Raw genomic sequence first — 56,132 nt, 5'->3', positions numbered from 1 at the left:
ACTTGTCGATGTGGTTCACGTAGTCGGCCGGGGTCAGGACCTCGGACTCGTCGATGTAGTCCACGCCGAGGGACTGCAGGACCTGGGCTTCGACGAAGTGGCCGATGCGGGCCTTGGCCATGACCGGGATGGACACGGCGGCGATGATCTGATCGATCATGTCCGGATCTGACATGCGGGACACGCCACCCTGGGCGCGGATATCGGCGGGTACGCGCTCAAGCGCCATGACGGCGACGGCACCGGCGTCCTCGGCGATGCGGGCCTGCTCGACGTTAACGACGTCCATGATGACGCCGCCCTTGAGCATCTCCGCCATGCCCCGCTTAACGCGGCTGCTGCCCGTGACGCTGTTCGCGGACGAACCGGCTTCGTTGCTTACATCTGGTGTAGACACAAAAACCCCTATGGGTAGATAAACGACCTTTTCGCCGGTGGCTCGCGCAGCCACACGACCGCAGTCAGCGCACACCGGGTTTTCAGGTCAAGGTGACCAAGTACTAGTAATACTAGTCGCACGTTGCCCGGTGGCTGTACATTCATTACCGCATTCGGGGGCCAAGAAGAGGGCGACTATAGGACACCTGCACAACTGCCGCTGCTAGGCTCTGGTCACATGCCAGTTTCCTAGGCTTCGGCCATCGCTTGCTTGCGGACAGTCGCCATTCTTTGCACGATAGTGACCACACTGGCGAGGGCGAGAAGGATCAGGGTGGCGAAGAGCACCACTGCTGGAAGTCCCAGCCCTGTGAGCCCGGTGATGAGAAGCACCGAAGCTAAACGCTCTGCACGCTCGGCAATGCCAACGCTGGCTTGATAGCCCAGTGACTCGGCCTTTGCCCGCGCATAGGAAACCACCATGCCCAGTACCAGGCAAACGACGGCGGCAGTACCGATCGCAGGATCCTCACCCTTGGTGAAGAACCAGATGGTCAACCCTGCAAAGATGGCGCCGTCGGCCAACCTGTCCAAGGTGGAATCGAGGAAGTTTCCCCAGCCGCCGCTTCGGCCTTGCAAACGGGCCATAATGCCATCCACGACGTCCGAGAACGCGAAGAACGCGACCACCACTGAACCCCACCACAGATATCCCAGCGGGTATAGAACCAGTCCGCCGAGAATGACTCCTGCTGTACCAGCCACGGTCACTGCGTCTGGAGATACGCCAATCTTGAGGAGCCAACGTGCCAAGGGTGTGAAAAGGGAAGTAAAGAAACCACGCGCATGCCTATTGAGCATTCGACTCCCCCGGCCAGGCTTCGGCCACCAGTTTGCGGACCTCGTCGAGTGTCTGCGTAATGGCCTTCGTCTGGGCGATGATCGGGAAGAAGTTTCCGTCCCCACCCCAGCGGGGTACAACGTGCTGGTGCAGGTGCGCGGCGATCCCTGCTCCACCGGTGACACCCTGGTTCATGCCCAGGTTGAAGCCGCTGGGGTTGGAGACCTTCCTCAGCACTCGCATGGCTGTCTGCGTGAGTTCGGAGAATTCCGCCGTCTCTTCCACCGTGATGTCCGTGTAGTCCGGAACATGGCGGTAGGGGCAGATCAGCAAGTGGCCTGGGTTGTAAGGGAAAAGGTTGAGCACCACATAGCAGGTCCTGCCACGGTAGACGATGAGTGATTCCTCATCGCTACGCGTGGGCCCAACACAGAACGGGCAGTCGTCCTTGTTCTTGAACTGATCCTGTCCGCCCTTGATGTAGGCCATGCGGTGGGGAGTCCACAGGCGCTGAAAAGCGTCCGGAACACCTGCCAAGCCGAAGTCATCGGTTACTTCGGCGTCGCCCGGAAGGTCAGCTGCCGCGCCTGTGTTCTCCTGCACCGTCTATTGTCCGTTCCGTCAGCTTTCGCGGTTCTTGACAGCGTCCACGATTCTGCGGACCGCCTCTGCCACGGGCACGCCGTTATCCTGGCTGCCATCACGGAAGCGGAACGAGACAGCACCTGCCTCGGCGTCCTCACCGCCCGCGATCAGGACGAATGGGACCTTGTCCTTGCTGGCCGTGCGGATCTTCTTCGGGAAACGGTCTGAAGAAATGTCCACCTCTGCGCGGATTCCCGCGGCTTTCAGCTGGCCGACGACGTCGAACATGTAGTCATTGAATGCCTCGGCCACAGGGATGCCCACTACTTGGACGGGAGATAGCCATGCGGGGAAGGCACCGGCGTAGTGCTCGGTGAGAACGCCCATGAACCGCTCCACCGAGCCGAAGAGGGCGCGGTGAATCATGACGGGACGCTGGCGCGTTCCATCCGCTGCCTGGTACTCCAGCTCGAAGCGTTCAGGCAGGTTGAAGTCCAACTGAATCGTGGACATCTGCCAGGTCCTGCCGAGGGCGTCCTTTGCCTGGACGGAGATCTTCGGCCCATAGAATGCTGCTCCACCCGGGTCCGGTACCAGATCCAGCCCGGAGGCCTCCGCAACCTCGGCGAGTGTGCGGGTGGCTTCCTCCCAGGCGGCGTCGTCACCTACGAACTTTTCCTCGTTCTTCGTGGAGAGCTCGAGGTAGAAATCATCCAGGCCGTAATCCTTGAGGAGGCCAAGGACGAAGTTCAGTGTTGTGGTGAGTTCGTCCTTCATCTGCTCGCGGGTGCAGTAGATGTGGGCGTCGTCCTGTGTCATGCCACGGACACGGGTCAGTCCGTGCACAACACCGGATTTCTCGTACCGGTACACCGAGCCGAATTCGAACAGGCGCAACGGCAGTTCGCGGTACGACCGGCCGCGTGAGCGGAAGATCAGGTTGTGCATGGGGCAGTTCATCGGCTTCAGGTAATAGTCCTGCGCAGGCTTTCGCACCGTGCCGTCTTCATTGAGCTCGGCATCCACCTGCATCGGCGGGAACATGCCGTCCTTGTACCAGTCAAGGTGGCCGGAGACCTCGTAAAGGTGTCCCTTGGTGATGTGCGGGGTGTAAACAAACTCATAGCCGGCGTCCACGTGGCGCTGACGGGAGTAGTCCTCCATGGCCTTGCGGATGATGCCGCCCTTGGGGTGGAACACAGGAAGGCCCGATCCAAGTTCGTCCGGGAACGAGAACAGATCCAGCTCCACACCCAGCTTCCGGTGGTCGCGGCGTTCTGCCTCAGCGATGCGTTCCTGGTAAGCCTTGAGGGCTTCCTTTGTGGGCCATGCGGTGCCGTAGATTCGCTGAAGCTGCTGGTTGTTCTGGTTGCCCAGCCAGTATGCGGAGGATGAGCGCGTCAGCGCGAACGCGTTGGAGATGATCTTGGTGTTGGGCAGGTGCGGTCCCCGGCAGAGGTCGCACCAGACGCTTTCGCCGCTCTTGCGGTCCACATTGTCGTAAATAGTGATGTCGCCGGCACCGACTTCAACGTTCACGCCTTCTCCGGCGTCGGCGGCGTCGTTCTTCTTGCCCAGCAACTCAAGCTTGTAGGGTTCGCCGGCCATGGCTTCGCGGGCTTCTTCTTCGGTGACCACGCGGCGAACGAACTTCTGGTTCTGGTTGATGATCTTCTGCATCATCTTTTCCAGCTGGCGCAGGTCTTCCGGGGTGAACGGCTCAGCGACGTCGAAGTCGAAGTAGAAGCCGTCAGTAATGTAAGGGCCGATGCCAAGCTTGGCATCAGGCCGCAGCTGCTGCACGGCCTGGGCCATCACGTGCGCGGTGGAGTGACGGAGAACGTTGAGTCCGTCAGGAGACTCGATGGTGACACCTTCGACGTCGGCCCCCTCGGTGAGGACCTGGTCAAGGTCCTTCAGCACACCATTGACACGGGCAACAACGACGTCGCGGCGCTCGAAAAAGAGTTCCGCGCCGGTAGTCCCTTCCGTCACCTTGGTCTCTTCGCCATCGACGATGAGGGTGATCTGTTGGGCATCTGACACGGGTGTCTCCTATTCATAGTGAAGGCTTCATAGCTTGTGGCGTACGGGGACCACAGCCAGCCACCGTCAATCGTATCTGTTTCGACGAAGGCGGCCAAAGCAGCGCGCCGACGCCTTATTTACCTGCCTGTTCAGCTCCCCAACCCGGTAATGGCCAGGTTCCTGGAGATACCCTCAAGGGGTCCTGAATGAGTGAATTCAGGCGGAAGCCCGACGCCGGGTGGCAGGACTTCGGCAAACGGCAAAGTTTCGGGGCGGCTAAGGTCCCAGGCTTTGCTGGCACTGAGGCTGATTCCCTTGGGACCTGTTCTTCGCGTAGTTCCACGGATCAGCAGAAGCCGGGTACCGAACAGGAGCGGACCCGATTCTTCCTGCGCTTCGTGGAAGAAGACGGTGTCCACGCAGCCTGTACCGTCGTCGATGCTGATGAACACCACGCGGCGTCCACCACGCATGGGAGGTGTCTGCGTTGCGATCCGGACACCGGCAACCAGTACCTCGGTACCGTTCCGAAGCCCCAGAAGCTTATCCGCCGTGGTGACGCCAAGCTTGTCCAGCAATGGCCTATGGCTTTGCATAAGATGCTCACTCACATCCACTGCCATGAGATCAAGCTCGGCCCTGACATTGTCCACCATGGAAGGCTCGGGAAGTTCAGGAGCCAGGTTCCTCAGCTCAATATCACCCAGGGCAAATGACAGTTGACCCTCAATGACATCCGCAGCTTTCTTCGAGGGACTGCCCTGGAGGGCCTGCAAGTGCTGCACCAGATCGGCACGGTTTGCAGTTCCGCCGGCATCCCGGTGCAGGGCATCGAAGGCTCCAAGTTGGGCGAGCCTCTTGATGTTCGGTTTGCTCACCCTGGCCCTTGCCCGGAGGTCCGCGAGGGAATCATAGGGTTGACCAGCTACTATCCGCTTCAGCTCCGCTCCCGAAAGTCCATATATTCCGTTCAGGCTCAAGCGAATGCCGAGCTTGCCGAAATCCTTGCCTTCCTGGATTCTTTCCACTCTGTATTCAGCCTGGCTGCGATTAATATCCAAGGGCAGGATGGGAATACCCAAGCGGCGGGCCTCAGCAACCAGCAGTCGTTTGGGGTACATCCCTGGATCGTGTTCCCACAGCCCTGCAAGGAACGCTTCAGGGTGGTGTGCCTTCAGCCACGCCGATTGATAGGTGGGCACAGCAAAGGCAGCTCCATGGGCTTTGCAGAAACCAAAGCTGCCGAAGGCTTTGAGGGTTCCCCATACTTTGTCCACGACGTCCGGGGAGTATCTCTTGATCGCTTCCCGACGGAAATACTTCTCTACTTCAGGTTCGTGGAGCTCATCACCCAAGGCCCTTCGAAACTCGTCCGCCCGGTCCAAACCACACCCCGTCATGACATGGAAGGTCTTCAGGATCTGCTCATGGAAAACCGTGACGCCATGAGTTTCCTGCAAAACGGGTTTCAGGTCTGGGTGAGGGTAGACCTCGGGTGCGAAACCATGCCGGTGTTCAAGGAAGGGGCGGACCATGTCCGACTTCATGGGTCCAGGCCGGAACAAGGAAATATCGATAATGAGGTCATTGAATTCGCGCGGCGCCATCTTCCCAATAAGCTCACGCTGGCCAGGGGATTCAATCTGGAAGCAGCCCAAGGTGTGGGTACTGCGGATCAACTCATAGGTGGGCTCGTCGTCGAAAGGCACCGCATTGAGATCAATCCTGCCGTCCTGGGCAATGTAGTCCGGGCCAGCGCCTCCCACCTCCACCGGGTGGTGGCCAGCAGCAACTACCTCAGCTTTGGACGGGTGCAGGCGGATGACCTCCCGCACCGCAAACGCCATGGCACTTTGCATCCGCACACCCAGGACATCCAGTTTGAGCATGCCCATGGGATCCATGTCGTGTTTATCGAACTGGCTCATCGGCAGCCCCAAACCGCTGGGCTGTACCGGGGTTCTGTCCAGGAGCGTGGCATCGCCCAGGATCACACCGCACGGGTGCATGGAAATGTGCCGGGGAAGGCGGTCCAACCTTTCAGTGAGATCCACCAGCAGGTCCAACTGCTGGTTTTCCTCCATGCCCCCAGGCCCTTCACGGCCAGCCTCCACCCTTCCGGCAAATTCTCGGAGTTCAGGCTTTTCAACCAATGCCTCCCTGAATTTACGCGCAGAAAATCGCCATAACTGCTTGGCAATTTCACCGATTTCACCATCGTCCATGCCAAGGGCCATGCCGGCATCGCGGACAGCACCACGGGCCCGGTACCCGTTCTGCATGCTCATCAGGGTCACCCGTTCGGCTCCGAAGCGCTCGAAGATCTTCCGGTAGACGTTATGCCGTTCGGCGCTTTCGACGTCGATGTCAATATCGGGAAGGGTGGATCGGCGACCCGAGAGGAACCGTTCAAAAATGAGGTCATGCCGGATGGGATCCACTTGGCTGATATCGATCAGATAGTTGACCAAGCTGGAGGCGCCGGAACCTCTGGCAGCTACCCGGACGCCCATCTCGATGATCATTCTGGATACTTCCGCAACAGTGAGGAAGTAGGAGGCAAAGCCGAGTTTGTCGATGATCCCCAACTCATGCTGCAACCGCGAGCGCATCTGTATTTCCGCATCGCCGTTGATGCCGGGGAAGCGGCGGGTGATTCCTGCCTCGCATCGTTGGGTGAGTTCCACCATGGGGTCACGGTCGATGCCGATGATGGAAGCTTCGGGAACAACGGGCTTTTTCCATCCCATGTCCAGGACGGGATCGATGCGGCATTTGTCGGCGAGCGCTTCTGTGTTGGAGAGCAGCTTGTTCAGCCCTGCCGCTCCTTGCCCTGCGGCGCCCATGATTTCCTTGCCGAGTTGGTGCATTTGTTGGGCGTTTTTCAACCAGCCTTGCCCTGTTGGTTGCAGCTGTCCGGTTGGTTGGAGTAGCCCGGTTGGTTGCAGCAGTGGTGCTGATGAGAGTTCGGGGAGGGATTTTAGTGTGCGTGCTGAGTCCAGGACGTCTGCGGTGGGGGCGCCGTCCTGGGCGCAGTAGCGGACGGCGTTGCTGAGGATGGCGGGGATGTTGTATTCGAGGGCGAGTTTGAGCATGCGTACTGCGTGGGATGTGCTGAGGGGTTCTCCTGGGGCGCTGAGGTGGGATACGGTTTCGGCGACGATTGTTCCGGGCGGCATGGCGTCGATCCATTGTTTGAAAAGTGTGCGGGGGCGAAGATATTTCCGCCCTCCCATGGCGCGGCCCACATCGGAGTCCGGTCCTATGAGGACGGTTAGCACGGGCTTGAGGGTTTTGGGGTCCAGTGTGCGTGATGCGAGTTCTGCCCGTGTTACGGCGACGGGCACTACTCCCCCGGCCTTCCCGGAGGTGCGGGCGTGGGCGTCTGAGACGAGTCGGCAGAGGGCGCGGTAGCCGGCGCCGTTGTTGTTGCCGTGGGCGAGTACGACGACGCGGCCCGCTACTTGGGTGCGGTGGTCGCCGTCGTCGTCGAAGATGGCGAGGTCCACGCCGATGATGGGGTCGATACCGGCGTCCATGCATGCTTTGAGGTGTTTGATGGTGCCGTACAGGCCGTCCCGGTCAGTACAGGCGAGCGCTGTTGCGCCGTCTGCTGCGGCTGACTGGGCAAGTTCGTCTGGCCAGGAGACGCCGTAGTGGGCGCTGAAGGCTGTGGAGACGTGCAGGTGTGTGAAGCTCAAGGTTCAGGCGGCTTCGTCTGGTTCGACTGCTTGGGCCGGTGCGGCGTCGTGGATGCGTAGAAGCCGCCAGCGGCCGCTGGCGAGGTGGCGGACGAGGTCAAGGGTGATGGTTTTGCCGGTTTGCCCTTCGTCCTGCGGGCGCTGGAGTTGGACCCGCCAGATCTCGTGATCCACCAAGCCTGCGCCGCTTCCCAGTGGGGCACGGCTTTCTTCTACCCACCATTGGCGTCGTTCGTACCATCTGAGGGGTTCGTTGGTGACGAGGTACTGGGTTCCTTTCCACTGGATTTCCTGCGGTTGGCCTGTATCCGTGCAGATGACGTCCACGGACTCGCTGAAAAGCCCCATATCCACACTCCTTGCCTGGTGAACTTCGTTCGAATGTATGTTCGAATATCTCCAGTTTACGTCGCCCCTCCGGCAAAACCTACTGGGAAGTTTTGCTCCTTCCGGGCGCTTTGGACTTTCGCTTGGCAGCAAGGTCCAGCAGCTTGTCGCGGAGGGGTTGCGCACCTTCTGCGAGCGCCACACGCATCATCAGGGATGAGCCGATGCGGTATTGCTGGGTCCTCAGAACGCGTTGACGGTTGTACGCCTTGAGGGCTTGGTCCAGGGGCAGGGTGTTGACCAGCTTGCCCAAGGTGACGGCGTCTATCAGCGACTCGCAAGCGCCTCGTCCGAGGTTGGGTGCCATGGCGTGGGCCGCGTCGCCGATGAGGACCACATTGCCCCGGGAATAACGCCATAGTGGCGGGGTGGTCCAAATGCGTTGCGCCAATGATGTTTCGGGCGTCGCTGCTTGCAGGACATGCTGGATGCCGTGGGAGTGCCCGGCGTAGCGGCGGCGCGCAACTGCCAAGGCTTCGCCGACGTCAATTTCCTCGGGCCCCATCCGGGAGCGGAAGGACGCATACCAGTTGGTTCCGCCGCTTGAAGGGCCTATGCCAAAGAGGTCCCCGCGCCCCCAGTACTCACCTATGGTTTCGCTGCCCGGCTCTTGGGCAATGACGCCTCGAACGGCGAGGTAGCGTGTCAGCTTGGCCGAACGTGCTTGGCCCCACACGGAGCGCCTCACCATGCTGTGCACCCCATCTGCCGCCACTGTCAGGTGGGCGTCGCTTGGAACCGCATCCAGCTTTTCGATGCGTCGTTGGACTGTTGAGGGTACGGCTGAGTCCAGGAGTCGCAGGAGCGTGTGGCGGGCGACGCCCACAAGGTTCTGCCCTTCCACGCTCAGCCACGGCACCCCTGTGGCACTCCGGAGCGCGCCGCCCCTGATGATGGGGCTGCTTTCGCGGACGGCCCCAAGTATCCCCAATGACGCCAGGGCCTCCTGGGCTTCGGGCCACATGGCCAGGGTTGTTCCTACTGCCGGGAGGCCGGCCCGCTGTTCGTACACGGTGACGTGGAACTGGCTGGGATCAAGAGTTCCTGCCAGGGCGAGGCCTGCTATGCCACCACCGACGATATCCACTTTTTTCATGCTGCCAATGTACTACTACATTTGTAGTACTTACGAGGTTAAAGACTAGACTTTCTCCATGCCGGACAGACGAACCGATCTTGCCGACGCCGCCCTCGCCGTGGTCGCCGCCAAAGGTCTCAAGGGACTGACCCATCGGGCCGTTGACGCCGAAGCTGGCGTGGCCGTCGGAACGACCTCCAATTACTTCCGCAACCGAGCCGCTTTGGTAGCTGCCGCCGTCGACCGCGTTGAAGAACGGGATTCGCTCCTGCTGCAGCAGCAGGGTGGGTCCGAATTCCCGACGTCGGTAGCCGCCTTGGCGGAACAACTCGCGGGAGCGCTGCTCGGCCTGGCAAGAGACCATGCCGCACTGACGCGGGCACGGTTCGCCTTTGCCCTTGACCAACCCGAGGTGGTGGCCGCCGGGCACCAGAGGATGCTTTCAGCTCTTGAAGAGATGCTCGATTCACTGGGAATTCCTGACCCAAGGGCCCGCGCAGAAGCCGTATCGGACTACGGCGACGGGTTGGCCATGCACCTCCTGACGGCACGCAGCGGCGAGGCGACGGACCAAGCCACAGTCGCAGCCAACGTCCGGCGACTCTTGGAGGGATGAAGCAAAGGGGTGGACGCGGGCGGGTCCACAGAGCAGGATTGTGGCATGAGTACCAATGACGCACTCCTGAAGCAGGTCAGTATCTCCGCCGCCGATGACAACCTCGTTGCGAGATTCGAAATCGAAGGCAACATACCGGGCTCCGGCGCTTATGTCGTGGGCCTTGTTGCTGCCAGCGAGGACTATTCCTCCCAACGCAGGCTGGGCATTGAGTTCATGAATGGAGAAGCGATCTCGTTTTACTCCTTCAACCACTCGCTCAGTGCAGAGGAAAACTATGACATCAAGGGCGTGGAACACTCCGGCAACGTGATCACCGGAAACTTTCCGATGTCCGCCATCCATGGACTCAGTAAGGGCCACGTCATGACGGCCTTCAGCGAGGCGGACGGCCGCGATTTCCAGGCCGGTGTACCGGTCACGGAAGCGCTCTAGCTAGAAAAGGCCTTCCACCGGTTCAATGAGTTCCGGTGAGTTGTTGCGGACATTTCCGACCGCTTGCCCCACGGCATCGAGCGTCCAGTCAGCAGCGGCATCGTGCGCCCTTGAGCGGACCATGTCCACCAAACCGGCCGCATCGTCCTGGCGTGGATCCAGCCAGGCCTCCATCGTTTCCCTGCTCATGGGCAAAGGGACCCTGTCATGCAGAACAGTCAGCTCGTCAAAGACGGAGGCACTGCGGCGCGTGCGGGCTGATTCGGACGTCGGAGTATCGGCAGTGATGATGGACATGGACAACAGCCACCGGTCGGGGTCATCGTTGGACATCGACTGGTCCCGCCACCACTCATACAGGCCGGCGAAGACCAACCCCTCACCATTCGCCGGATGCACGTAGTAGGGCTGCTTGGACTTTCCCTCACCCTTCTTCCACTCGTAATACCCATCAGCGGGAACAGCGCAGCGCCTGGCCGCAGCAGCCTTTCGGAATGACGGCTTCTCCAGGAGAGTCTCACTGCGCGCATTGATCAGGCGCGCGCCACCTTTGGGATCTTTCGCCCATGAGGGCACCAACCCCCAACGCGCAACATGCAACTGCCGCTTCAATCCATCGTCCACGAGCCTTTCCAGCACAATCGGAACAGCATCCGTTGGAGCCACGTTCCACGATTTTTCCAGGGCGATCTCGTTTTCAAGTTCGGCATCAAAGTCAGCCAGCAGATCCCCCACGGCACGGGCCATTACATAACGTCCACACATGGGAACAGTCTGCCGTGTCGCTCAAGGACGCACCAGCCCGGAATGTGACGTAACCCCGATTCCCGGCCTCACGGGAATTATTGGGCTGCGGGTTACGGTTGATACCAACGAATCACCCGTGGAAACGACCAATACTGAGGAGAGCTCTGTGGACTTCACTCCCGACTCCGGCACCATCACCATGTTCTCGACCACCTGGTGCGGCTACTGCAACCGCCTGAAGAAGCAGCTCGACGCCAAGGGCATCGGCTACACCGAGATCAACATCGAAGAAGTAGATGGCACGGCCGAACTCGTCGAGCAGCTCAACGGAGGCAACCGCACCGTCCCCACCGTCCTGTTCCCGGACGGAACCGCAGCAACCAACCCTTCTGTTTCCGAGGTAGAAAACCGCCTCGCAGCCTAAGCGCCAGGGTTGCCTAAGGCTTACTTTCCCTGTCCGGCCGCCGCCTCGAAAATCGGGGCGGCAGCCGGTTCCAGACGAATAATCACAGACTTCGACGCCGGCGTATTGCTGCCTTCCGCTGTTGAATCCAACGGCACCAACACATTCGCTTCCGGATAGTAGGCCGTGGCGCAGCCCCTGGCACTGGGGTACGCCACCAAACGCAACTGGCGCAGCACACGGTCAACGCCGTCGTCGGCTTCGCTGTGCACATCCACGTAGGCGCCATCCTGGAAACCCAACCCCGCCAGATCCTCAGGGTTCACCAACAAGACCATGCGGCCTTTCTTGATGCCACGGTAACGATCATTCATGGAATACGTCGTCGTATTGAACTGGTCATGGGACCGCACAGTCTGAAGGAGCAGTCTGCCCGGCGGCACTTCAATGGTTTCCAGGTCATTGACAGAAAACATGGCTTTTCCCGTTGCTGTGGGGAAAGTCCGGGAATCCCTGGGGCCGTGTGGAAGCACGAAACCGTCGCGCTCGCGGATGCGGGCATTGAAATTATCAAATCCAGGCACCACATGGGAAATGTGGTCACGGATGGTGTCATAGTTGCGCCTCAGACCGGCCCAATCCACCGGAACCTTGTGGTCAAGAACCGCCTCGGCCAGCCGGCTGACGATCGCCACTTCGGAGAGAACGTCCGGAGCGATGGGTTCCAGCGTCCCGGCGGAGCGGTGCACGGCGCACACGGTGTCCTCTACCGTGACAAACTGTTCAATCCCGTCCTGCTTGTCGATTTCGGTGCGGCCAAGGGTCGGAAGGATCAGGGCCTGCTCCCCCACCACTACGTGGGAGCGGTTCAGCTTGGTGGAAATCTGAACAGAGAGCCGGGTCTTTCGCACAGCCTGCTCAGCAACCGTGGTGTCCGAGATCGCATGGACCAGATTCCCGCCCAACGCGACGAGTATCTTGATCCTTCCATCCCGCATTCCACGGATGCTGTCCACGGAATCGACGCCAGCCTTCCGTGGCGGGTCAAAGCCAAACTCATCCCGCACGGCGTCAAGGAACCGCGGCGGCATCTTCTCCCAAATACCCATGGTCCGGTCACCCTGGACATTGCTGTGTCCACGGATCGGCGAAGGGCCAGCGCCCGGTTTGCCAATGTTGCCGCGGAGCAGAAGAAGATTAATGATCTCCTTGATGGTGGGCACTGCCTTCTTATGCTGGGTCAGTCCCATGGCCCAGGTGATGATGACCCTGTCCGCGTGGATGTACCTGTCAGCAAGTTCATCGATTTCTGCGCTGGTCAGGCCGGTGGCGGCAAGAACGTCCCGCTCCTGCAAAGTTGCGAGGTGGGCGGCGAAACCAACAAACCCCTGGCAATGCTCATCGATGAACGGGCGGTCCAACACCGAACCCGGCGCCGCTGATTCGGCATCCAGGACACGCTTGGAAACAGCCTGCAGCAGCGCCATGTCTCCGGCGAGCCTGATCTGCAGGAACTGGTCAGCCAAGTCAGTTCCCTTACCAACCAGGCCTCGAACACGTTGCGGGTTCCGGAAATTGATCAGGCCAGCCTCAGGCAGCGGATTAACAGCGACGATGGACGCACCCGCGAGTTTCGCTTCCTCCAGCGCCGTCAGCATCCGCGGATGGCAGGTTCCTGGGTTCTGCCCCATGATGATGATCAGGTCCGACTTCGCGAAGTCCGTATACGTGATGGCCGATTTGCCCACGCCGATGGTCTCGCCCATGGCAAGGCCAGTGGACTCGTGGCACATGTTGGAACAATCCGGGAGGTTGTTGGTCCCGAAAGCCCTGACGAAAAGCTGGTACAGGAACGCTGCTTCATTGCTGGTGCGTCCACTGGTGTAAAACGTGGCCTGATTTGGATCATCAAGGGCGTTCAACTCGTTTGCAATCACGTCGAAGGCCCGCTCCCAGCTGACGGGTGCGTAGTGGTCCGAGCCTGCCGCCTTATACACCGGCTCCACCAGCCGGCCCTGTTGGCCCAGCCAGTACTCGGATCGGGATTCCAGGGAACTCAGCGGATTCGCGGCCCAAAACTCCGTGGGGATCCTCAGCGGCTCTGCTTCCCAGCCGATTGCCTTGGCTCCGTTTTCACAGAATTCTGCAGCCTTGCGTTCCGGTGGATCGGGCCAAGCACAGCTCATGCAGTCGAAACCGTCTTTTTGGTTGACCGCCGTGAGGGTCTTCCAGGCGCGGGAAGGGCCCATATGGGCCATCGCATGGGGCAGGGTTTCGCTGAGGCTGGGCAAACCAGCGGCCGACCTCTTGGGCTCGCTGACGCTCAAGTCGACGTCGGTATCCTGAACTGGGTGCTTCTTCCGGCCCATCATTCCACCAGGTTTCGTGTGGTTAGGTTCCTGATTCCCTCAGCGTAAACCCGGCCCCCAGCGTGCTCAACTAGGCCAACAGACTCCGGAAGTCGCCGTCGACCACGTCTGCATAGCCGCGGTACGCGTCAACCACCGCGTCCTCCACTGTTTTGACGTCCAGGTGCGGCAGCAGGTCATTTGCTGCGCCGGCGGTAGCTGGATCCCAGTCCAGGCCCAGCGCAGCGTAGCTTGCCGTCAGGACGTCGCGGATGGGGCCGGAGTTCTCCACCACAATCACAGAGCTGAACAACCAGCCTCCGGACACCACCCGTTGGGCCGTGCCAATGAGCTTGATGCGATGGGCGGGAAACTCCGCGTCCTCCCCGTGCACGCTGAACTCCCCGGGGCAGTACTCCCCCGGGATCTCCCCGACGGCGGCATGGACACCGACGCTGCGAAGCGCACCTGCCAGCAACTCACCGAACTCCGCGAAGCGGGCTTTTGCACGGACGATCGCGTCAGGGTGCGGCTCAATATGATCAATCACCAAGGTGCCCTGGTGATACGCCGCCGCACGTCCGCCGGCCTTCCGCACGAGAGGTTCGAAGCCGAGCTCCCGGCAGGCATCCTCAGCTGCGCTGAAGCCGGGCAGGTTCGCATCGCGCTGGCCAAAGGCAACGGTGGGCTGCGGGCGGTACAAGCGCAGGGAGGGACCCAATTGCCCGCTGCGGGCTCGTTTCAGCAGCTCCAACGCAAAATCAAGATCCTCAGCAGCACCGAGGGTTTCCTCTTGGCGGTAGACGGTGAGCTTGGAGCGGTCGCCGACGCCGCCGTCGGACTCGTTCCTTGCTTCGCTCATCAGCTTTTCCTCAGCGTCAGGATTTGCTCAGCCCTGCCGAAAGGTCCGTTGATGTCATGGAGCACGCTGGACGTCAGGCCGATGCCATCGGCTCCGAAGGAGACCTTGTTGTCCAGCCCGAGCCACTCGCCTGAAGGGGCACGGTACATGTGGATCTGCAGATCCACGTTGGGGAAGATGTAGCTGTTCTCCCCCGGCGGGACCCGTGCGGCGATGCCGTTGGCTGTATCGACCAATCCCATCAGTCGGGCAAGATCGCTGCTGTCTTCCTTGTCCGTCAAAGGATGCATGGTCCGGATCCACACCCTGCCCGAACCTGGCCGATGGCCTTCGCCGATACGCATTTCCAGGGAACGGATGTAACCCCCAGGCCAGACGCTGGCACCATCCCACAACTTGCATTCGTCCGGGGCGGGCATGGCCTCGTCTTCGAACGCCGCCACCGCGCTCGTATCGCTGGTGATCATGCGCCACGCCGCGGCACGAATCGCCACCCGCCCCCCGGCGGAAAGCTCAGCCTCGATAAGTTCAATGGTTCGTCCCGGCCTCAACGTTGAGGTGGTCACTTGAAACTCGCCGCCGGGGATCAGCCCCAGGATCTCGTAGCTGATACGCGCCATACGGACGTCGTCACGGGGCTCATGCCTCAGGAGGGCGTCAGCCATGATGCCCGAGGCAGGGGCCATGTGTTGTTCGTGCGGATTCCAGGCACCTTGGGCATGAATCGTGGAGCGGTAGCGGCCCTCACCCAACGATTCGTAGTAGAAGTTACCCTCCGCCAGTTCCGGTAATGAAGTAGTCAACCCGAGCCTTTCGCAGATCCAGCAGTAGAACTCAGACCACTGTATCCGCTGATTTGGCAGCCGCCCGACGCCGCCGGCCAACGATCACCCACACGATCACGGCGACCACGGCCGTCACTAACAGCCCGGCACCAACCGGCGACGCCGCAGCTACCGCAAGCCACGCCTCAAGTGCAGCGAGTCCGATAGTTGCGTACAGCAACGCCCAGACGATGGAGCCCAGGACGGCAGCGGGGAGATAGCGGCGCAACGGCATCCTCGCTGCACCGGCGGCCAGGTTAACGGCGGTCTGCAGGCCGATGGTCAGGAAGGACAGCACGACGGCGTACGGTCCCCAACGCTGAATGAGGGCTTGGGCCTGGGCTGCTTTGGGCCGTTGGAGCGACGCCCCGAAGCGGGTGTGTGCGAAGCCGGCAACCGCTCCACGACCCAGCCAGTACGTAATGTTGACGCGGATCATGACAATCGCGAAGAGCGCCGCAAGCGCGACGCCAAAGGGCAAGCTCATGATCTGGTCCACGTGACTTAGGCTACCCTAAGCGCTGCGGTGTCGTGGACGGGGTCAGCACCAGCACACCTAGGATGAATTCATGGATCTCCGCGATGCCGCCCAACAGTTGTACGCCGTGCTGCCACGTGAATTCACCGCGCAGCGGACAGCCTTGGCGCGACAAGCCAAGGAGTCAGGCGACAAGGACCTCGCGAAGGAGATCGGCAGCCTGCCCAAGCCCGCGGCAGGCGCCTGGGCCATCAACATGCTTGCCGTCCACCAGCCGGAGGTGATTGACGGCGTCGTGCGTTTTGGCGCTTCCCTCCGGACAGCACAAGAGGAGGGAGACGCTGAAGCCCTCCGTGAACTTGGCCAGCAGCGCCAAGGCCAGCTGACCTCGGCCGTGCACGCAGCAAAGGACTTGGCGAGCGGGCTGGGAGCGCCATTAAGCGCGGCCGGGGCTGCCGACGTCGAGCAGACGCTGCGGGCAGCAATGGCCGACGCCGGCGCCGCAGCCGCGGTGACCACGGGCCGGCTGGTCCGGGCACTAAGCGGAAGCGGATTCGAGTCCGTGGACCTGACGGATGCCGTGGCTGCAACAACTCCGGATGAGATGTCCGCTGCAGGAGAACCGCCAAAAGTGAAGCTGCCTGCCGAACCCAGAGCTGCGCGCCAGAGCAAGAAGAAACAAGAGCCGCAGCCGAAAGAGAAAGCACCTGCGGAAACCCCAACATCCCTGGCCGAACGCCGGGCCCAAAAGCGCCAGGCCGCGTTGGAGGAAGCCCGCGAGGAATTTGAGGCAGCCGATCAGGAAGCCAGAGAGGCTGAAGACGCCGCATCCACAGCGTGGAATGTTGTCAAGGAAGTCGCGGGCAGGCGCTCGGATGTCGAGGCCGAGATCAGCGAGGTCAAGAAGCGTTTGGCGTCCCTCGAAGCTGAACTGATCGGTATCACGCGGGACGCGGAAGCTGCTGAGTCGCAGAAGAAGCTGGCAGTCCGCGCCGCCACCCAGGCACGACGCGCCGCGGACCAGGCCCGACGGCGCGTCGAACGGCTGGCGTAGTCAGTCCTTCTTTTTTACTGGCGACTTTTGAAGGTTATGGGTTGCAGGACCTTCCAGATACTTGCCGTCGGGTGCGTACCTGGAGCCGTGCAAAGGGCAATCCCAGGATTTCTCGGCGTCGTTCCAGCTCAGCAAGCCTCCCAAGTGGGCGCAGCTCGCCGACACCATACAGACGTTGCCATCAACGGTAGATACAGCTGCTGGCTCGCCCTTGTAAAGCCCGACGACGCCGCTCCCCTCCGGTGGTCGCGTCTGGTCCGTGATCTCGGGGTTCCTCCTGACCTTGGCCTTGTCATCGACCATGCGTTTGGCGACGCTGGCATTGAGGCGAACAGATTCCAATGCGCCCTGGGGCGACGTAACTCGGTGGTGTATGACCTTGGCCCAATCAGACTGGCCGCCCAGAATGTCCGCAGTAATGGACAGCGCGGCAGCGACTCCGTTGCTCATGCCCCACTTGTTGTAGCCAGTGCCGAAGAAGATCCGGCCGTGGCCCCGGGGCATCTTGCCGAAAAAGGGAACGAGGTTGGTAGGCCGATAGTCCTGGGCAGACCACGTATGGGTGACCTCCGCGCCCGGATAATGCTGGTTGGCCCAGGCGAGAAGGTCATCCAGGTGGGCCTTGGGTGAGGCTGCCCGGCCGCCGGTATGCCCATAGCCACCTACCAGCAACAACTCACCTTCCGGCGTCGGGTGAGTGCGTTGGGAACGTGTGGGTGGATCAATGCTCAGGTACATTCCGCTCGGTGGCGGGGTTTCACTTGGAAGTCGAAGAGCCGCAGCGTATGACCGGTTGGGTTCGAGCTTGGCGAAATAAAGTCCGCGGTCCAGGATCGGCGTGCCAGTAGCTATGACGACGGTGTCCGCGGTGAAGGCGCCTTTTCGTGTGGATACTTCCACGGGAAGGTCAGAACCCACATTCTGCACCTGGACACCCTCAACAATTATTCCGCCGTGCTCCCGGATATCCCTTGCGAGGGTCTCCAGGACTTCCATGGGGTGGATCTGCGCCTGGTCGTCCAGTTCCAGTGCCTCAACCACCGGGAATGGCAGCCCGGGGTCACGGCTGAAATGCACGTCCAAGCCCGCATCCCGTGAAACCGCGGCCTCCTTGCGCAGCCGCTGGCCGCCGTCGTCGCTGGTTGCGAACGTGACTGCCGTCCGGCGCTGAAACGGGACGCCCTGCTCTTCCATGTACCGCATCAGCCACGCCTGACCAGTGCGATTCGCTTCCACGTAGGCTTGCACCACTTTCAGCGAGTACTGACCACGCAGGGCCGAGAGTGCCCCTCCTTGCAGGAGGCTTAGTTTGCCCGTGGTGTTGCCGGTGGTAACAGCCCCCAAGGTCCGCGCTTCCAAAACTGCCACACGCTGACCGGATCTGGACAACAGCAGGGCCGTCACCATTCCTGTGAGACCTGCGCCCGCCACTATTGTGTCAAAGTGCTTGTCATCGGGGATTGCATCGGACGTGAAGCTGGATTCCCTGTCCAACCACAGCGATTTCATCGAACAACCTGCCTCTCAATTCACGGAATTGGCGCCTGGCATGCGTTGATGAAACGGTAGGCCGGTGGCTGCGGCTAATCAAGAGTTCGAGTTGTCGGTGGCGAGCTGCGCGGCCCGCCGGAGCCACGGATCAGTGTCCCGGGACCAGCGTTCCACAACGCGTGCGGCGCGTTCCTTCGCCTGTCCTTCAAGCCTGGCGAGCAGGGGTTTGACCACGTCCACCGCCAGAGGACCTGCCAGTTCCTCCGTGCCGGCCTGCCTGATGAAGCCCTCAATGCGGGTCAGGTCCGTGTTGACCAGGATCCCTACCTTGGTTTGCAGCAGCACAACCGCAGCGAGCCTGCGTTCAAAGACCGGCTCATCCCACAGTTCCGAACTCAGGGCCGTGATGTCGTCATGGCCCAGATTCTTGTGCCGCTTGAGGGCGTCCCGCACTGTTCCCCTCACTGCACCAACCGATGCCCCGTAAACCTTCATTCCACCCAGGCGCCCGCGGGCTTCCATGGCCTTCTCCCAGGACGATTCACGCTGCAGCGTGAAGTCCACAAATTCACCCGCTTCACTCACCAGTCCATTCTGTCAGTGCCTCCCTTTAGCGTGAGGGCAATAGCAATCGACAGGAGAGATAATGCCTTCTCAAGAGCTCGTCACTGCAGCGGCAGAAACAACAGCGTCGTTCCCGGGCGTCCCGGCCGCGACATCCATGCCCGACTGGTATCCCGCACTGCTCAACACTGTCGCGCAAGAAGTCCGGACAGGCCGCACACGCGCTCTGGCGGCAGCGAACAGCGAGCTGCTCAATTCCTACTGGAGCATCGGCCGGCAACTTGCCGAGCGCGAATCGCAGGAGGGCTGGGGCGCCAAAGTGGTCACCCGATTGTCCGCCGACATCCGAACGCGCTTCCCCGACGCGAAGGGCTTCTCCCCCAGGAACCTGCGGTACATGAAGAGCTTTGCCCAGGCTTGGCCTGAGTTTCCAATGTTGCAAGCGCCGCTTGCAACATTGCCCTGGTACCACCAGATCGCACTCCTGGAAAAGCTCGACGACGCCGCCACGCGCCTCTGGTACGCAGCGGCAGCTGCCCGGCATGGGTGGTCGCGCAACGTCCTGACGCACCAGATCGAGACCCGCCTGCACGAGCGTTCCGGGCAGGCCATCACCAATTTCAAAACCACCATGGTTCCTGCCGATTCAGACCTCGCACAGCAGGCCACCAAAGATCCCTATGTCTTTGATTTCCTTGCAATGACAGACCGTCGGAGCGAACGGGAACTGGAGCTTCAACTGGTGCAGCACGTGGAGAAATTCCTGTTGGAACTGGGTCAAGGCTTCGCCTTTGTTGGTGAACAGGTGCGATTGGAGATCGCCGGCGACGAATTCTTCGCGGACCTGCTCTTCTACCATTTGAAATTGCGCTGCTACATGGTCATTGAGCTGAAGGCCGTGAAGTTCGAACCCGGGTTCCTGGGCCAGTTAGGCATGTACATGGCCGCCGTTGACGACCTCATGGCCCATCCCGATGACAAACCGACGATCGGCCTGCTGCTATGCAAGGAGAAGAACAGCGTGGTTGCCGAGTACGCCCTCCGTGGCTTCAACGCTCCGGTGGGCATCGCGGAGTGGCGGACCTCCATTGCCGAATCCTTGCCCGACGAATTTGTTGCCAGCCTTCCCAGTATCGAGACGTTGGAGGCTGAGCTGGCCAGCCAGGCACGTGATCTGCCGGACTGACCTCATACGTTGTCCTTGAACCAGGCCAACGTGTCGTTCCAGGCCGCCGAGGCTTGGGCCTCGTTGTAGCGGTCGCTTGTGTCGTTATGGAATGCATGGTCCACGCCCGGGTACACCTTGAGCTGGTGCTTGACCTGCGTCGCGTCCAATGCCTCCTTCAACTGCGGCATGGAACCGGTGATGCGCGCGTCCTTTTCAGCGTAGACACCGAAAACGGCAGGCTTTATGGTGGGGACCTTTGCAAGGTCCGGGGCGGGACCGTAGAACGCAGAGGTTGCCTTCAGCCCAGGGATCTCGGTCGCTGCCTGCCAGGTGATGCCTCCACCGAAACAGAAGCCGACCATGGCAATGCGGCCCTTTTCCACGAAATCCTGGCCATTCAGATACTCGAATGCTGACTGGAAGTCGCCAACGTGCCGCTGAGCGCCGGCCTTCGTGAGAGCACCCGGAACAGCGTCCGGATCCATCGATGCGGTGCCGCCCTCCCTGCTGAGGAGGTCCAGCGCCAGAGCCGCGTAGCCTTCCTTGGCAAAGCGCCGGGCGATGTCTTGGATGTGGGGCGTGAGACCGCGGTTTTCGTGACAGATCAGGACGGCCGGACCGGGCTTAGCGTTCTCGGGTCTGGCCAAGTAGGCACTGATTTCAGTCCCTCCGGAATCGAACTTCACTGTGGCTGTTGCCAGGCCCGCCGCCCCTTCCGGCACTGTCAGCGGACTCTTGGCATTAGGGACGGCTGTCGTTTTTCCCGATGTTGCTGACGCGGTGGGCGTTGGCATTGGGTCCCCGGTCTTTGGCACCTCGTCCGGTGTACAGCCCACCAAGGTCATAGCCGCCGCGGCCGCGGTCATGCTTCCCATGATGAACGCCACGCGCCTCGTGAATGTCCCGTGGGACATGTCGCCCGAGCGATAATCGTCGTAGAACTCTTCGATCAAGTACTTTTCAAACTTCTCAAGCTGAACCATGGCGTCCTCCCGAAGTTGGGCAGTATCTTCCTCTGCTGGAAAGACGCGGGCAAGGGCAGGAGGGTTCACCTACAGATTCGATCTGCTGCCAAAGTTCCGGGCGGTAAAAATGTCGGTGGCTACTGACATAGTGAAAATATGAGCCGGAGTCAGCAGATACAAGCCACCCAAGCGGTCGCTTCACTGCCAGCACCCGCTCATGCAGGCAGCGTCAGCGGTGACCTGATAAATCAGCTGCGTGCTCTTGAGGACATGAAGTCTGCGATCTCAAGTTTGCAAGCCAAAATAGCCGTGGCCTTTGACCTTGCCCAGCGTCAAGAGCGCGCAGAGTCCGGAGTTCCAGCGGCTGAACGAAGCCAAGGTGTGGCAGCACAGATTGCGCTTGCCCGGCGTGAATCTCCAAACAAAGGTTCCCGGCTTCTGGGACTGGCCAAGGCGCTGGTGTCGGAAATGCCACGGACCTTGGCCGCCCTGGAAACCGGGAAACTGAACGAATGGCGGGCCACGCTGCTCGTGAAAGAAACAGCCTGCCTCAGTGCTGAAGATCGTTGTGCCGTGGATGAGGAACTCGCCCCGGACGCGGGCACGTTCGACGGTGCTGGCGACAAGACCATCATCGCCGCCGCAAAAGCAGCGGCCTATCGTCGTGATCCTCGCTCCGTGACGCAAAGGGCTGCACATGCCGCGTCCGAACGGCACGTGAGCCTGCGCCCGGCGCCGGACACCATGACGATCCTCACGGCGCTACTGCCGGTCGCCCAAGGCGTTGCCGCATACGCCGCGCTCACCCGCCATGCAGACTCAGCACGCTCCGACGGGGACGGCCGGCCCCGGGGACAGGTCATGGCGGACACGCTCGTCGAACGCATCACCGGTTCGCCTGCAGGATTCTCTCGGATCGACCTTCAACTCGTTATGACCGACCGCACCTTGCTACAAGGGGACAGCGAACCCGCAAGACTTACTGGCTACGGCGTCGTGCCCGCAGAATGGGCCAGGGAGCTCCTAACCAGCGGTGAGAGCAAGACAGATCAAGACGTCAGCATTTGGCGGCGACGACTCTTCACGGCACCAAGCACGGGCGAGCTCCTTGCCACTGACTCGAGGGCACGCTTCTTCCCCACGGGCATGAGACGGCTCATCGAAACCCGCGACCACACCTGCCGCACGCCATACTGCGACGCCCCCATCCGCCATTACGACCACATCCTGCCGTGGGCCGAAGGCGGTAAAACCACACTGAATAACGCGGCCGGGCTCTGCGAACAATGCAACCACACCAAGGAAAACCCCGGGTGGAGCGTGAGACCGGAGCCCGCAGAGAGACACACTCTGAAGGTGACCACGCCCACAGGGCATAACTACCACTCAACGGTTCCACCACTCCCAGGCTATGAACGAACCCGACTTGATTGAGCGAGTTTCAGGTCAACTGGCGGGGTCGTACTGGAACTGCCTGAGCTCTTGCGCGCAGCGGCAAGCGACAGCAATCTTCGCTGCCCACTCAACTGCAGCTTCACGTGAGGGCAGTTCCAAAACCGTGTAGCCACCGTTGGGTACTGTGTGCCCTGGGTACGTGCCTTCCACAGCTGCGCCGTCACCGGCAACAAGCACCGGGGCGACGTCCTCATCGATTCCGCCACCGAAGACGTAAACACCAGCAGCCTTGGCTTCTTCGATGACAGCATGCGAGTCACGGGCGACTGCCTCGAATTCTCCTTCCGGGACAACCATGGCCTCACCGGGGAACGAGATCAGGTACTTCGTCATGAGCCTCTCCATTCCTAATGACAAAGCCCCTCACGCCGGCACGGCGTAAGGGGCTTTGAAGATAGCAAGAACTGAATCCTTTGTGAGTTGCAGGTCCATGTGGAAGAAACTTTCAACGAGGAACGGCGGCCGGATCCTGCCTAGGCGCGTACTGACGAGCAGGCATTTGTGGCCAGTCCATGTGGAAGTTTGCGTGTCGCTACAGGCTGAACTACAGGAGGTTCCGGGCAGCTGGATTTAAACAGACCCATCCGTGAATGAAATTGGTCATAGGGATTGAGAGCGAGGCAATGGTGGTGACCGTTGCCATCATGCTCACGTGTAGTCCTAGGTTGGCGAGTCTTTCTCGTGTCGTAACTCCAGGGTGAGTTGATCGGCAGCGGCGAACTCGCGTACTCGGAGTTGAATGGTCCGCTTGCGTATGACGTCTTCCGACTTTGAAGAGGCGAGTGTCCCGAAAGGGTCTTGAACGGCTCTCACGAAGGGTGGGGCGTTTTCGAGATCCGCGCGAAGATTGCCGACGAGGTAGAGCCAGAAGTGACTTCTTAGTTCGCCCCCGGCCGTCTTCCACTCGTTCCAACTCATGGCTTGAACTTGCGCGTCGACTCCGGATGACTTCAGTTCAATCATTCGATCGATTGAACCACCCTTGATGGTCAGGACGTCGAAGCCGGGGTATAGCTCGCTGATGCCCAGCTCAGCGAGCCGGTCAAACACTTGCTCGACTGCGGTGGACTGTTCGATAGCGGCTACGATCATCTCCGGCGAGCTGACGTCGACAATTAGCACGTCCGCATTCTCAGAGGGCGTCTCTCCCGGGAGTACGACGGCCTTCTGCCCGACGAATCGTCGCTCCTCAAATGCGAAGGTTACACGCATGCCAAGTCGGTCAAGTTCATTCAGGTCTGTGCCGGCTGCTGCCCTTGGCGCGCCTGAAGAACCACCCCCTGGGTCACCATGTCGGTCACCCGCGGCTCCGGGTTGACCGTTGCTTCCGTTGGTCTCGTGTTGGGGACCTGATCCCTCGATGCGGATGACTTCTCCGTCTATCAGGAGGTCCTCATAGCGGTGCAGCGGGATACGCGGAGCGGGACGGGTCGCAGCGGGAGGGATTCGGTCTGCGTGCCCGGTGGCCGCTTCTGTTGACTCGCCGTCTGTCGTGTCGAGCTCGTTGCCTTCTGTGCGGTTTGCCAGTTGATCGACCTGATAAGCGTCACCTCCGACATCGGCAAGGTCCTGCTGCACTTCCTCCAGCTTCTCCGCGGCACCGGCCAGATCGAGTAGTTGCTGTCGCTGCGCGGGGTTAGCGTTAATGAACGATAAGAAGGTCTCGACAGTGTTCACTTGCAAAGTCTCCGCGAGCGCCATGGCCAAGGTATGAGCGTCCTCCGCTATCGGAGGCCACGCAGGGCCGGTCCACACGGCGAAAGCTTGGAATCCCGAGTCCTCCGAGCGCCGCACGTAGTACGTCCGCTGCGGAATCTGACCGAGGTTCTGCCCGCGGAATGAACAGCTAAGACTGAGCGAATCCACGGGTTCCAACTTCTCAGCGAATTCAGCCAAAGCCCGACGGTCTGCCCCACTCCGGTCAGCTCGATCGGCACTGAGGCGAGCGAGTAGCGGTGCGACCAGGTCTTGGAGTCCCTGGCGCAAAGTACCGAGGCCGGATGCTTCAAGAGCAGTCTCGCCCGGAATCACCGACCACTCCAACGCACTCTCAAGGAGTGGGGTTCCGAAGAGCTCGCGGAGGGGACGAACTGCTCCCGGCTCGGCCTCAAGAACGAACAACGGCACCTTGTCCCGCACACCGCTCCGTTCTCGGCTGCCAGACACCGACGCGTACAAGACGTCTCGGGCGGCGAGAAACTCGTACCCGGCCGCCGTGCGCGCGGCAAGCGGGGTGCCACTGAGTGGCACCCCGCTGTCCACAGTGCTGCCGACCAGCAGTTCGAACATCTGGCGGTATATCGGTCGCAGTTCCAAGCGCAGTGCCTGGTCGGTGATACCCGACGAGTACATGCGCGAGATGCGTACGCAGAGATCGTGTGCATCCTCGACATTGAACGCGGCCGGAGTCAGCTCGCCGCGGACTTGCAGTTCATCGAGGCAAGCGCGGAGTGTCGACGCCGGTACCCCAATTGGCTGTTTGAGGACAGGAAGGTAGTCGTCAGCAGCCCGCCCGCTGCGGCTCAGACGACGAACGAGCTCCTCGGATCGACGCCACGTTTGGTTTGGACGCCGCGGACCATGGCTCGTAGGGCAAATCGCGTGGTGACGAAGTCGGTAGAGCCATAGATCTGGGCCAGCAGTGACAAGTTCTTCCGACGTTGCTCGGGGTGGAGCCGTTCGCGACGACGGCCATTTGCCGGCTCCAACAAATGCCAACTCGGCCTGGGTATGGCGAGCGTAGGTGTTCCAATTGCGAACCAGGTGATCGAGCAGGTTCTCAGCCACCTCGTTGTCCCTGCGGAGGGCAATCTCGGCGATCTCGTCGAGCAGATCAAGGTTGTGAACCTGGTAGAGATAGTGGTCCGTCAGCTCCCACCGTGGATCAGACGAGAATGCCCCTACGAGATCCGCTTGGTAGTCGGACCAGACCGTTTCCAGACCGGAGAATGCCCAACCACCAGGGAGACCAAGACCCTTCGTATTTGTCCACCCGGTACCCGTGTCGTCAACATCGTGAAAGTGGACCAGTCTCAAGCCACGGCTGACTCCGAGCCAAGCGAAGAAGTTGCGCCACCGATCATCGACGGTGGTCTCAAGGGCTTCGTCGGTGTCGTCATCCAAGTCGACTTCACCTTCGTCGGGATCAGCCGTGGCTGGACTCACGTCGTCTTCTACGTTGACCCCGATGGTGGCAGAGAACTCGGCGAACACGTCGGGCGACGCAAGGAATCGGACTTGCATGACCTCGCCCGCATCGGCCATTGCTTCAACGATTGCCTCGACTGAGTCATCGCCAACCCAGTCGCGTCCGAAGTAGACCTGATGGGCCGGCGCCCAGGTCAACTCCCCTGTGGCATCGGCCCGACACGGAACATCAAGGCGGCTGAGATTGAAGAACGCTCGGTCCGAACCAAGCCGCCCCATGGGGAGAGGCTGGTCGGGTTTGGTGGTTTTTCCGGCCAACCTACAGATCGTGGCGAGCGCTTCGATGGTCCGGTTTGACTCCCGCAATTCGGCATCGGCCGCGGCCGTGCGCGTGAGTCCTGGCAGGACCGCAGCGCGCATGACCTCCTCAAAGCGGAACTCCTTGACGTCGAAGAGCGCATCCCAGGCCTTCATCTGGCGCTCCAGGACTGACCTCTGTTCGGTCCTGCCGAGAATGCCCCAACAGACCCCATGTGCGAGGAACTGCAACTTACGAAGGGGAAGTTCCTCTGGGGAAGAGCGCGGTGGGTAAAACGCACTTTCAACTCCCAGGGCTATCCGCCTGACTGTGCCATCGTCGTTCTCGCCGACAGGGAAGACCGGTTCCAGCCGGGCGCTCTCCTCCAAGGCCTGGCGATCCGCCGCATCAGATCGTTCCCAGAGGAGCGCGCAGAGATCAAGAACTGGGTCAACCCGATAACGAGAGTCGGGGCCAGATCTTAACGCTGCCTTCTCTGTAGCGAGGTTGTGCGCAAGAGCGCGTAGTGAGTTAATCGGGCTGAGTGCCACTGCCCCGTAGGCCGCGCACACCGCGGCAAGCGTTCCTTCACAGAACTCCGGATCAGGGAATTGTCTGCCGTTCAGAACGCAGTCCTCCCTGAGCAGGTCAGCGAAGGCGGACCCCTCTGCGTTGAGTACGGGCGATGGAAAAACTGCCTCATTGAGGGCGAGCTCATTCGGTCCTGAAGGCAGGAAGCGGGCACCTGTCATTGCGCTAGCAATGGCGTCGGCAAGGAGTCCGCCCGCCGACCCGGAGTCGCTTTCGTCTCGATCCAGAACTTGCAGGACGTAGCGTGGGCCACCCTCGGCAAGGAGGTGAGGCATGAGCATCTGCACGAATGTCTCGGCTGCGCGGCGTACGAGGTATCCGTTGTAGTTCGATGGGGTTTGCGCAACTTGAATGTGCTGCCGTGAAAGGTCAGTCGTGAAGGCCCCGTTGACCAGTAGAGAGCAGGAGGAAGGCTCCTGCGTAGGCAGGAAGACGTGAAACCGGCGGTCCTCCGTCTTGACCCGCGGGTCGTCGGCAGCCCGGACTGCGACCGACACTTCGGTGACGTCCACGCCCTCCCATGCGGGCCCGGTCAAACCATCGCGGTGGTCGCCGATTCGCACGTTGCCGTCGTGAGCAATCCAGTAGCGGTCGCCGTGACCTTCACGATTAACCAAGTCGACTCTGAAGAGGCCCGACTCCGTGAGTCCGGCGCAACGCTCGACGCCAACGGAGGTCACTCGGTGCCTTTCCAAGAGCCACTGTCGGTCTGACTCCTCACGGGAGGTCGCAACCTCAATGACCACTTCTTCAAGGTGCTTCAGGAAGAGCACGCTTGTCATCGGAAGGTGCAACAGTTGATGCGCGAGCGCCGCCTGCTCCGCAGAGCTAACTCGTTCGTGGAACGGGAATCGAAACGCGCTGTGATAGCCGGCTGCCCGGAGTTGGTCCCAAGTCTCGTGCACCTCGGTGATCGCCCACGGGAATCGCATCGCCGGCACCCCTCGGACCTTGCCGCGGTCAAACTCGTTCCACAGCCGAGACACCTGTGCTTCTGCCTGCTCCCGTCCCAGCCGGAAACTAACCGTTTCGGAGTAGGCCTCGGGGCTGTCGGTGATTTCGAGGACCGACTTGAAGCCCAACCCCTTATGACCGATGCTTGCACGCTTAGGGCCGCCTGACTGCGCCTTGGAACTGGCTCCCAAGCCGCACAATCCACGAATGTCGGCGTCGGTGAAGGGGCGTCCCGTGTTAGCAACCCACAGCTCCGTGTCGGTGAGTCGAAATAATACTCGGTCCTCGGTCGTCGCAACGCCAACTAGTGCGTCATCCGCATTCTGAAGGAGCTCGTACACGAGACGGCCGCGATAGTCATGGGCGACTTGCGCCTCTTGGCTGACGTCCTCCTGGAGCCGGCCCTGTGACGCGCGATAAACAGCGAGGTTCTCACGGCAAATGCGCTCCAGGATGTCATCGGGCGGGGTCGTCGTGGCACTCACCTATGTATTCCATCACATGGTTCCGACATAGAGTGCGTGGATCTCGCGAGGATCTGCAATTCGGCAACTGCGCCTGAGTGCACCCACTACGATTGAACCTGATTAGGCCAGCAGTCAGGTACCCCTATAACTCACCAACGTTTCATCGATCGCAAACGTGTGACTGCCGCCCTCACGAACGTGAGGGTAGATGAGGTTCATGATTTGGTTACGTGCGGGTGGTTGACGCGATCGCGACCAGCCCATTTGCAAGCTTGCGGTGGACCGTAACCGTCACTGGTTGAACTGCAATTTAGCACTCTGTCGACTGGCTGAATTGTCAGACTCCGTATTGCTTGAGGACCTGCGGATTAATAAGGGAACTCGTGCTGGCCCACGTCGCCGCGCCGCTGCGCGACCTTCATGGCTACCCGAACCGCTTCAACCCGCATGTAGTTGAACGTCCCACGACTTCTCCCTGCGACGCGTTGCTCTTCTTCGGGGACCGGGCGACCAAGCGGTCGTACTCCTGGCGCCCTCCCCGTCCTCTGGAAGGGAATCCTCGGCCTGAAAGTCACGTAGACGTCGGGAAGGGCGTGGCAGTGTTCGCCTATGTTGCGGTTCCTTGTAGCGCCGCCCTCCATGGCCTCGGACCGTAGGCGTTCGCGATTCATTCCTCAGGCACCCTCTCCGGCGCGTCAGCATTGTTTCGCTTCCGCGATTTGAACAGACCAGCAACTCTCCCAGTCGCTGCGCCCGTGGCGCCGGCCAAAGCACCACCCAGCCCTTTGATCGCCGACAATGCCTGCGGCTCATCAGGTATCCCGTCTCCATCAACGTCCACGGCACGGAACGGCTGGGACACGGCCGCGGCGGCGCCTGCCACCCCTGATCCGACAGCAGTGGCACCGGTCGCGACCCCTTCCCCAACCGTGCTGGCCGTCCCTGTGATCCAACTTCCTGTGGATTTCGCAGCATCCTCCAGGGCCGCAAGAGCCCGGCTGGGCTCCGACTCCCGAGTATCGGCGTCTGAGGACTTGTCCTGAAGAGCCAGATGTTCGGGGAACTCCTCCGGAGCCTCGGGGAACGCGGACCGAGCTGCCACGACCACATCGCGCCCAAAAACGAAACGGCTGACTCCTCCTGTCAGGGCACCCACGCCGTATTCAATCGCTGACTGCTGTTTCCCGCTCAAGGTCTCACGCACGGTATCCAGCTGACCCGTCTGGATGGTTCTGACGAGACTTTGCGCGGCCCCGCTTGGCAGTGTGTCTGCAAGCGTCGTTGCCCAATGGGACCAGTCACCACTGGCAAGGGCGAATTTGTGACCAACTCCCACCACTCCATCGAGAGACGTCTCCGCGACATCCTTGGCCATGGTTGCAATCTGCTTCTGGCTAACGGCATCGTTGGTGAGTCCGTAGACCAGAGCATGCGCCTGATCTTGGTCGAGGTCCATCCCGTGAATGTCTGCGAGGGCCAGGCCAAAAATTGCCGTGATCTCAAACTGAAGCTGCTGATCACCGGCAGGGAGAAGCGCGGCCACACGGTGAGCACCGGTTTTCGCAGCACCCAGGGCCATGTTCTTAGCGGCCAGCTTGGCCGCCTCCTTGGCCGTTACCTGCACAGTCTTCTTCGCGGCCTGCTTGCCCGCGGTCTTTAGACCCGCGGCCGCGACTCCTCCACCCGGGATGAGGGAAATGCCCACCTCAGCGACGATGGACCCGGCAGTGATGGCTGCACCTGCGGCTGTGATCGACGTGCTGTAGTGCCGTTCCAGCAACTTGATCACTTCCGCGGGACTCGCCTCCGGACGCCGGCGCCGAATCCTCATGACGTACTTGCGGGCGATCGAGTGACGGGCGCTGACCGCCTTCGCGATGTCTGCGTTGGCGCCTTCATCATCGAGCTGGGTCTCCAGTGTCACGTTTTCAGTCTCGGTCATTGTGCTCTCCCCCTTTAACCACAGGCTCAACCCTGAGCCTTTTCACTAATGCTGCAATTCTGTTCCCGGCAGAGGGTCCCAACGCTCCTCTGCCGCACCGTCATCAGTGTCCCGCATGCTGCGGCCACCCTTGGCGCGCCACGCGGCACCACTCCCGGCCACACCCACTCCCAATGCAAGCCGCCCGGTAGTTAGTACCGTCCTCATATGGAGCGAAGCCGCTCGATGTGACGGCGCTGTTCCTTATCGTCTTGCTTGACGTGCACGCTGACGAGGACGCGGTCGCCGTCCGGCTTGTAGTAAATGCGCCCCATGTCCTCGCTGCCAGCAAGCCCCGTGGCAAGTTTCGAAACCTCGCGCCAGCCGCGCATGCCTTCCAAATCCTTGCCCACAACCTCGCCCATATCAATCTGCACCAAGGAGCGCATCATAGACGCTGATGAATCGAGATTGGCCAATACTTCAACGCTGTCGAGAACAAAGGTCAGCCGCGAGAAGGCCACATCCAGAAATCCAGGAACACCACGACGAGGTGCTCGGCCCGTCGCGTTACCTCGACGTCGCACTCGCTCCTGTTCCCCGAATTCTTGGAGCCGTTCTTGTAGGTCGACGACAATTGCCTCGAGTGTCAAAATCCGTACGTCTCCCTGTTCCGCCTGATCACGGAAGCCCGCCAGACTGCTGCGAAGTTCGGAGTTTTCCGCGAACGCCAGTTCGAGAAGTTCTTCGGTCTCGGCCTGACGTTTCAGCAGTATTTTCGTTTCAACAGCTTGCCGCGGATCACGGCTCAGCTCTCCAAGCTGATCTTGTAATGCCTTTTGATGATCTAGGGCCCGATCCAAATCGTTGGAGAGTTTTGACTCCTGACTTGAGGCGGCAATGAGCCGCTTTCTTAGGAGCAAAGCTTCAGACTCAGAGGTGCTGAGACGCTCCCTGAGTTCGGCCGTCAGATCGACCAATTGCTCGATCTGTGCTGCGAGATCCTCTAGCGGCGAAACTGACGGTGCCGGAGCGGGCGCAGTTGTTGGCTCCGCTGACGCAGGCGAAAAGACGGCGGAGATCTGAGCCACGACCTCTTCGTGGCTACCTTTAAAACGGAGCCGAGCAAACCAGTCGTAGAACTTCCCCTCGCGTGTGGGACGATGGCTGACGTCCCACCTCTGGACCGAAAGACCCCCGGCCTCGAGTGCTTCGACGACATCCGTTGCAAGTCGCTCAGGGGCGTTGAAGACAAGGTAATGACCAAAGCGATTGGTCTCGACCTCCCACTCACCGTGGAAACCCAGGAAGATCTGCTGCGCACGGACGTCATCAAATTGCGGCGCGTATGGGATAGAAGCCCCTGCGAAAAGGAACCTGCTACAGTCTTCGATTTCCCACGACGCGCCCGAGATGTCGACCACATTGTCGGCAAACAACGGATACACGGCTCCGTCGTACACGACGCCGGCATGTCCGTCCGGAGTTATTCGGACGGGCCGACGAACCAACTCGGCGACTTCGGACGCACCAGCTTGGATACGCACAACGACTTGCTTAGATGCCATTTCAAGCTACCGAAGCGCACCTACAGGCGGGATCGCCCCACTTACGCTTACAGACGGCACAGGGCTTGTAGTAGAGGTGCTCGATGAGTTGCTCATCAGTGGCTTGGTCCGGACCAGGGAGCCTCGAAAAGGCATGAGGCCTATGCTGATAAAACACGTCTCCGGGAACCAACCTCGTATCCTGTTGATCGGCTACGTTGGCACGGGCAATAAGGCCGTCATCGGGTACGTAGGCCTCGGTGTCAGCAATATCTATTGGTCCCAGGTCATTGCTGCCAGGGAGTCCGATGCCAAACTCAAGATCAAAGTAGGACGCATGTGCTTCGTCGCCCCGCTGCTTGGACATAGCGCTAACAGACAAGATGAGGTTATCGTCGACCTTTACGTCTAGTTCCAGCCGCTCGACCAGAGGTGGTGCTGTTTTGTCCACAGCAATGGCTACCATTCCGAGCGACGTTCTCGGATCGCTAGCTTGGGGTTGATCAGCAAGCTCAGTTGGCGCCACTATGGAGAACTTTGCCAGGCCGTCAGTCGGGTCGGTGCAGTACAAGTGGAAGCGGTCTTGACATACCTCGCCATCATTCGGCATGGTCGTTCCGGCCCTCAGCAGTGGAAGGCGTGAACCACGTGCCATTTCTAGTTCAATGGGCTTTGCCAGCACCAGCCGCTGTGAGTCATGGGCTATGCGTGCTGCTCCCTGCGAAACAAGCGTCGCACTGTTCACAGGGACGAGCACTCGTTCAGGCCCGAACAGCTCGTGCAGTCGGCTCCGTATGCTTGGCATCGCGGCCATGCCGCCAGCAACCAGGCAAAGTGAGACTTGAGCGGGAGCCATGCCGACGCTGTCAAGGAGGGCTTCAATCTCCCTGATACCGGATGTCACAAGAGGTCGTGTAATCGCGTCCAGCTCTTGCCGCGTCAGCGGGTATTCAAGCGTGTCCTCGGACTCTGGGAAATAGCCTGGACGATAGAAAGTGACGCTCGGTCGCTCCGAGAGCGCAATCTTGTTCCGTTCCGCATCCTGCAACAGTCTGAGGCGCGCTTCCTTCGTGGGGTGATCCGACTTGGATATCCCGTGCTTCGTAGAGAATCGCGCCACGACCTCGTCACGTATCACTTCATCGAATTTGTCGCCCCCGACTGTGTCAGTTCCCCCGTTGCGGAGTTGCAGGATCCGCCCCGGCTCAATTCGGCAAAGTGTGAGGTCGAGGGTACCGCCACCCCAGTCAACAACCAGTACGTTGCGTCGCATCAGGCCGCGGATTTCGCTGTCGGTGTCCGCTGCACCGCGAAGGTAGCCGTACAGGGCTGCAAGTGGTTCGTGAACGAACTGAGCTACAGAGATTCCGGCATGGGCGAACGCTTCTCGAAGAGCCGCGCGTCTCGGGCCGTTCATGTTCACTGGAATCGTGACCACTGCACGGTCCAGTTCGCCCAGCACGTGTCGCTGACTGCTTCGACGTGATTCTGAACGGACGTGGCGAATCACATCTGCAACAATCTCGATGGGGCTGCGGTCGACCCCTCCGACAGTCACTGATTCCTCACCCAGGAGAAACTTTGGGGAGCGCACGGTGTTGCCATACACGCCGAGACCGACTTCCTCAAGCGCATGGCGCGCCTCGCGTCCGACGACGACTTCCTCGCCCTCGTATCGAACGACAGATGGGTGCGGCAGGCCTTCATCGTCCAAGACGTCAATAACACGGTTCCCAACCACCACAGAAACCAGACTGTTAGTCGTTCCGAAATCAAAACCTGCAATCATTGCACTCCCCCATCCAGTTCCTTAAGGCGCTTGACCTCACCACCGATTGCAGTGAGTGCCCTGTCCACGAACTCCTCCGCTACACCTGTGCTTCCGTGGCGAAGGGCGTGAAGCCCGTCCCCCAAAAGCTCAGCCTGAGTAGAGAGCCGTCGAATGACCTGCGTTCTAAGGGCTTCATAGTCATCGACGTGGTGGCTCTTATCAACCACGCGGTTGCTTTGCTCTACCGAAAGCCGCTGGGCAAGTTCATTGGCTTTGACCGCCAACTCCGCAGCATCTGCTCTTGCCTTCTCTAGATCTGCTGCCAGTCTTTTTCCCAAAGCCTCGGCCGTTATGGCACGAAGCTCCTGCTCACGCGCTTGTGAAATGGCCTTCCCTGTTTCACTCTTCGAGTCACGGAGAAGAATTTCGAATTGTCGCGAGATCTGGCTCAGCGCTTCTGTGTTCTTCGCGGTCGCCAGAAGAGCAGCTGTCTTATAGGCGCTTGGCAGCACCGGCGCGTCCCAGACCCATGCAGCCATATCCTGAATGAACTGCCTCGAAGTCCACCGATCGCGGAGAACGCGGAAGAGCTCCAAGGCGGAGACGGCGTTGGCGCTCAACCGAGCCCTGCTCGCGTCGCTGAACTCGGATTCCGCTTCCAGCCCCAAGTCGCTGAATGTGATTTGCTTGGCAGCACGGTTAACCTCTTCGGCAGTAAGCATTTTCAAGGGCTGCTGCTCCGTCAAACGCTCAATACGCCCCTCGAAGAGTTTGTGGCTGGCAAAAGCCACGACAACCAAGTCGAGAACGCGGCGACGCACGAGCGGTTCTGAACCAAGCTCAGCCAATACAGCCAATAGACTTTGTGGCACGGCAAACAATGGATCTCCCGCAGCTAACTGCCGAACGGTATCAGTTTCTGCTTGCTCGTCCTCTGGGCGCACGGAGAGCTCGAGCAGATCCTTGCGGGACAGGTTGAGCTTGCGTCCCGCTTCGCTATATGCATATTCCATCAGCGTGAGGATCGTTTTGGGCCGTTCTCGCTTGCCACTGTCGTTGCCTTGATAGGGCGGCTGGGGGCCGCTGGTCGGAGATTCCATGCCCTTGGGCGAGTCGGAGCCATTCGCCATAGAAACACCCGTGGGCCCGTCGTCTGTTGTCACTTTTCAAGAACTCCTTGACCTTTGGTTCGAGGTTGGAAATTGGCATACCATTTCTCGCTCAAACGGCTATGCCTGAGGCTTTCGGCGTGCCGCACTGCTGTAGGAACGTCACCTACAGCGAGCGCGTGCTCAGCTGCTACGAGGTGGAGCTTGAGGGCGTCGGGTGGTCGCTGGGAGCTAATATTTGCGGCCAGCTCTGCCATGTCTCCGGCTGCTGTCCCGTCAAGTGGCAGTGCTGTCCACCTGAGCACTTGTTCGATTATCGAATCACTGAGTGCAACATCCAGACTTGGGTGTGGCGATTGTGAAAGGGCAGCGGGTAACCAATTTTCCCCTTTTAGAAGCGCCTGCAAGCGTAAAGACACTTCCGCTACACGTTGGCTCTTGGTTTTAGTCATGGCGCGTTCGAACTGGTTGTAGTGGAAAGCCACGATGCCACAAATAGCCTCGGCTGGAGGGCGGTCGAAGCTTCCTAGAATTCCTACAGCCCGATCGTATTTGCCCTCATAGTCACTGCTCTCACGCGATCGCTCGGAAATTTCCGCCCCAACAGCGTCCTCGCGCGCCAGGACGCCGTAAAGGTAATTTGCAAGTCCGGATTGATACCTGGCAGCAGTCGGATATTGCTTGCAGCGCATGATGAAGTCGTCGATGGACCGGCGACTCAGCTCCCCCCCATCGACCAAGCGCGCCAAGGCAGCGTCCACGCCGTCAAGGTCCTCCATATCAGCGAGAGCAAACTCGAACTGAAAAGCCTGCACAACATCCAGATTCGAAAGCATCACGTCGACAACACCACTCCGCTGCGACGACAAAAATGCTGCAGCCCCTCCGATTGAAATTGTCTTGCCGTTGATCTTCACAGCGTCAGCTGTGCGTATAACCCAATCCTTTGCGGTGGTTTCGCTGGTGATGGTTAGGCGACTCCTGCCGCACTCCCGCCCACTGAACACGAGAACAGGGCGTCGCACCGGGTGACCCTCAAAAGTGTGTACGCGGAGATCCCTGGCCGTTGAAAACTCCACCCCGCAGGTTGTACACCGAAAGGTCATCTGTTTGGGCTCCGCGAATGAACTTGAACCTTCGCCTGTAGGCTCATGGAATTCCATGTAGCCGGTGTGCCAAAAACCCACTATCTTTCGACCTGCCCGACAAACGGTTGAAAATCAGTGGGCGTTGGGCGGCAGAGGTCATGCACCCAATGCTCTTTCTCCGCGTGGCGCCCTTGCAGATCTCCGGACCTACTCATGCCTTTCCTTTCGACGAACCCCCAAAGCCGATCAGCCATAGCTGAGCAAGCCGCTTCATTAATTCGAGATGATATCCCTGCCGGGAGTGGCGTCGCATACGCAACGCTCCCATTACGCTTTTAGGACTCAACTCTTCCCACCTGTCCGAGTTGTGGGCATGGTGCACTATTCGTGCTTCGCAATTCGTGTTCTTGTCCATGAGTGGTTCCTCACCCACCGCCTCGCCCACTCCTGCTAAGTAAGGAACACCTTCCAAATCGGACGCTTTGTAAGAGTGTCCTACCGAAGAGAGCCGACCAGTTGTGCATCAGAGGTTTCAAGAACTGGCAAATTACGGGATCTGGATCCGCGCCGCTTCCTGCAGCAGCGGATCAGAGATCATGACGGTGGCGGCGCCGGGCGCAATATCGAAGGCAATGTTTCCCCGCGCCTTATCGCCGGGCAGAATCTCGCCGGATCCCAGCTGATTGTCGGCGAACAGACTCATGTCCGCCTTTCGACCATTTGCATCCTTCGCCGAGAAGTAGAGCGGATTGGAGCTCGTCTTGCCGGATTCCGTTTCCCAAAGCACATCCAAGAGCAGGTAGGTGCCATTCTTGGGAGCGGTGGCGAAGGCGCCGGTGGTGACAGAGTCGGCGCGGACGGCGGACACGACAGTGATCCTTGCGATGTTGCCGTTGCGCATCTTCACGGAGAACGGAACGCCGACCTCAGGCGCCGCGGGCGCGGCAGGAGCGGATGCAGTGGTGGAAGCGCTCGGGCTGGAGTCCTCAGCCGGCTTGCTGCCGCTGGAGCAGGAGCCCATGAGGAGGCCCACCAGCAGCACGCCTGCGGGCACAACCAACCGCTTTTTTGTGTAGAACGACCGGGCCGCAGGTGCACCGGCGGCAGGCGGAACAGGGGCAAAGTTCTGGTTAGTCATGATGATGCCTTTCAGTGATGCGATTGGATGATGCTGCTGAGTAGCAGTGGCTACTGCTTTTCCCATTTGCCGCAGCGGGTTGAGTTGAAGTCCTGCCCTGCTGAGAGGGTGACCACTGGCCGTCCGCCGCCGGGGATGTCGTTTTCGATGATGTCGTTGCCGTTGCTGCCGCTGCGGTAGATGCCCCAGTAACAGGTGGATCCCACCTCGGCCGCTGCCCGGTAGGTACCGGGTTCGATGTCGGTTCCCACAGTCCAGGTGCCATCGCCAACCGTGCGTGCCGCCTTCGCTTTTTCGGCACCGGTCACGGCGTCCTCGCGGGCCTTGACCGCCGCCTCAGCTGTCTTCACGGCAGCATCGGCCTCGCCGACTTCGGTCTCCCTAGCCCCAACCTTGGACTCGCGGGACGCCATACCGTTCTCAAGGGTGTCGTATTTGCCCTTCAACGAGGCGTAGCTGGAAAGTGCCGCGTCCCGCTCAATCTCGATAGTGGACTTCTCGCCGGTAAGGGATTTATAGGCCGGACTTTCCTTGGGATCCGGCAACGCCGTTCCAAGGGCTGCTCCTCCGGCAAACAGCACGATGGCGGCTGCAGCCAGCAGGACACGATTCCGGCTGCGCCTCGTCACCGGGGCAGGACCACCGTTCGCGGCGTTATACACCTGCTCACTGTCGAGGTTCTCCCCCGGTTCAATTTCGTTGTTCAACTTTTTACCCTTCCTATTCCACGAGTCCTGCAGGTCGGCGGCGGGATACCTCCCCCAATGTGCGGTTTCCCGCCGCCGCTGCAACCCTGGTAGATTTCCCGGCCTAGCTGCAGGAAGAAGCTAACGCCCGTCCGGCATTCATTTTGGATGTGATGCTGATAAGTGGGGTTATCAAAAGAAATCCTGTGTTCGTGTGGCTTTCAGCTAGGCTGTGGGAACATTCATCGAAGGCGGCAGCAATGGACGCAGCAGCGCACACACTGCGCATGACACTGTCGGATGTCGCATCCCTCTCCCAGGTTCAGCGCCCCGTTGTGTCCATGTGGCGGAAGCGGAGCAGCGGAGGGCCCCTGCCTTTCCCGGCACCAGCAGAAACCGCGGACGGCGTCGAAGTCTTCAACGCGGACGAAATCGTCGAATGGTTGCAGGCGACCGGTCGGGGCAACAACCCTGAGGCAAGGAACGACGTCGCCGTTTACGCCAAGCCCGCGACGCCCACCGTTGCGCTGAAGGACGGCCGCAAGACCTTCGATGGCCTGACCGCGCTGCTCGCCTTGAAAGTCATCACCGGACAGGTGCTGGGCAACCGGAGTGCAAGCGTTCTGCTGGATGAGGCCGACGAGGCTGACCCCGATGACCTGTTCCTTTATTCGGAACTCGACGCCCTGGGCTCTGCACTTCCCGGGCTGGCCAGCTTTGCCGACAGGTTGGCGGACAGCGCATACAGCGCACAAGCGGCGTTTGAAAAACTGCTGACGCGCCGCTTCAGGGAAGGCTACAGGGAGCTCGCCGACACCGCTCTCACCGCTGCAGCCCTCAAGCTCGTCAGCACCGCAGCCATAGAGCTCGCGGCTACGTTGGACAGCACGCCCGTGTTCGTCGACGCTACGCCGGGCGGGAGCGACGTAATGCTTAGCATCGCCCAGCAGTTCAGCGAATCAGAGTCACTCACCTTTTTGGCAGCTGATCACGACGGCGGTGCCTCGCGTTTGGCGCACCGGCGCTTGGCGGTGCATTGTACGGAAAGTTGGCCCGTTAGGGTTGACGCCAAGGGGGCCTTTACGGTCACAGGTCCCGCCGTCCACGTGGCGCAGTATCCTGCACCCGGCCAGCCCGGGCTGGACACCAAGGGCAGTTTGTCCGGCATCGAGAACATTGTGCTGCAAATGGATGACGCCCAGCGCGCGGTGGTGATCGCACCTGCCCGGGTCTTGACAGACGTTCTTGGGGGTGAGGCGGGAAACATCCGTGCCGATCTGCTGCGGTCCGGTCGGGTAAGGGCCATCATTCGGCTCACCGCTGGGCTCCTCCGGGCAAAGCCACGAGAGCCGCAGGCACTGTGGGTCTTGGGGCCGTCTTTTGCCGACGTACCCATCGCAGACCGGTGGACCATGGTCGCAGACCTCAGCACCACACGGCTGACCGTCGATGTGAACCAGGACCTTATCAGCGACGTCGCCGCGTCGATGGGCAGCCTCGCCACCATCCGGGCACATTCCTTCCGGTTCGCCCGGCTGGTGCAGACCCGCACTCTTCTTGCCGGAACCGGCGCCCTGGTCAACCTGCCGTCCAAAAGAACGTGGACGGCAGCGCCCGGCGCCGAGGCTGCACTCCGCATCGACGAACTTGTCAGGACCCTTGCCACAGAGGCAGCTAGCGACACCAAGCTTCTCAGTGCTCAGCCTGCGGCCGTCCATTCCTCCCTCACCGCAGCCTCGGCGCGGGAACTCATGGACTCCGGATACCTAAAATACGTCAAAGGCATCCGGGTCAATGAAATGCACCTCAATACGACCGGGGGAAGCAGGATTCTAGGCCGGCAGGAACTGCTGGCCCCGCACGGTGCCCCACCGCGCTTCATTAACCTGCTGGACTTCGCCGCCAACTACCCCGCCGGACGGCTGACCGAACCGGGCGACGTTGTATTCTGTACCAGCCCGCGGCCCGCAGCAATGGTGGACGCGGAGGGCGGCGCCGTCGTCGTCTTTCCGGCCCGGATCCTGAGGATTGACCAAGGTGACCCGGGGGGCCTGCTACCCGCCGTCGTCGCAAAAGACATCAACAACCTCAACCGGGCAGACAAGACTTGGCGCAACTGGCAACTGCGCCGCACAGGCGAATCTCAGCGCCAGGCCCTTAATAACGCCCTGCAGCTGCTGCACCACGAGCAGGCCCAGGCCCGCGAACGGCTCAAACAGTTGGAAGAACTCGCTACCCTGATTACGGACGGCGTAGCGGGCGGAAGCCTCACCCTGACAGACCCCATTTCCACCGCCGTACCAGAAGAAGGAACTGCATAATGCCCCCGAAAGTGAAGGTGGACCTCGCCCCGTCCACTATGAAGGAACTCAAGGACACACTCTGGAAAGCGGCGGACAAGCTTCGCGGCTCAATGGATGCCTCACAGTACAAGGACGTGATCCTGGGGCTGGTGTTCCTGAAGTACGTCTCGGACGCTTTTGAGGAACGGCGCGAACAGGTTCAGGCCGAGCTGGAAGCCGAGGGCCTCAACGAGGAGCAGATCGCCCAGCTGATCGACGACGTGGACGAGTACACCGGCCGCGGCGTGTTCTGGGTGGCACCCCGGGCACGATGGACCTACCTCGCGGAGAACGCCAAGGGCCTTGACTCAGTGGACGCCGCCGCGCCCAAGTCCATTGGCCTTCTGATCGATGAGGCCATGGAGCTCATCATGCAGGACAACAAGAGCCTGGCCGCCACGCTGCCCAAGATCTACAACCGGGACAACGTGGACCAACGCCGTCTAGGCGAGCTACTGGACCTGTTCAACTCCGCACGGTTCACCGGTCAGGGTGCCAGCAAGGCTCGCGACCTGCTCGGCGAGGTGTACGAATACTTCCTGGAAAAGTTCGCGAAGGCTGAAGGCAAGCGCGGCGGCGAGTTCTACACGCCTGCCGGGGTAGTCCGAGTCCTTGTTGAGGTGCTGGAGCCGCACCGCGGGCGCGTGTATGACCCCTGCTGCGGTTCGGGCGGCATGTTTGTCCAAGCCGAGAAATTCCTGGCGGCGCACCACCTGGAGGGCTCAGACATTTCCGTGTACGGCCAGGAGCTCAATGAGCGCACCTGGCGGATGGCCAAGATGAACTTGGCCATCCACGGCCTCAACGCCAATCTTGCCTCGCGCTGGGGCGACACGTTCGCTCGCGACCAGCACCCGGAGCTCACTGGGAACAACGGCGCGGACTTCATCATGGCCAACCCGCCGTTCAATATCAAGGACTGGACCCGCTCTGAGTCCGACCCGCGCTGGAAGTATGGCGTCCCGCCGGCCGGCAACGCCAACTACGCCTGGATCCAGCACATTGTTTCCAAACTGGCACCCGGCGGCAGCGCCGGCGTGGTCATGGCTAACGGCTCCATGTCCTCCAACTCCGGAGGCGAAGGCGAGATCCGTGCCCAGCTGGTGGAAGCCGACCTTGTCTCCTGCATGGTGGCGCTGCCCACCCAGCTGTTCCGCAGCACCGGCATTCCGGTCTGCACATGGTTCTTTGCGAAGGACAAGACAGCCGGCCCACGTGGCTCGGTGGACCGGACTGGTCAGGTGCTCTTCATCGACGCCCGGAACCTGGGCCACATGGTGGACCGTGCCGAGCGTGCCCTGTCCGACGGCGACATCGCCAAGGTCGCCAACACCTACCACGCATGGCGCGGCACCGCTTCCGCTGTTGAAGCAGGGTTGACGTACGACGACGAGGCGGGCTTCTGCTACTCGGCTTCACTTGCCGAGATAAAAGCTGCGGACTACGCAATGACCCCTGGGCGGTACGTGGGTGCGGCTGAGGTGGAGGACGACGGCGAGCCGATCGAGGAAAAGATTGCGCGGCTTTCAAAGGATCTCTTGGAACAGTTCGAAGAGTCCGAGCGGCTGGCGGCTGCTGTGCGCGCGCAGTTGGGACGGGTTTCGTGAACGGCTGGTCTGCAAAGAAACTTGGCGCGCTCACAACTAAGATTGGTTCAGGGGCTACGCCTAGGGGCGGGTCAAACGTGTATCAAATGTCCGGCGTCGCACTTATCCGCTCCCAGAACGTGCTCGACAACATGATGAAAAATCAGGATATTGCATACATAACTGACGAGGCAGCCCGCGCCCTTCAGGGCGTCACGGTAGAAGAACGAGATGTTCTGATTAACATTACCGGCGACTCCATAGCACGGTGCTCCGTTGTGGACCCCGAAATTTTACCCGCCAGGGTCAATCAACATGTCGCAATCCTCCGAACAACATCCGATCTCGACCCGAGGTTCCTTCAACGATTCCTGGTGAATCCATCGTTGAAGGACAAATTGCTTTCTATAAGCAGCGGGGGAACGCGGAATGCACTCACCAAGGCCGATCTCAGCAACCTCGTTGTTACTTTCCCGGAGATCAAAGAGCAACAATCGATTGCGGACGTCTTGGGTGCCCTCGACGACAAAATCACCGCCAACACCAAACTCGCTGCCACCGCGGATGATCTGCTGGCAACGAAATTTGAGTCAATTGTTGATGCCCAAACCCAACTTGTTCGACTCAGCGACCTTGCTGAAGTAAATAGGTCGACTTTGAAGCCCTCCCCTGGCGGACTGCTCAGATACGTGGACATCGCCTCAGTCGGAGTGGGTTCTTACGTGTTCCCACCTGCTACCCCCTGGGCCGCCGCACCGTCACGAGCTCGCCGGGCTATCCGCAAAGGGGACATTCTGTGGTCAACCGTGCGCCCGAATCGACGGTCTCATGCACTCAACCTCTCCAATGATCCGTTACTGGTAGGTTCTACTGGCCTGGCCGTCCTGAGTGCACGGACCGTTGGCTGGGCTTACCTTTACGAAGTCACCCGTCGGCCGGAGTTCACGTCCTACCTGGAGACTGTGGCGGAGGGCAGCGCTTATCCAGCCGTGCGCGCCGACATGTTCGGGGAAGCGTTGGTGCCAGTGTCTGACGAAGCAAGCCAGCGTTCCTTTGAGCAACTTGCCGAACCTCTGCGGGAACAACTCCACTCGCTGTATCAAGAGAACCGTGCCCTCGCCGCAACCCGCGATGCACTTCTCCCCCAGCTCATGTCCGGCAAGCTCCGCGTCAAAGATGCGGAGAAGGTCCTGGAGAACGCCGGTGTGTAGACGCGCAGTGCGCTTGTAGCGGGCGCTTGGGGACAGCCCGAAGCCTGAGTATTGAGAATAGATGGAATTGGGGGATCACCGTGACGGCACCAGCAGTAGCGTTTTCGGAAGCCGATTGGGAGGGCGTCGCGAAGGAGCGACTCGGCGAGTTGGACTGGAAGCCGATGGAGGGCCAAGCGATCGCGCCTGGCAACGGGGAACGCGAGTCCTGGTCGGAGCTCCTGATACGTCCGCGTCTGCTTGCCGCGCTCCAACGGCTCAATCCGGAGGTCCCTGCTCAGTACATGCAGCAGGCGATGGCTGAGATCGCATCACCCAAGTCAAACGATGCAATGGCTGAGAACAACCGCATCCACAGCTGTCTGGTCGACGGCTACCGGCTGAACTACATCGACTCCGACGGCAACGAAGCCAACCCGACGATCCGGCTTCTCAGCCAGTCGCCGGACCAGAACGACTGGCTCGCCGTCAATCAAGTCACCTTGGTGCAAGGCGACTATAATCGGCGCTTCGACATCGTGCTCTACTGCAACGGTATGCCCGTCAGCATCATCGAACTAAAAAAGGCCGGCAGCGCCCACGCCGACCTCCCCGGCGCCCACGCCCAGCTCCAGACCTACCTCCGCGAATTCCCCATGGCGTTCCGCTTCTGCGTCTTCACGCTCGCCAGCGACGGAATCCAAGCCAAATATGGAACGCCTTTCACCCCCTTCAACCACTTCTCACCCTGGAATGTGGATGACGACGGCGTGCCCGTTCCACAGGGCTACATGGTCGATGGCGATGCGGTGACCGCACTGGATACCGCGTTGGATGGCCTCTACAACCAAGAACGCTTTCTGCAGCTGGTCCGCAACTTCACAGCGTTCGACCAGGGATCGGGCGGCCTAGCCAAGCGCATTGCCAAGCCGCACCAGTACTACGCCGTGACCAAGGCCGTGGCCAGTACTGTCCTGGCCGTAGAGAGCAACGGCAAGGCCGGTGTCGTCTGGCACACTCAAGGGTCTGGCAAGTCCATGGAAATGGAACTTTACGCCAACATGGTTGCGCGCCAACCAAAGCTGAAGAACCCCACCGTTGTTGTTATCACCGACCGGAATGAACTGGATGGCCAGCTGTTCGACGGGTTCGATCGCAGCCTGCTCCTCGCCGAGTCGCCCAAGCAGATCAAGAAGCGCTCCGAGCTACGCGATGAACTGAGCAACCGGACCACCGGCGGCATCTACTTCACGACGCTGCAGAAGTTCGGTCGCAGCAAGTCCGAAAAGGACGCCGGCGCGGACCACCCGCTGCTGTCCAACCGGCGCAACATCATCGTCGTCGTGGATGAGGCGCACCGCTCTCACTACGACGATCTGGACGGGTACGCTCGACACCTGCGCGACGCACTCCCTCACGCCACGCTGATCGCATTCACAGGAACGCCCATTTCGTTTGATGACCGGAACACGCAAGAAGTCTTCGGTGACTACATTGACATCTACGATCTGTCCCGTGCCGTAGAAGATGGCGCAACTGTGCCGGTGTACTTCGAGCCGCGGCTGATCAAGGTGGGACTGAATGAAGGCGTCACCGAGGAGGACTTGGACAAGTCCGCTGACGAGTTGACGCTGGGGCTCGATGATACCGAACGCGCACGCATCGAGGCGAGCGTCGCCGTCGTCAATGCTGTGTACGGTGCACCGCAACGCATCGCCGCCCTAGCCGAAGATCTTGTGGCCCATTGGGAGAACCGGCGCGAACGGATGCTCAAGTTCATTGAGGCGCCGGGCAAGGCGATGATCGTGGGCGGCACGCGGGAGATTTGCGCGAACCTCTACTCGGCCATCGTGGCACTGCGGCCGGACTGGCATTCGGACGACCTATCCAAGGGCAAGATCAAGGTGGTGTACTCGGGGGACGCGACTGATGTGCCGCCAGTGTCCAACCATGTACGCCGCGATTCGTTGAACGCGCAGGTGAAGGAACGCCTCAAGGACGTCGACGACGAGTTGGAACTGGTGATCGTCAAGGACATGATGCTCACCGGCTACGACTCTCCCCCGCTGCACACCCTGTACCTCGATCGGCCGCTGAAGGGTGCACTGTTGATGCAGACGCTTGCTCGGGTTAACCGCACGTTCCGCGGCAAGGAGGACGGGCTGCTGGTGGCGTACGCGCCTCTGGCCGAGAACCTTGCCAAGGCGCTGAGCGAGTACACGCAGTCGGACCAGGCGAACAAGCCGGTGGGCAAGAACATCGACGAGGCTGTCGGCCTGACGATTTCCTTGGTGGAGACTTTGCGCTCTTTGTTGGCGGGCCATGACTGGAAATCCGTGCTGATGAAGGGCGGACCAAAGGCCCTCCTCAACGCCGTAACCGGAGCGGTCAGCTACCTGCGGAATCCGGCTACTCCCGGTAATCAGCCCGTGGATGGGGAAGAGTCACTCGCCGCGAAGTACCGCAAATTCTCCGGTCAGCTGTCCCGGGCATGGGCGTTGTGCTCTGGCTCGGATACTCTCGCCGAGCTGCGACCGGAGATCCAGGTCTACGAGGAAATCCGAGTTTGGATGGCGAAGTACGACGCCGCCGATCGGCAGGCCAGCGGTGAACCAGTGCCGGAGGAGATCCAGCGGCTGCTGGGAAACCTGATTGCGTCCGCGACGTCTTCCAGTGAGGTACTGGATATTTACGATGCGGCAGGCATGCCCAAGCCGTCACTGGATGATCTGACGCCCGAGTTCATCGCCAAGACGCAGAAGGCACGGAACCCCCAGCTGGCTATCGAGGCACTGCGGAAATTGATTGCCGAGGAATCTGCGTCTTCCACTCGGAACAATGTGATCCGGCAGCGAGCGTTTTCGGAACGGATCACCGACCTAATGAAGAAGTACACGAACCAGCAATTGACCTCAGCCGAGGTTATTGCCGAACTCGTGGAGTTGGCCCGTGAGGTGGCCGCTGAGGGAAAGCGCGGGGAGCAGTTTACTCCGCCACTGAACCCCGACGAACTCGCGTTCTACGACGCCGTCGCACAGAACGAGTCAGCCGTGGAAGTCCAGGGCGAAGGGGTTCTGGCTGACATCGCTCGTGAGTTGGTCGCTGTCATGCGTCGGGACGTTCGCACAGACTGGACCGTGCGCGACGACGTCCGGGCGAAACTTCGTTCCTCGATCAAACGGCTTTTGGTCCGCTTCGGATATCCGCCCGACAAGCAGCCCGAGGCCATCAAGCAGGTCATGGAGCAGATGGAGTCCATGGCGCCTCGCTTTGTTGAAGCGCGTCTCTAGAAACAAGATCTCCTGCCACGAGGCAGTTGTTACCAAGGACAAAATGGGGAAATCATGTCATCATACGATACATCCACAGGCTACAACCCGGCTGTTCCGCCGGTCCCGGAGTCGGCTCCGCAGGCCAACCCCGGCAAGAAGCAAGGACGATTCAAAACCTTTGCTGCAACGGCGGGCCCAGTCCAGCTAACACGAGTCATTCTGGGTGCAATCCTCGGATTGCTTTTCATTTGGACTTGGATCGGCACCGGGCCTGCTGTTGTCGACGCCGGCAGCCCGTCCGAGTGGAAGTCGGACCTCGCCGCTGCAAGCGTCAAGAACGAGGTCGATAACGGAGAAACCAAGGGAGCTCCGCAACAATCGGTGGTAAACGGCTGGTACGCCAACGATATTGCCGCTATCACAGCCTCGCAAAACACCTATATCGCCGCCAGTTCCGCCCGGAACGGCACCCTCCTGATGCTACTTGGCCTCGGAGTTGCGAGTGAACTAATCCTTCGAGGACTGGATCGTGCACGGCTTTCGGCAGCGAAGGCCGGCGCGCCACAAAGGACGCACCTCTAATGATCAGGCGCATCCTGGTGGTGCTGATTGGCGTTCTCGTCGTGGCATTCGCCGTAGTCGGCGTATTGAATATGACAGGTTTCAGCCCGTTCCAGTCGCAGCGGAACGACCGGAGCCAGCCTTCCCTGTTGAAGTCGATCAAGGACATCAGCCAGTACCATGCTGCCGTGGGCAACTTCGAAACAGTACTGGACATCGAGGACAACGTCGCGGGGATCCCTGCCCTCATTGCCGGGCGGCGGACCCTGTTTGTCGCCGCTGGCACGGTCAACGCTTATGTCGATCTATCTGGATTCTCAGACAATGACCTCACCCTGGCCGCGGATGGGAAGTCGGTGACTGTGCGGTTGCCCGAGCCAGTTCTAGACAAACCCAATTTGGACCACGATCGGTCCTATGTCTTCAGCCAGGACCGCGGCGTCGTGGATCGGATCGCCGACGCCATGGAGGCGCCTCAGCAGGCCGAGTTCTTCAAACTCGCCGAGACGAAGCTCACTTCCGCTGCCGAGGAATCAAGCCTACGGGAACAGGCTGTCGAAAACACGAGAACCATGTTGACTGGCATGTTCGGTTCCTTGGGAATCCAAGCCACCTTCCTCTAAAGAAATAGCCGGCGTGCTCGGAGACATGCCGGGCTATAGTGAGTTGCAGATCGATTCGGAAGAGCTTCCAAATGGAGCGGTGGGATTTGCAAAGGCTAGTGCTTCTACTGAGGCGACGGGGGAAGTTCATTCGGCAGTTTGCGGTCGTGTCCTACGGACTACCTCATCTGGGATCAACATCGAGGCACTCCCTTTAACTGGCTGGCTGCGTCCACGCTCTACCTGCCAGCCTTTCCGGCTCTTCGCAGTACCAGCGGTACTTGGACCACAACACCTCCACCGGCCCGGCAACAGGAATATCCCTCAGCCGCTGGAGACGGCGTTCCTTCCGCCGGGAAGAAACGACACCGCAGCCCGGGCAGCCCGGCGGCTGATTGGTTTCAACGATGACCTGCCGGCGGCCGGCAGTGATTGTGGTGGAGATGACGTGGTAGTCGGGAAGGTTGAAGAGGATGGTAGCAGCGTCGGCTGCGACCCCGGTAGGCTCGATCAAGGCTCGTGGTCCTGTTCCAGGTTGAATGCTTAGACACACTCATCCCAGCAGGGCCACGGGCCCCTTTGTCTTCAACGACACGAACTCAATTCCCTACCAACCACGAAGAGCCGTCTTTTCGCCTGGGGTTTCCCGCCCGGCAAACTGAAGATGCCCCCGCGGCTGGCAGAACATTGGCGACTTCGCTGGCTGCGACTCTCGACTGTCCATTGGTTTACTATGTCATTCGTCGTTAGTTCTACCGTGATGGGTACCGTTGATGCTCGACTACACAGCGTTGAGATTTACGTACGATCGAGAAATTCTGGGCACGGAAATCCAGAACAGTGAAACGTCAGCCAGGCAGTACCGAATTCCTTGAGGCCGAGCACTGGCCGGCCAACACTTTCGCGCCCACTAGACTCGCTGCGGGTGCCAGGGCCACACTGCACAAGATAACAAGCGAGTGGCCGTTTCGTCGAAGTTCGTCGATCCGGCTTCTGACTTCATGGTGATGTCCTGTCGCTCTGTTAGCCGCAGTCTCAACGCGCACAGATGGCTGAAGACTGAAAGGGCTCTGCCGGCAGCAAGGACGTTGCGGTGAGAGTTGCTGGCGAGCCTGCCGAGCTTCGAAACATTGGAGGAGGAGCGGGCAAGCGAGGCCGCTCGATTGCGGCGCCAGTTTGGACCGAGTTGTTAACATGCTCTTCCTGCCTGTGGGCATCGGCGCGAAAGGCTGAGTCACATGGGGTTTACGTCAAGTAGCCAGTTATCCGGCCGTAGTTGACCAGCTTGCCCGCGACATAATTTGCGATGTCTGCACGCCCAGTCGATGTCCGCCACATGAATTCTAGGCGGAAGCCCTGGCCCTCGCGCTCAACGTACAGATCGGTCCGCCGCGAAGTACCGTTAGCCGTCAAAGTTTCCTCAACTTTATAGTTCTCAATGATCCCTGCGTCCAGAAGAGCTTCACCGAAAGCCTTATTTGGCCACGAATCTTTCGTCCGCGCGATGTCAAGGAGATTGGCCATTGCGGCCTTAGTGTTACTTCCTTCTTTAGGTCCCCGCTTCCGCGTTCCAAGCTGTTGGCCTTGAAGAAGGAGGCCCAACTGGCTGCTTGAGATGCGATCTATAGCTTTACCATCTGGCTTTGTGTCCATCTTCCGCTGGGTCATAGCTTCTCTTAATTTCTCGTCAGCATAAGACCGTGCAACCGCAAGAGCCGTCAAGGGATCGACATGAATAATCCGGGCGTCCAAAACCATGCCAAGCAGCCCATAGCGTTCGGGTTGCTTCTTCATATCGGCCAGTGCGTTCGCACCAGTGGAGGTGAACAGACGGTCGATATCGACCTGTGAGAATCCTCCGCGAGTGAGAGCCGCAACATCTCCCTCACTATCGGATTCTCCAGTGATAACTACAGTCCAGACCCGGCAACGTTCCGCAGCTGATAACACACTCGCTGTACCCGTATTTGCATTCCCCTTTTTACGGACACGTTTGAGATAGGCGCCGAGCGTGTTGGATAGACGCGTTAGGTCTTCAGCCTCTTCAGACGAAATACCATAGGCCGAAAGGGACGCCCCAGAATTCAAGGCAGCCGTCGTTTGCTCTGCGATCGAGAGCCAGTCCGTCGACGGGGGCCCGTCAAATTTGTAGACTACTTCCTCCGTGCCGATTAGGGCACTAGCTCCGATGCTTTCAGCAATCGAAGTAAGCTTTTCCGCTAAATCATCCGTGTTCGTTGGCCAGACCACTAGCGATGTCCGTCCGGCCGGAGCACGAAGGAATGAGTTTATAGCGTGCAGTCCCTCCTCTATTTCACTCGTGGCAATTCTCCCCAACGCTTCCCGACCTTCAATAATGATAAGTCGATACTCGTCCGCAGCATCCAACGCTTCCAGCGCCTCTATAACGCTCTGGCCGAACGGAATTCGCACCGTAACGACATCAGGACGGAACATCGGGACAGTGTCAAGAAATGTCGTTTTTCCAGCTCCGCTCAAGCCACGCAATATAATCATGGCACCGAAACCAGAGTTCACGAGGTCGCTGAACTGCTCATCAATCATATGAAGCCCGGCTTCCACTGGCATCACTATCGAGTCCAGTTCCTCGCGACCACGGAGCACATCGAAGCGATCCGGAAGGAACAGCTGAAGAGTGGGTTCGTTCAATTCAAACTCTTTCATTCAAAGGCGCATCGGTCGAGCAGGCATCATGACGGAGCGAAACAGGATTTAACAGCATTACGGCTGACACGGCATGGAATTCAACTGCGAGCGGTCTAGCTTACACATCTGCAGGCGTGGCTGATTTTGAGATCACGATCCGGCTTTGATGAGAGGTTGCCCTCGGCAGCGGATTACTAGGAGATATACAGCCGAGGAACTGTTAGGACCCGCGTTTATACACATCGGTGATCTTAACGCGGGACCTAGAACTCCCAGTCCTCATCCTCAGTGTTGACAGCTTTGCCAATCACGTAGGAAGAGCCCGAGCCAGAGAAGAAGTCGTGGTTCTCGTCAGCGTTCGGGGAGAGTGCCGAAAGGATGGCCGGGTTCACGTCAGTGACGGAAGCCGGGAACATGGCCTCGTAGCCGAGGTTCATGAGGGCCTTGTTGGCGTTGTAGTGCAGGAACTTCTTGACGTCCTCGGCCAGGCCGACTCCGTCGTAGAGGTCGTGGGTGTACTGGACTTCGTTTTCATACAGCTCGAAGAGCAGCTCGAACGTGTAATCCTTGATTTCCTGCTTGCGGGCCTCGGAAACCTTCTCCAAGCCCTTCTGGAACTTGTAGCCGATGTAGTAACCGTGCACGGCTTCGTCGCGAATGATGAGGCGGATGAGGTCGGCCGTGTTCGTGAGCTTCGCACGCGAAGACCAGTACATGGGCAGGTAGAAGCCCGAGTAGAACAAGAAGCTCTCCAGCAGCGTGGAGGCAACCTTGCGCTTCAGGGGGTCATCGCCCTGGTAGTAGTCCATAACGATCTGCGCCTTCTTCTGCAGGTTCTCGTTTTCGAGGGACCAGCGGAAGGCATCGTCAATCTCCTTGGTGGAGCACAGAGTGGAGAAGATGGACGAGTACGACTTCGCGTGCACCGACTCCATGAAGGCGATGTTGGTGTACACGGCCTCTTCGTGCGGAGTCAGCGCATCCGGAATCAGCGAAACAGCGCCGACCGTGCCCTGAATGGTGTCCAGCAGGGTGAGGCCAGTGAAAACACGCATGGTGAGCTGCTGCTCATCCGGCGTCAGCGTGTGCCACGACTGGACGTCGTTGGACAGCGGCACTTTCTCCGGCAGCCAGAAGTTGTTGACCAGTCGGTTCCAGACTTCCACGTCCTTGTCATCCTGGATCTTGTTCCAGTTGATCGCTTCGACATGGCTAAGCAGCTTAACCTTCTCGGTCATTTTCTTCCTCCACCTGACGGCTGTTTACGGGATCAGCCCACTGAACTCTGATAAATACTAGTTGCTGGTACGGCCACGGTTCCACGCGACCGTACCAGCAAGCACAGAAGGCTAGACCTTCTGCTTGATGGTTCCGCCGGGGTTGCGCTTAGCGGCTGCGGCTGTAACAAAGCGACCTGAGTCGGCCGACCGGTTGACCGAGCGTGAATTGCCGGTATCCGACCCTACGAACTCCACAGTCGTAGTGGACGGACGTCGCGCAGCGACCGCCATGCGTACAAACTCGCCGGACCTGGCGTCGCGAGCAATTTTCTGAGCCACTGTAGGCTCCCTTCTGCCGAAGATCGGCGTCGATGAAATAGTCGGAGATACCGACCATTGCCATCCCGCTTCAAGCATTGGACTTCCGTCCGAACAGCCTGATACATTCGACGTTCCAGAGTAACCATTTGGAGCGTCTCGTTAGCGGGACATTTTGAGGGGCTGTGTTTCCGCGCAGCCCCTCAAACTTTTAACTTCTACTTAGCGCAGCTTCCCCAGCAGTGGAGTACCACCGTCATAGCGCGCATGAAACGCAGCCCTCAACCTCGGTCCCTTCAAGGGCCATCTGGCGGAGACGGATGTAGTAAAGGGTCTTGATGCCCTTGCGCCATGCGTAGATCTGCGCCTTGTTGATGTCGCGCGTGGTGGCGGTGTCCTTGAAGAACAGCGTCAGGGACAGGCCCTGGTCCACGTGCTGCGTTGCAGCTGCGTAGGTGTCGATGATCTTCTCGTAGCCGATCTCGTACGCATCCTGGTAGTACTCCAGGTTGTCGTTGGTCAGGTACGGAGCCGGGTAGTAGACGCGGCCGATCTTGCCTTCCTTGCGGATTTCGATCTTGGCGGCCACCGGGTGGATCGAGGACGTGGAGTTGTTGATGTAGCTGATGGAACCGGTAGGCGGCACGGCCTGCAGGTTCTGGTTGTAGATACCGTGCTCCATGACGGAAGCCTTCAGCTCGCGCCAGTCATCCTGGGTGGGGATGTGGTGGCCGGCGAAGAGCTCGCGGACGCGCTCCGTCTCCGGAACCCATTCCTGCTCGGTGTACTTGTCGAAGAACTCACCGGAAGCGTAGGTGGACTTCTCGAAGCCGCCGAACTTCTGGCCGGTCTCGATGGCCAGACGGTTGGAGGCGCGCAGAGCGTGGAACAGCACCGTGTAGAAGTAGATGTTGGTGAAGTCCAGGCCCTCTTCGGAACCGTAGTGGACGTGCTCGCGGGCAAGGTAGCCGTGGAGGTTCATCTGGCCGAGGCCGATCGCGTGGCTCTGGGCGTTGCCCTGGGCAATGGACGGCACCGAGTTGATGTAGGACATGTCCGAAACAGCGCTGAGGGCGCGGATGGAGGTCTCGATCGAGAGACCGAAGTCCGGCGAGTCCATGGTCTTGGCGATGTTCATGGAACCGAGGTTGCAGGAAATGTCCTTACCCACGGTCTCGTAGCTGAGGTCTTCGGCGTAGATGGACGGCGAGGAAACCTGCAGGATCTCCGAGCACAGGTTGCTCATGGTGATCTTGCCGTCGATCGGGTTGGCCCGGTTCACGGTGTCCTCGAACATGATGTACGGGTAGCCGGACTCGAACTGGATCTCCGCGAGGGTCTGGAAGAACTCACGGGCGCTGATCTTGGTCTTCTTGATCCGCGAATCGTCAACCATCTCGTAGTACTTCTCCGTGACGGAAATGTCGGAGAAGGGAACACCGTAGACGCGCTCGACGTCGTACGGGGAGAAGAGGTACATGTCCTCGTTCTTCTTGGCGAGCTCGAACGTGATGTCCGGGACGACGACACCCAGGGAGAGCGTCTTGATGCGGATCTTCTCGTCAGCGTTTTCGCGCTTGGTGTCCAGGAAGCGGTGGATATCCGGGTGGTGGGCGTGCAGGTAAACGGCACCTGCACCCTGGCGGGCACCAAGCTGGTTGGCGTAGGAGAAGCTGTCTTCGAGGAGCTTCATCACGGGAATGACGCCGGAGGACTGGTTTTCGATCTGCTTGATCGGGGCGCCGTGCTCGCGGATGTTGGTGAGCGAAAGGGCTACACCGCCACCGCGCTTGGAGAGCTGGAGCGCGGAGTTGATGGCGCGGGCAATCGACTCCATGTTGTCTTCGATGCGGAGCAGGAAGCAGGAGACCAGCTCACCGCGCTGGGCCTTGCCTGCATTCAGGAAGGTGGGGGTTGCGGGCTGGAAACGGCCGTCAATGATTTCGTCAACAAGGCGGCTGGCAAGTTCTTCATTACCGCGGGCAAGATGCAGGGCAACCATGCAGACGCGGTCTTCGTAGCGCTCAAGGAAGCGCTTGCCGTCAAACGTCTTCAGTGTGTAGGACGTGTAGAACTTGAAGGCGCCAAGGAAGGTCTCGAAGCGGAACTTCTTCTTGTATGCACGGTTGAAGAGCTCACGGATGAAGTTCATCGTGTACTGGTCGAGGGTTTCGCGCTCGTAGTACTGGTTCTTCACCAGGTAGTCGAGCTTCTCTTCCAGGTCGTGGAAGAACACGGTGTTGTTGTTCACGTGCTGCAGGAAGTACTGGTGCGCGGCTTCACGGTCTGCTTCAAACTGGATCTCGCCGTTGGGGCCATACAGGTTCAGCATGGCGTTGAGCTCGTGATAGCCCAGACCCTTATAGGCCTCCGGCAGTGGCTTCTTGGCCGTTTCCACAGCGCCCCCGGTTACTTCTGTTTCTGCGACAGTAGTGTCCAAAACTTTTCCAATCCTTGATTGACCCGATCGACGTCTTCCGGCGTCCCCATGAGTTCAAACCTGTAGAGATGCGGCACGTTGCACTTGGCGGCGATGATGTCTCCCGCTGCGCAAAAGTTGTCCGCGAAGTTGGTGTTTCCTGCACCGATAACACCACGGATCAGTTCCCTGTTCCGGGGGTTGTTGAGAAACCTGATGACCTGCTTGGGCACTGAACCTTCACCGTTCGTCCCGCCGTAAGTCGGCAGGACGAGGACGAAGGGTTCAAGTGCTTGAAGCGGGGCATCGTGCGCATAGAGCGGGATGCGCGCTGCATCCCTGCCCAATTTCTGGACAAAGCGCTTGGTGTTCTCAGATGTCGAGGAAAAGTAGATGAGGTGACTCCTCGTGGTCACAGTGTCCGTGTCACTGCGCACGGATGCCGTTGCCAGCGGTGCCATGGGAGTCACCTCGACTACATAGGAATTCTTGCTTGCTGTGGTGGCGAAGTCCGAAAGGAAACTTAGGCCACGGAGGAAACGGCCTGGGCCAGTTCCTCGATCTTGTCCGGGCGGAATCCAGACCAATGGTCCTGCTCGGTCACGACGACGGGAGCCTGCATGTAACCCAGCGCCTTGAGGCGTTCGAGCGCCTCGGCATCCTGGGAGATGTCGACACTCTGGTAGGCAATGCCCTTCTTGTCGAGTGCCCGGTAGGTTGCGTTGCACTGAACACAGGCCGGCTTCGTGTAAACCGTAACGGTCATGATCCCTGTCCCCTTAGTTGAAGTCTGTCGCTCTTCGTATCTGGCGGGCTCAACCGGAACTGAATACTGAATCCGATACCGGCCCGCAGGCTGCTGTGGCAGCCAACACGCTTATTTAGTCTTGTGCTGGTTTCCCGCTCAATCCGTAAACCGATACTACATGTAGTGCAAGCGCCTCGCCGGGACCCCAAGATGATGTATTACAAGTATGTCATTCAATCCACCGCTCGTCCACAGGGCAGGTGCCTCAAAATGTCCGTAATTCCGCCAAAATGAGAGATGAAATCCACACCCTGTGGACTACTTAGCCACATTTAATCTCCAGCGTGTCGCCGGGTTCCGGCGTGTCGTGACACTTTGAAAATGTGGCGTGGCGTACACAACGCCGACGCCCAGATTTGCTGGTGGCCAAACGCAGAGTACGGTTTCCATGATGCTTCAGAGGAGTCCGCTCCCCTATGCCGGCAGGAAGAATCGAGCAAAAGGACAGCTGATGGTCAACCTTCTCCATCTCAGGACCCTGATGGAGGTCACACGGCTGGGTTCCTTCGCGGCCGCGGCGGCGCAGCTTGGCTATACAGCCTCCGCCGTTTCCCAGCAGATGGCCGCACTGGAACGCGACACCGGCGTGGAACTGTTCCAGCGTTCGGCGAGGAGCGTCATTCCCACCGAGGCGGCCATCACCATGACGCGGCACGCCTCAAAGGTGCTGACCGACGTCGAGGCGCTGATGGCGGCAGCATCAAGGACCAACGATGCGCCAGCCCAGGAATTGCGGCTGGGCATCTTCCCAAGCCTTGCCACATACGTGCTCCCGGACATCCTGAAGAATGAGCGGTGGAGCGGGCTGGGCATCGAGCTGCGGGTATCAGTCGCTGAGCCGGCACAGACCATCCAGGGACTGCGCAGTGGCGGAGAATTGGACGTCGCCCTCGTGTACCAGGTGGGCCAGTCCGGATTGGCCTGGCCACATTCCCTGGAGCGGCAATGGATCGGCGACGATGACTTCCGCGTGGTGCTGCCCGCTTCATGGAAAATCCGCGAGGATGCCGAGATTGAGGCCGCACACCTCTCGGACATGCCGTGGATCGTCCACCATCCGGGCACCAGCGACGCCTTGGTGATCGAACGCTTGTTCGCCAGCTGCAACCTGCACCCCCGCGTCGTGGCTTACAGTGACGATTTCCACGCCAGCCTGGAGATGACCGCGGCTGGCTTGGGTGCCTCGCTGGTACCGGAACTGGCGCTGCGCAACAGGCCACCCGGTGTCGTGGTCCTTGACGTCCCGGACATCCGGCTGGCGCGTAACGTGTTTGCGCTGCTCATCAATGAAAAGCGCACAGCGCAAGTCCAACTGTTTACGCAGCTCCTTGCCGACACCCTCCGCGGCACCTCCGAAAAGAGCGGTTTGCATCCCCTGAAATCAGCGCCTGTCAAGGGTCCGCAGCGTCGGAGGTGAATTCTTCCCAATTGCTGGAACCGGCCCGATGTTGGGGTTAGATTGATCACATGGGCAAGGTAGCAAGCACACATTTTGGGGAGATCGAGCTCAATCACGGGCGTGAACATTGCTTCGTGACCAAACACGAACTCGGCGGCAATCAGCTTGAGCTGGACCTCAACGTCACGGCGCATGACCATTTCGACGAGGCTGCCATGCACAAGGTGGACTACCGCTTGCGCTTCCTGCCGGAGCTGGTTGACCAGGTCCGGGAGATGATCGCCGATGAGCTGGACCAGGACGGCACCAATCCGCAGCAGTTCCTGCATTTCCATAGTTCCCAGCTCAAGGAAGAGCAGCTCGAATCCGTTTTCGGGGTCAGGGACAAGTCCCAGCTCACCAACGACGTCTTCCTGAAAGCCCTCAAACTGGGTCATGTGGCCATCTACCCTGGCCAGCCCGAGCGCTATTTCGTCCTGGACTTCACCCTCGGCTCGCACTTCACGGATGAGCTGCTGGTAGTGGCCGCCGATGAAGACGGCGTGGTGGATGACGAAATCCTTTGGGAGTCGTGAAGGACACGGTCTTAAACGCCCGACGGCGGCCGGTCACCTTTCGGTGAC

At 60.0% G+C, this 56,132-nt stretch carries 45 protein-coding genes and 1 pseudogene; 14 read left to right on the top strand and 32 right to left on the bottom strand.

The features are described 5' to 3' along the window. The 7 genes and pseudogenes from AB4Z15_RS21985 to AB4Z15_RS21955 all read right to left on the bottom strand — a co-directional run. Positions 1–319: pseudogene (locus AB4Z15_RS21985) on the bottom strand (pyridoxal 5'-phosphate synthase lyase subunit PdxS); the annotation flags it as partial. 308 nt (positions 320–627) lie between these two features. Then, entirely contained in the window at positions 628–1,239 is a 612-nt protein-coding gene (gene pgsA, locus AB4Z15_RS21980; protein WP_309929787.1) for a phosphatidylinositol phosphate synthase, read from the bottom strand. Beyond that, positions 1,229–1,822: an HIT family protein gene (locus AB4Z15_RS21975; RefSeq protein WP_224090593.1), complete on the bottom strand. Its 594-nt coding sequence runs from the start codon at positions 1,820–1,822 to the stop codon at positions 1,229–1,231. The genes pgsA and AB4Z15_RS21975 overlap by 11 nt, the downstream gene beginning before the upstream one ends. 18 nt (positions 1,823–1,840) lie before the next feature. Beyond that, entirely contained in the window at positions 1,841–3,850 is a 2,010-nt protein-coding gene (gene thrS / locus AB4Z15_RS21970; protein WP_442018946.1) for a threonine--tRNA ligase, read from the bottom strand. A 131-nt stretch (positions 3,851–3,981) separates the two neighbouring features. After that, entirely contained in the window at positions 3,982–7,533 is a 3,552-nt protein-coding gene (locus tag AB4Z15_RS21965; protein WP_442018945.1) for a DNA polymerase III subunit alpha, read from the bottom strand. 3 nt (positions 7,534–7,536) lie between these two features. Further along, positions 7,537–7,881, bottom strand: a complete 345-nt coding sequence (locus AB4Z15_RS21960; RefSeq protein ID WP_442018944.1) for a DUF6504 family protein — start codon at positions 7,879–7,881, stop codon at positions 7,537–7,539. Between the two features lie 79 nt (positions 7,882–7,960). Then, entirely contained in the window at positions 7,961–9,016 is a 1,056-nt protein-coding gene (locus tag AB4Z15_RS21955) for an FAD-dependent monooxygenase (RefSeq protein ID WP_442018943.1), read from the bottom strand. Positions 9,017–9,074: 58 nt separating this feature from the next. Between AB4Z15_RS21955 and AB4Z15_RS21950 the strand changes: the two genes are divergently transcribed. Together AB4Z15_RS21950 and AB4Z15_RS21945 are read left to right on the top strand one after the other, a co-directional pair. Beyond that, on the top strand, positions 9,075–9,614 hold the full coding sequence (locus AB4Z15_RS21950; protein ID WP_442018942.1) for a TetR/AcrR family transcriptional regulator: 540 nt from the start codon (positions 9,075–9,077) through the stop codon (positions 9,612–9,614). A gap of 45 nt (positions 9,615–9,659) precedes the next feature. Continuing rightward, on the top strand, positions 9,660–10,049 hold the full coding sequence (locus AB4Z15_RS21945) for a hypothetical protein (protein WP_442006697.1): 390 nt from the start codon (positions 9,660–9,662) through the stop codon (positions 10,047–10,049). Here AB4Z15_RS21945 and AB4Z15_RS21940 read toward each other — a convergent pair whose 3' ends face one another. Further along, a complete protein-coding gene (locus tag AB4Z15_RS21940; protein ID WP_442006705.1) occupies positions 10,050–10,796 on the bottom strand; it encodes an SOS response-associated peptidase in 747 nt (248 codons plus the stop codon). It abuts the gene before it with no gap. Positions 10,797–10,962: 166 nt separating this feature from the next. On the opposite strand from AB4Z15_RS21940, the gene AB4Z15_RS21935 reads away from it, so the two are divergent. Next, complete coding sequence (locus AB4Z15_RS21935; protein WP_442018951.1) at positions 10,963–11,220, top strand: mycoredoxin; 258 nt, start codon at positions 10,963–10,965, stop codon at positions 11,218–11,220. 20 nt (positions 11,221–11,240) lie between these two features. On the opposite strand, the gene AB4Z15_RS21930 is transcribed toward AB4Z15_RS21935, so the two are convergent. The 4 genes from AB4Z15_RS21930 to AB4Z15_RS21915 form a co-directional block, all read right to left on the bottom strand. Continuing rightward, positions 11,241–13,568, bottom strand: a complete 2,328-nt coding sequence (locus tag AB4Z15_RS21930; protein ID WP_442018950.1) for an FdhF/YdeP family oxidoreductase — start codon at positions 13,566–13,568, stop codon at positions 11,241–11,243. Positions 13,569–13,638: 70 nt separating this feature from the next. Next, positions 13,639–14,409, bottom strand: a complete 771-nt coding sequence (locus tag AB4Z15_RS21925; RefSeq protein ID WP_442006696.1) for a lipoate--protein ligase family protein — start codon at positions 14,407–14,409, stop codon at positions 13,639–13,641. Further along, on the bottom strand, positions 14,409–15,212 hold the full coding sequence (locus tag AB4Z15_RS21920) for a thioesterase family protein (protein ID WP_442018941.1): 804 nt from the start codon (positions 15,210–15,212) through the stop codon (positions 14,409–14,411). Before AB4Z15_RS21920 ends, AB4Z15_RS21925 begins: the two co-directional genes overlap by 1 nt. 31 nt (positions 15,213–15,243) lie before the next feature. Beyond that, positions 15,244–15,732: a DedA family protein gene (locus AB4Z15_RS21915; protein ID WP_442018940.1), complete on the bottom strand. Its 489-nt coding sequence runs from the start codon at positions 15,730–15,732 to the stop codon at positions 15,244–15,246. Positions 15,733–15,802: 70 nt separating this feature from the next. On the opposite strand from AB4Z15_RS21915, the gene AB4Z15_RS21910 reads away from it, so the two are divergent. Continuing rightward, complete coding sequence (locus AB4Z15_RS21910; protein WP_442018939.1) at positions 15,803–16,765, top strand: hypothetical protein; 963 nt, start codon at positions 15,803–15,805, stop codon at positions 16,763–16,765. Here AB4Z15_RS21910 and AB4Z15_RS21905 read toward each other — a convergent pair whose 3' ends face one another. Then, positions 16,766–18,274: an FAD-dependent oxidoreductase gene (locus tag AB4Z15_RS21905; protein ID WP_442018938.1), complete on the bottom strand. Its 1,509-nt coding sequence runs from the start codon at positions 18,272–18,274 to the stop codon at positions 16,766–16,768. A gap of 78 nt (positions 18,275–18,352) precedes the next feature. Further along, the gene (locus AB4Z15_RS21900) at positions 18,353–18,841 is read right to left on the bottom strand and encodes a DNA alkylation repair protein (RefSeq protein ID WP_442018937.1); all 489 of its coding nucleotides are present in this window, start codon (positions 18,839–18,841) and stop codon (positions 18,353–18,355) included. Between the two features lie 61 nt (positions 18,842–18,902). Here AB4Z15_RS21900 and AB4Z15_RS21895 point away from each other — a divergent pair, with 61 nt between their 5' ends. Continuing rightward, entirely contained in the window at positions 18,903–20,006 is a 1,104-nt protein-coding gene (locus tag AB4Z15_RS21895; RefSeq protein WP_442018936.1) for a PDDEXK nuclease domain-containing protein, read from the top strand. A gap of 2 nt (positions 20,007–20,008) precedes the next feature. Here AB4Z15_RS21895 and AB4Z15_RS21890 read toward each other — a convergent pair whose 3' ends face one another. Then, positions 20,009–21,040: a dienelactone hydrolase family protein gene (locus tag AB4Z15_RS21890; RefSeq protein ID WP_442018935.1), complete on the bottom strand. Its 1,032-nt coding sequence runs from the start codon at positions 21,038–21,040 to the stop codon at positions 20,009–20,011. 69 nt (positions 21,041–21,109) lie between these two features. On the opposite strand from AB4Z15_RS21890, the gene AB4Z15_RS21885 reads away from it, so the two are divergent. Continuing rightward, the gene (locus AB4Z15_RS21885) at positions 21,110–22,387 is read left to right on the top strand and encodes an HNH endonuclease (RefSeq protein WP_442018934.1); all 1,278 of its coding nucleotides are present in this window, start codon (positions 21,110–21,112) and stop codon (positions 22,385–22,387) included. Between the two features lie 12 nt (positions 22,388–22,399). On the opposite strand, the gene AB4Z15_RS21880 is transcribed toward AB4Z15_RS21885, so the two are convergent. The 9 genes from AB4Z15_RS21880 to AB4Z15_RS21840 all read right to left on the bottom strand — a co-directional run bounded on the left by AB4Z15_RS21880 (position 22,400) and on the right by AB4Z15_RS21840 (position 37,146). Then, positions 22,400–22,741, bottom strand: a complete 342-nt coding sequence (locus tag AB4Z15_RS21880) for a YciI family protein (RefSeq protein ID WP_442018933.1) — start codon at positions 22,739–22,741, stop codon at positions 22,400–22,402. Between the two features lie 327 nt (positions 22,742–23,068). Next, positions 23,069–27,883 carry a sacsin N-terminal ATP-binding-like domain-containing protein gene (locus AB4Z15_RS21875; RefSeq protein WP_442018932.1) on the bottom strand — a complete coding sequence of 1,605 codons (4,815 nt, stop codon included), beginning with the start codon at positions 27,881–27,883 and terminating at the stop codon, positions 23,069–23,071. Positions 27,884–28,532: 649 nt separating this feature from the next. Further along, entirely contained in the window at positions 28,533–29,807 is a 1,275-nt protein-coding gene (locus AB4Z15_RS21870) for a hypothetical protein (protein ID WP_442018931.1), read from the bottom strand. Positions 29,808–30,010: 203 nt separating this feature from the next. Continuing rightward, the gene (locus AB4Z15_RS21865) at positions 30,011–31,354 is read right to left on the bottom strand and encodes a hypothetical protein (protein WP_442018930.1); all 1,344 of its coding nucleotides are present in this window, start codon (positions 31,352–31,354) and stop codon (positions 30,011–30,013) included. Position 31,355: 1 nt separating this feature from the next. Continuing rightward, the gene (locus AB4Z15_RS21860; RefSeq protein WP_442018929.1) at positions 31,356–33,122 is read right to left on the bottom strand and encodes an Hsp70 family protein; all 1,767 of its coding nucleotides are present in this window, start codon (positions 33,120–33,122) and stop codon (positions 31,356–31,358) included. Continuing rightward, positions 33,119–34,267: a hypothetical protein gene (locus AB4Z15_RS21855; protein WP_442018928.1), complete on the bottom strand. Its 1,149-nt coding sequence runs from the start codon at positions 34,265–34,267 to the stop codon at positions 33,119–33,121. The genes AB4Z15_RS21860 and AB4Z15_RS21855 overlap by 4 nt, the downstream gene beginning before the upstream one ends. Next, entirely contained in the window at positions 34,264–35,130 is an 867-nt protein-coding gene (locus AB4Z15_RS21850; RefSeq protein WP_442018927.1) for a hypothetical protein, read from the bottom strand. The genes AB4Z15_RS21855 and AB4Z15_RS21850 overlap by 4 nt, the downstream gene beginning before the upstream one ends. A gap of 718 nt (positions 35,131–35,848) precedes the next feature. Further along, on the bottom strand, positions 35,849–36,439 hold the full coding sequence (locus AB4Z15_RS21845; RefSeq protein WP_442018926.1) for a DUF4352 domain-containing protein: 591 nt from the start codon (positions 36,437–36,439) through the stop codon (positions 35,849–35,851). 50 nt (positions 36,440–36,489) lie between these two features. Beyond that, the gene (locus tag AB4Z15_RS21840) at positions 36,490–37,146 is read right to left on the bottom strand and encodes a hypothetical protein (RefSeq protein WP_442018925.1); all 657 of its coding nucleotides are present in this window, start codon (positions 37,144–37,146) and stop codon (positions 36,490–36,492) included. Positions 37,147–37,385: 239 nt separating this feature from the next. Between AB4Z15_RS21840 and AB4Z15_RS21835 the strand changes: the two genes are divergently transcribed. The 5 genes from AB4Z15_RS21835 (at position 37,386) to AB4Z15_RS21815 (ending at position 46,097) form a co-directional block, all read left to right on the top strand. Continuing rightward, positions 37,386–39,446: a hypothetical protein gene (locus AB4Z15_RS21835; RefSeq protein WP_442018924.1), complete on the top strand. Its 2,061-nt coding sequence runs from the start codon at positions 37,386–37,388 to the stop codon at positions 39,444–39,446. Further along, a complete protein-coding gene (locus tag AB4Z15_RS21830; RefSeq protein WP_442018923.1) occupies positions 39,446–41,074 on the top strand; it encodes a type I restriction-modification system subunit M in 1,629 nt (542 codons plus the stop codon). Before AB4Z15_RS21835 ends, AB4Z15_RS21830 begins: the two co-directional genes overlap by 1 nt. Positions 41,075–41,160: 86 nt before the next feature. Beyond that, complete coding sequence (locus AB4Z15_RS21825) at positions 41,161–42,264, top strand: restriction endonuclease subunit S (RefSeq protein WP_442018922.1); 1,104 nt, start codon at positions 41,161–41,163, stop codon at positions 42,262–42,264. 80 nt (positions 42,265–42,344) lie between these two features. Beyond that, entirely contained in the window at positions 42,345–45,533 is a 3,189-nt protein-coding gene (locus tag AB4Z15_RS21820; RefSeq protein WP_442018921.1) for a type I restriction endonuclease subunit R, read from the top strand. 54 nt (positions 45,534–45,587) lie between these two features. Continuing rightward, the gene (locus AB4Z15_RS21815) at positions 45,588–46,097 is read left to right on the top strand and encodes a hypothetical protein (RefSeq protein WP_442018920.1); all 510 of its coding nucleotides are present in this window, start codon (positions 45,588–45,590) and stop codon (positions 46,095–46,097) included. Between the two features lie 3 nt (positions 46,098–46,100). Here the strand turns inward: AB4Z15_RS21815 and AB4Z15_RS21810 are convergent, their stop codons facing one another. Then, positions 46,101–46,163, bottom strand: a complete 63-nt coding sequence (locus AB4Z15_RS21810) for a hypothetical protein (RefSeq protein WP_442018949.1) — start codon at positions 46,161–46,163, stop codon at positions 46,101–46,103. 5 nt (positions 46,164–46,168) lie between these two features. Between AB4Z15_RS21810 and AB4Z15_RS21805 the strand changes: the two genes are divergently transcribed. After that, positions 46,169–46,699 (top strand): DUF4230 domain-containing protein, encoded by a 531-nt coding sequence (locus tag AB4Z15_RS21805; RefSeq protein ID WP_442018948.1) that lies wholly within the window; start codon positions 46,169–46,171, stop codon positions 46,697–46,699. 193 nt (positions 46,700–46,892) lie between these two features. Here AB4Z15_RS21805 and AB4Z15_RS21800 read toward each other — a convergent pair whose 3' ends face one another. The 7 genes from AB4Z15_RS21800 to nrdH all read right to left on the bottom strand — a co-directional run bounded on the left by AB4Z15_RS21800 (position 46,893) and on the right by nrdH (position 54,068). Then, positions 46,893–47,192 (bottom strand): transposase family protein, encoded by a 300-nt coding sequence (locus AB4Z15_RS21800; RefSeq protein ID WP_442018919.1) that lies wholly within the window; start codon positions 47,190–47,192, stop codon positions 46,893–46,895. A 731-nt stretch (positions 47,193–47,923) separates the two neighbouring features. After that, a complete protein-coding gene (locus AB4Z15_RS21795; RefSeq protein WP_442018918.1) occupies positions 47,924–49,363 on the bottom strand; it encodes a hypothetical protein in 1,440 nt (479 codons plus the stop codon). 245 nt (positions 49,364–49,608) lie between these two features. After that, positions 49,609–50,583, bottom strand: a complete 975-nt coding sequence (gene nrdF, locus AB4Z15_RS21790; RefSeq protein ID WP_431115430.1) for a class 1b ribonucleoside-diphosphate reductase subunit beta — start codon at positions 50,581–50,583, stop codon at positions 49,609–49,611. Positions 50,584–50,694: 111 nt separating this feature from the next. Then, positions 50,695–50,904, bottom strand: coding sequence for an ABC transporter ATP-binding protein (locus tag AB4Z15_RS21785; RefSeq protein WP_442018917.1), 210 nt, complete (start codon positions 50,902–50,904; stop codon positions 50,695–50,697). 235 nt (positions 50,905–51,139) lie between these two features. Continuing rightward, positions 51,140–53,281, bottom strand: a complete 2,142-nt coding sequence (gene nrdE, locus AB4Z15_RS21780) for a class 1b ribonucleoside-diphosphate reductase subunit alpha (RefSeq protein ID WP_442018947.1) — start codon at positions 53,279–53,281, stop codon at positions 51,140–51,142. 11 nt (positions 53,282–53,292) lie between these two features. Then, complete coding sequence (gene nrdI, locus AB4Z15_RS21775) at positions 53,293–53,763, bottom strand: class Ib ribonucleoside-diphosphate reductase assembly flavoprotein NrdI (RefSeq protein WP_442018916.1); 471 nt, start codon at positions 53,761–53,763, stop codon at positions 53,293–53,295. Between the two features lie 62 nt (positions 53,764–53,825). Beyond that, on the bottom strand, positions 53,826–54,068 hold the full coding sequence (nrdH, locus tag AB4Z15_RS21770; RefSeq protein ID WP_011775022.1) for a glutaredoxin-like protein NrdH: 243 nt from the start codon (positions 54,066–54,068) through the stop codon (positions 53,826–53,828). 493 nt (positions 54,069–54,561) lie between these two features. Here nrdH and AB4Z15_RS21765 point away from each other — a divergent pair, with 493 nt between their 5' ends. Next, positions 54,562–55,527, top strand: a complete 966-nt coding sequence (locus tag AB4Z15_RS21765) for a LysR family transcriptional regulator (RefSeq protein ID WP_442018915.1) — start codon at positions 54,562–54,564, stop codon at positions 55,525–55,527. A gap of 50 nt (positions 55,528–55,577) precedes the next feature. Further along, on the top strand, positions 55,578–56,084 hold the full coding sequence (locus AB4Z15_RS21760; protein WP_223933081.1) for a DUF2004 domain-containing protein: 507 nt from the start codon (positions 55,578–55,580) through the stop codon (positions 56,082–56,084). Positions 56,085–56,132 lie beyond the last annotated feature (48 nt).

The sequence above is a fragment of the Paenarthrobacter sp. 2TAF44 genome, from assembly GCF_052114885.1.
Lineage (GTDB): Bacteria > Actinomycetota > Actinomycetes > Actinomycetales > Micrococcaceae > Arthrobacter.
Note: the sequence above shows the minus strand (reverse complement) of the source record. Positions and strands in the feature narration are given on the sequence as shown.

What these genes read in the sequence shown, in the direction of transcription:
- pgsA (WP_309929787.1), bottom strand. Translation starts at nt 1,239, where the DNA reads ATGCTCAATAGGCATGCGCGTGGTTTCTTTACTTCCCTTTTCACACCC.
- AB4Z15_RS21960 (WP_442018944.1), bottom strand. Translation starts at nt 7,881, where the DNA reads ATGGGGCTTTTCAGCGAGTCCGTGGACGTCATCTGCACGGATACAGGC.
- AB4Z15_RS21955 (WP_442018943.1), bottom strand. Translation starts at nt 9,016, where the DNA reads ATGAAAAAAGTGGATATCGTCGGTGGTGGCATAGCAGGCCTCGCCCTG.
- AB4Z15_RS21950 (WP_442018942.1), top strand. Translation starts at nt 9,075, where the DNA reads ATGCCGGACAGACGAACCGATCTTGCCGACGCCGCCCTCGCCGTGGTC.
- AB4Z15_RS21945 (WP_442006697.1), top strand. Translation starts at nt 9,660, where the DNA reads ATGAGTACCAATGACGCACTCCTGAAGCAGGTCAGTATCTCCGCCGCC.
- AB4Z15_RS21940 (WP_442006705.1), bottom strand. Translation starts at nt 10,796, where the DNA reads ATGGCCCGTGCCGTGGGGGATCTGCTGGCTGACTTTGATGCCGAACTT.
- AB4Z15_RS21930 (WP_442018950.1), bottom strand. Translation starts at nt 13,568, where the DNA reads ATGGGCCGGAAGAAGCACCCAGTTCAGGATACCGACGTCGACTTGAGC.
- AB4Z15_RS21925 (WP_442006696.1), bottom strand. Translation starts at nt 14,409, where the DNA reads ATGAGCGAAGCAAGGAACGAGTCCGACGGCGGCGTCGGCGACCGCTCC.
- AB4Z15_RS21910 (WP_442018939.1), top strand. Translation starts at nt 15,803, where the DNA reads ATGGATCTCCGCGATGCCGCCCAACAGTTGTACGCCGTGCTGCCACGT.
- AB4Z15_RS21905 (WP_442018938.1), bottom strand. Translation starts at nt 18,274, where the DNA reads ATGAAATCGCTGTGGTTGGACAGGGAATCCAGCTTCACGTCCGATGCA.
- AB4Z15_RS21895 (WP_442018936.1), top strand. Translation starts at nt 18,903, where the DNA reads ATGCCTTCTCAAGAGCTCGTCACTGCAGCGGCAGAAACAACAGCGTCG.
- AB4Z15_RS21885 (WP_442018934.1), top strand. Translation starts at nt 21,110, where the DNA reads ATGAGCCGGAGTCAGCAGATACAAGCCACCCAAGCGGTCGCTTCACTG.
- AB4Z15_RS21880 (WP_442018933.1), bottom strand. Translation starts at nt 22,741, where the DNA reads ATGACGAAGTACCTGATCTCGTTCCCCGGTGAGGCCATGGTTGTCCCG.
- AB4Z15_RS21870 (WP_442018931.1), bottom strand. Translation starts at nt 29,807, where the DNA reads ATGACCGAGACTGAAAACGTGACACTGGAGACCCAGCTCGATGATGAA.
- AB4Z15_RS21865 (WP_442018930.1), bottom strand. Translation starts at nt 31,354, where the DNA reads ATGGCATCTAAGCAAGTCGTTGTGCGTATCCAAGCTGGTGCGTCCGAA.
- AB4Z15_RS21860 (WP_442018929.1), bottom strand. Translation starts at nt 33,122, where the DNA reads ATGATTGCAGGTTTTGATTTCGGAACGACTAACAGTCTGGTTTCTGTG.
- AB4Z15_RS21845 (WP_442018926.1), bottom strand. Translation starts at nt 36,439, where the DNA reads ATGACTAACCAGAACTTTGCCCCTGTTCCGCCTGCCGCCGGTGCACCT.
- AB4Z15_RS21835 (WP_442018924.1), top strand. Translation starts at nt 37,386, where the DNA reads ATGGACGCAGCAGCGCACACACTGCGCATGACACTGTCGGATGTCGCA.
- AB4Z15_RS21830 (WP_442018923.1), top strand. Translation starts at nt 39,446, where the DNA reads ATGCCCCCGAAAGTGAAGGTGGACCTCGCCCCGTCCACTATGAAGGAA.
- AB4Z15_RS21825 (WP_442018922.1), top strand. Translation starts at nt 41,161, where the DNA reads ATGTCCGGCGTCGCACTTATCCGCTCCCAGAACGTGCTCGACAACATG.
- AB4Z15_RS21815 (WP_442018920.1), top strand. Translation starts at nt 45,588, where the DNA reads ATGTCATCATACGATACATCCACAGGCTACAACCCGGCTGTTCCGCCG.
- AB4Z15_RS21805 (WP_442018948.1), top strand. Translation starts at nt 46,169, where the DNA reads ATGACAGGTTTCAGCCCGTTCCAGTCGCAGCGGAACGACCGGAGCCAG.
- AB4Z15_RS21795 (WP_442018918.1), bottom strand. Translation starts at nt 49,363, where the DNA reads ATGAAAGAGTTTGAATTGAACGAACCCACTCTTCAGCTGTTCCTTCCG.
- nrdF (WP_431115430.1), bottom strand. Translation starts at nt 50,583, where the DNA reads ATGACCGAGAAGGTTAAGCTGCTTAGCCATGTCGAAGCGATCAACTGG.
- nrdI (WP_442018916.1), bottom strand. Translation starts at nt 53,763, where the DNA reads ATGGCACCGCTGGCAACGGCATCCGTGCGCAGTGACACGGACACTGTG.
- nrdH (WP_011775022.1), bottom strand. Translation starts at nt 54,068, where the DNA reads ATGACCGTTACGGTTTACACGAAGCCGGCCTGTGTTCAGTGCAACGCA.
- AB4Z15_RS21765 (WP_442018915.1), top strand. Translation starts at nt 54,562, where the DNA reads ATGGTCAACCTTCTCCATCTCAGGACCCTGATGGAGGTCACACGGCTG.
- AB4Z15_RS21760 (WP_223933081.1), top strand. Translation starts at nt 55,578, where the DNA reads ATGGGCAAGGTAGCAAGCACACATTTTGGGGAGATCGAGCTCAATCAC.